A 57,671-nucleotide genomic window follows, 5' to 3' on the forward strand; every position below is an offset into this window, starting at 1 on the left:
AGCATGCGGATCATGGCGCACGACAGGTCCTGAGCCTCGTCGACGATGACGGCGGTGTACCCAACCATCGGTTTGGCGCGCAGAGCAGCTTCGGCGAGCAGGATCAGGTCGGCGAAGTCGTGCACCTCGCGAATGCGCAGAAGCGATTCGTAGCGCTGATAGAGCGCCCAGACCGAGCGGCGCTGGTCGAGGGTGAGGCGGCGGCGCCGCCCGATGCGGGCACAGTCGGCGTACTCGTCGAAGGTGGTGAGACCGCGGCCCTTGATCACGTGGTCGAGTTCCTCCCGCCAGTAACGGGAGTTCGTGTCGATTGTCGTGAGCGGGCCGCAGGTCTGCTTCCAGGCCTCGTCGAATGACTGATCGGCCAGCTTGCTGTTGACGCGCACGTCGATGCCGCGCTCGTCGAGCACCTTGCGGGCGAATTGGTGCACGCCGCTGAACTCCACGCGACCAGCGACATCCGGTGCCATGCGGCCGAGCAGGTTGCTCAGCACGTCGGGCAGCGTGCGCACGTACGTGGTCACGAGCACGCGGGCGTTCGCCTGCGACCGTGCCAGGTACGCGGCACGGTGCAGCCCTACGACGGTCTTGCCGGTGCCGGCAGCCCCACGGATGCGAGAGGGCCCGTTGAAACTGCGGCGCACCAACTTGGCCTGGTCCGGATGCAGGAACGTCATCCACTCCTCGATCGGAGGTGCCAGGAGTCCCTCGAGAATCGCGGCCTCGATGTCGCTCTCGCTCGGCAGATGGTCAAGATCGAGGGCCGGTTCCGGGCCGATGATCGGTTCGGGCAGGGTCACATCGACCGGGGCCGGCGCGCCGATCAAGGGGAAGTGCTTGATCGCGGCGGCCAACACCTGCTCGACGGCAGACGCGGTGAGACGCTGGCCGCGGCGGGCGATGTGGCGCACAATGTCGCCTTCGCCGACAATCTCGACCCCGCCGACCGATGCGTTGACGCCCGTGTGCCCGGCGAAGACGACCACGGGTCTCACCTCGCCCGGGGCCAGGCCGATCTCGGCCAGAGCCGCCTCCGTCTTCCACGCGAGGTCGGCCAGGCCGTTGAACTCGTCGGTGACGTCGGCTTGCCCGCGGAATACCCGGCCCGCCGCGATGATCGGGTCTTTCCAAGCCTTGGTGTCCACGATGAACAGGCCGCCCGGCCCGACGACGACCATGTCGACCTGAGCGCGACGGCTGCCGGGCCACTGACGATCGGGCAGGAAGTGGTAGCCAGCCGCGGCGAGGGGAGCGAGAACGTGGGCAATGCGCTTTTCGCTGTCTGCAGCAGCGAAGTAGTTGGCGGCCTTGGCCCGTGAGGAATCAGCGGCAAGCGCATGGGCCTCCGAGAGTGCCAATTGGCGCGTCGCCTCAGTCCATGCCGATCCGCCTGCTGACATCAGTCCCCCCAGAGCCTAGATACTCGCTGAGCTTATCGGCAGCCATTGGCGCGCAGGCGCGGATCAGGCGCGCACGGCGAAGACCGCCCGTTACTCAGCGCGCCGGGCCACGTTCAGATGAGCGTTACCTGAGTCCCAGGTGTATGTTACGTGCAACGATTCGGATGGGAGCTGTGACGATGCCGAAAGTGGGTGCAAGCGAACCGAGCAACACCGCCCTCTACGTCACGGGCGGTGTGCTCACTGTTGTCCTGGCCGCTCTGACGGTTCTGATCACAGTGCTTGCTCAGCAGCCTGTGGGTGTACCGGCCGAGATCGCGCTCACCGTCTGGATCCTCCTCGGACTATCAGCGCTCCTCGTCCTGCTCACGCTGGTGGCCTGGATTTCCCGAGTTATGGATGGCACGGCGAACCGTGGTGCGCTCAATCTTCCGAACGGCAGCATCAGCGCGGTGATTGCGCTCTTGCTTCTGCTCCTCTTCGCGTTTTCGTCGATCTACCTGTTCAGCCAGCTCAGCTCGCGCGAATCGCGGGGCGCGGAATCCACCGGAGTTTCGGAAAGCACACTCGCGGGCTTTCCCTCTGAACGCGTCATCAGCGTCAATGTTGCCGAGGCTGGCGCCGCCGACGGGACCGGGCGCACCTACGATGTGGTGCTGGCCCCGGCTTCTGGCGCAAGCACTGACTTCGCCGAGACGATCTTCGCCACACTGTCGACGGTCGTCATCGCAATCGTCGGATTCTACTTCGGGCAACGGGCCGCTACCTCGGGGGTTCAAGCCGTACAAGACCTTCAGACAAATGCCGAGCTGACTCGTTCGAAGATCGAACTAGAGCGGGAAATGCAGACGACACGGGAGCCAATTGCCGGAGCGGGAGCCAGCGTCGTAGAGCCGGGTTCCGGACCCGTTTCGGACGGCCTGGCCACAGAGCGAGCACCGGCGCCGCCGGAGGAACCAGGAGCTTGAATCGCATTTGAATGGGGTGGGATCGACATGACACATGACAGCATCCGCTTACCATCGGCCAGGGGGCCACACGCCTCAGCCCGGACGTTCTTGGCGCTCGTACTTGCTGGGTTTCTCCTCACGGGCGCCAGTTGCGCTCGGAGTGGCACGAGCAGCCTGGATGATCTGGGTCGCATTCTCGGCCGATCTGCAAACGAGACCGAAGTCATCGTAGGAGGCGATTCTGCTGCCGCGGAGAAGAATGCCGCCCGTTGGCTCGAGCAGATCAAGGCCTATGGTGACAGCGATGTGCGAGCCGCCTGCAACCTTGCCCTGGCGATGTCTGGCTCCGGAACACCGAAGACTCAGGCCGATCTCAAGCAGCTATTGCAACTTACCTCCGCCATCACGAATCCCACGGCTGAAGTGACAAACCTGCGGGACACGACGGCGTCTGCATTGATCGAGGATTACCAATCGGCCTCCCTGGCCGCGGCAATAGTGGCGTTCGACGAGACCCTCTGCTGACCAGACGTGCTTGGTCTGCTGAACGTCGACCAGGGGCTGTTTCCCAGCATGAGCGCACTGACAGCGCCGCTCGTGTTGGGCGGCACCGATTTCCAAACGATCGCCCCGATGATCCTCACCTTCTCCAAGAGCACCGGGTCGCGTGACCTCGCCGCGCTGCTCGCCGTGATCCTCGGCCTGGCGACCATCGTGCTGCTGGCAATGATGAACCGGGTCGAAAAGTCGGGGGTGTACTTCTCGGTGGCGAAGGTGGCGACCCCGCTGCAGAAGCAGAGAATCCCGAACCCAGTGGCGAACGCTGCCGTGCACGTGGCCGCCTACGCTCTCTTCGTCGTCTACGCGATGCCGGTGCTGCTGATCGTGCTGTTTTCCTTCGTGCACTCGAGTGCCATCGTCACGGGGAGCATCAGCTGGGATTCGTTCACGCTCGACAACTACGCCACGGTCTTCGGCACGCCTGCGGTGCTCCGACCCTTCGTGGTCAGCGTCGTCTACAGCGCGCTGGCGTCGGTGATCGTGGTCGGCGGGATGCTGTTCGTCTCACGGTTGCTGCAGAAACACCGCAACCCGTTGACCGCCACGCTGGAGTACCTCCTGCACATCCCCTGGATCCTGCCGACGATTCTCATCGCCCTCGCCCTCGTCATGACGTTCGACCGCCCAAACCTTATGGTCGGCGGCCAGGTGCTCACAGGAACGACGAGTCTCCTGTTGATCGCCTACGTGATCGTGAAGATCCCGTTCACCCTGCGGTTGCTCAAGGCGGCTTTCGCGTCGGTGCCGGAGTCGCTCGAGGATGCCGCCCGCATCCTCGGTGCCGGGTCGATGTTCACCCTTCGCACGGTTCTGGTTCCGCTGGTTCTCCCGACCGCGGCTGCGATCACGGCACTCAACTTCAACAGCCTGCTCGACGACTATGACGCCGCGGTGTTCCTGTATCACCCGCTCTACCAACCCCTCGGTGTTGCGATCAAGGCCAGCACGGAGGGGGAGAACAACCTCGACTCCATGTCGATCACGTTCGTCTACACCGTGCTGCTCATGATCATCATGGGGTTCACCATGTACCTGGTCTACGGGCGAGGAGGCTCGTCGACGAAGCGCCATACGCGCCGCGCGCGCACTGTCGCGGCGAAGTAATCGGGGCGGAGTCCTGCCTGCGCCTGAACATCAGCCCGAGCGGTCAGGCTCCGAGTGCAGCAGGGCAAGCGCCTTCCCCGCGTGACCGAAGGTCGATCTGCGACCCGGAGTCAGACTGCCGACTCCGCGGCATCCGTCACCGCGTCGAGCACGGCACGCACGGCCGCCGGGTCGCCGAGGATGCGGAAGTGCCCGCCGACCCTGAGCTGGATGTTGCGGGCGCCGACGAGTTCACTGCCCTCGGGGACATGCGGGTCGAACACCCCGTAGATAGACGTGATGCGGTCGTTGACCCGGTGGTCCAGACCGAGGTCGTGCAGGGCCACGTTGGCGGGAGCGAAGGCACGAATGCTCGGCACGACCCAGTAGCGCGCATAGCGGGAACCGCCGAAGGGAGCACTGATCGCGGTCATTCCGCTCACCCGGCGGCCCGGGTCATCCGTCGTCATGAGCAGTTTGCCGATCAGGCCGCCCTTGCTGTGCGCCACGATGACGACGCCGGTCAGGTTCTCCCGCTCGAGGTAGGCGGCCACGGTCGCGGCGGCATCCGCCAGAGAACGCCGGTTGCGGCCGAGCTTCGCCACCACGTGCACCGGATGCCCGTGGCCGTGCAGTATCTCAATCAACGGTCGCATGAACTGCCAGGATTCATACACCCCGGGGATGATCACGATCGGGGCTTTGGTACCGGAGCGGAAGTCCGTGGGCCGGGCGCGGGAGAGGAACGCACGGGTCTGGCCGGTCGCCGCATAGACATAGTCGAGCAGCCACCACCAGGCCTCGCGCAGATGGCGACTCAGCAGACGGGGGTTCAGGAGACGGCGAATCATTGTGCCGGGTGCGCGACCGACGGAAGCCGCAGGGCGTGCCCCTCGATGATGGCGGCGGTTTGCACGGCGGCACTGTGGTGCACCAGGTGGCGGTGCCCCGCGACCTCGAACACATGCCCGTCCGGCGCGGCGGCGGCCAGCGATGCACACCAAATGCTGCCCGAGACGGGGTCATTGGTGCCTCGGATCACGAGAATGGGGGAGCGCACCTCGCCAAGGGCCAGGTCGGTGCGGTAGCCGAGCATGGGGACGAGCTCGGTGGAGAACCAGCGCGGGCCGCACTCGAGGTAGTCACGGAACACGATCAGATTGCCCGATGGTGACTCCTTGGCCACATCCCGGGTCAGACCCAGCGCCTGTTGCACGGCTGTCGACCGGCGGGGATCGGTGACAGGGCCGATCAGAACCAGGTGGGAGACGGCATCGGGGCGTTGCCGGGCCACCTCGGTGACGAATTGGGCGCCCATCGAATGGCCGACCAGGACCGCCCGCGGCACCTCGAGTCGATCAAGTAGCCGGCCGAGCAGGGCGCCGTATTCTTCGACAGCGAGCGGCCGAACGGGCCGGCGGGTGCCGCCGAATCCGGGCAGATCGAGCGAATGGGTATGCCCGATGGCGGCCAGGCTCCTCTGTACCCGGCGGTAGTAGCGGTGCGACGCCCCGATGCCGTGGACCAGCAGGTAGGTCGGCGCGTCCGGCGAAGGCGAGGTGCTCTTCAGGGAGTGCACGGTGAATTGATGCCCATCAACCTCGATGCTGCGGCTACGGGCAGGAACAGCGGCTGCGCGCCGTCGTTCGACACGCGCTCGGTCGGTGCTCGTCACGGGGTTTCCTTCGGGTTCAGGTGCAAAAATCCTAGTCTCCGACAGTGTCGGGTGGCCTGGGCGCTCACGGGGGCTGAGACATCCGTCACTGATAAGACGGATGCGGGCCGAATTCGTCACGCCCGCGGCACCGATCGGTCGGGCGCGCCCCGCCTGGCGGCCTGCCCGGCGCCCTGCCCGGCGGCCTGCCCGGCGCCCTGCAGCCCCGAGAGTCGCCGATTCTGCCGAGAATCGCCGCTGGAACGGCGACGCTCGGCGCAAACGGCGACTCTCGGCGGCTCTCGGCGACCCGCGCCATCCCGCAGGATAGAAGGCATGGCCCACCGTCAACGAAAGCCCGCCGATTCTGACCATGCCCGTGACCGGGCGGACAAGACGTGCGCCTCGTGTGGGCGGCGCATCGAGTGGCGCATGAAGTGGGCCGACAACTGGGAGTCGGTGAAGTACTGCTCGAGCGCGTGCCGCGCACATGGGGTCACGGCGACCGACCTCAAGCTGGAAGAGGCTATCGCGACACTGCTCAGTGCGCGGGCGACGGATGCCACGATCTGCCCGTCCGAGGCGGCGAAAGTGGTCGGCGGTGACGGCTGGAACGACCTCATGGAGCCGGCCCGACGCGCCGCACGCCGCATGGTCGCCCGCGGTGACCTGCAGATCACGCAGGGCGGGGCCGTGGTCGATCCGTCGACGGCGAAGGGTCCGATCCGGTTGCGGCGGGTGCGGGCATAGGCGCGGTGACCCGCGCGGAGCGAGCATAACTCCTGCAAATTCTGCCTGCCGATTTGTCCACCCGCGTAATCACGCGGATCGTGCGGGAAGTCTCACCGGATTGCAGGAGTTATGCGATGAGGGTCGGCAGCGGCAACTGACCTGTTCGCCGCGACTGAAGGTGAATTGTCCCGGTTGCCTGTGAGTCTCGGGACCGGTAGTGGCCACGCGCGGGTGCCGTGGCCCGAGACCCTTCCCCGCATTCTGGCCGCCGCCACCGCGCGGCCGTCGGTCGTGCTGCGGCGCGAGCGTGAGCAGGTGCTCAAACTGGCCGGGCGCCGCCGCACGGATTTCCCCCGGCTGCTGGTGCAGTCGGGGATTGCATAGGGCGAGCGGCGGTCGCCGCTCGTCACCTAACGGATTGGTTCACCCCGAGTCGATAATCGGCTCCGTGGTGCTCCTCGGGCAGACGGTCGCCGCGCCCGTGCAACTTGTTGCGTAGAGTGCCCTCGACGTACTCCTCCGGGTAGGCCCCGCGACGACGCAGCTCGGGAATCACGAACTCGACCACGTCTTCGAACGTTCCGGGCGTGATCGCGTAGGCGAGGTTGAACCCGTCAACATCGGTATCGGCGACCCACTCCTGCAGGTGATCGGCAACCTCTTCCGGTGAGCCGACGATGAACGGCCCCAGGCCGCCGATTGCGCCGAGCTTCGCGATGTCACGCACGGTCCACTCGGAGCCGTCATCATTCGCCGCCTGAAAATTTGCCACCGCCGACTGGATCGCGTTGCTCTTCACGTTGCCGATCGGCTCGTCGAGGTCATACCGCGAGAGATCGATGCCCATCCAGCCCGACATGAACACCAGGGCGCCTTCTTCGCTCGCGTAGGAGAGGTAGTCCTGATGTTTTGCGTGCGCCTTCTCGCTGGTCTCGTCGGTGATGATTGTCAGCAGCGTGTAGATCTTCGCGGAGTACCGGTCTCGACCGGCCTGCTCGAGCGCATCCCGGATCTTGCTCACGGTCGCGGTGAGGCCGGACTTGGTCGAAGCGGCCACGAAGATCGCCTCGGCGTTGCCGGCGGCGAAGGCGATACCGCGCGGCGATGCCCCGGCCTGATAGATCACCGGCGTGCGCTGCAACGACGGCTCGGACAGGTGGATCCCCGGCACGGTGAAGTTCTTGCCGTAATGCCCGATCTCATGCACCTTGCTCGGATCGGTGAACACCCCGGTCTCCCGGTCGCGGATGACGGCATCGTCTTCCCACGAGCCCTCCCACAACTTGTACAGCACCTCGAGATACTCGTCGGCGACGTCGTAGCGGTCGTCATGCTCCAACTGGTCTTCATGCCCCATGTTGCGGGCGGCGCTCGGCAGATAACCGGTGACGACGTTCCAGCCGACGCGACCCTTCGTCAAATGGTCGAGCGTCGACATCCTTCGTGCGAACGGGTACGGATGCTCGTACGCTGTACCCGCGGTCACGCCGAACCCGAGGTTCTCGGTCACCGCCGCCATGGCGGAGACGAGCAGAATCGGGTCGTTCACGGGAACCTGGGCCCCATGCCGGATCGCTGCTTCGTTCGAACCGCCATAGACGTCGTACGTTCCGAGCACATCGGCGATGAAAATGCCATCGAAAGTGCCTCGCTCGAGCAGCCTGGCCAGGTCGGTCCAATAGGAGAGGTCCTTGTATCGCCAGGACTGGTCAAGCGGATGCCGCCACATTCCTGAGGACTGGTGCGCGACGCAATTCATGTCAAAAGCGTTGAAGCGAATTTGTCTGGGCATGCCACCCATCCTGCGGCGCGGTCGTTGACGGCGCCACAGCACTCGCCATTTGGCGTAACACACGGGGAGCGACGGGCTGACTCTCGCAGATCCGCCCGGAGCGGCGCGGTTTGAATCCCTCGCCGCGCACGAGACCGCCACACTGCCGCCGACGCTGCTGGCCGCCTGGGTCGTGCGGGCCACCGGCACGACGACCATATTCGCGCTGCTGTTGACCATCGTCTTCTCGGTCGCCCTTGCATCGGCTCCAGCAGTTCGGGCGCCATTCTCAGCGTGCTCGGCTGGCGCTAAATGTTCAACCTCGTGCTCCCGATCGCCCTCAGCGCGCTCGTCGTGGGCGGCTTGGGGCTGAAGAACGTCACCACTTCGCGCAAGACGCCGATCGACGTGGTCTTGGTCATCCTCTCGGCGCCCGGTTTCGGCAAGCTCGTCTACGGCCTCAGCAACCTGAATGCGGAATCCGGCGGCATCGGCTCGGTTGCGGGCTGGCTGCCGTCCGCTCCGGGCCCACCCGTCTGCTGATCACGGGCTCCAGCCGCCTTCCTGTGCGGCGCCGTGATCTCGCTGTTCGCGATCCCCGCGGCGTTCTTCATTCGCCGCCCGGCGGCCGCGGCGGAGCAGCGTACAGTGCCCGTCGGCTCTGCTGACGCGGCTCCCCCGCTGCGGCACGCCTGATCGAGGTGCACGGCCTGCCGAATCTCGTGTCAATCCCCTGCTACCCATGACTTTTACAGAATACTGAGCGTTTGTTCAGAAACATGAGACAGAGTATAAGTTTCGTCTGCGCCGTCCCCCGAAAGCGCAGGCCCGATGCTCAGTGAGCCGGCGCGCGCACGCGTGCGAGCTTGCGTAACACGGAAGTCAAGCGCACATACATGCCCGAAACACCCGAAGAAATCCGCATCCGATTCGCTGCCCAAAATAAGCGAAGCAACAGCATTCCCAGCAGCAACAGCACCACCGGCCCCACCAAGATCAACCGCCCGTACCGCATCGCGCTCATCGCCGGCAGTGTGCTCGCCATCACCGGCCTCGCAGTCGGCGCCGGCTTCGCCGGTCAGTCCGCCTCCGCCACCCAGGACCGCGTCTCGGCCACAACCGCACTCGCCGACAGCACGGGCCTGCACCGTGAACAGCTCGGCGCCTACAGCGCGGTCGCCAAGGCGCATGGCGACAACTCGGCCTCCATCACCCTGAACGAGGCCAATCAGGTCATCGCCGCCACCCAGGACAAGGTGGATGCCTCCAGCCTCGCCGCGGTCGCCAGCTCGCTCGCCAGCTACGAGATCCTCCCTCTCGACGAGGTCACCTCGCTGACCGCCCAGACCAAGGCCGAGACCGCCGCCGTCACCGCGGCGTCGATCGAAGCCGACCGCGTCGCCGCCGAGGCTGCCTCCGAGGCTGCCGCCGCGGCCGCAGCCCAGGCCGCAGCCGAGGCAGAAGCGCAGGCCGCCGCGCAGGCCGCCGCCGAGTCCTCCCGTGCCCAGTCGCTGGCCTCCGGCAACACTCCTGCCGGCGCGCGCGCCACGGCTCAGGCCATGGCCGCGTCCCAGTACGGCTGGGGCGCCGACCAGTTCTCCTGCCTGAACCAGCTGTGGCAGAAGGAATCGGAGTGGAAGTACGACGCCGTGAACTCCAACGGCGGTGCCACCGGCATCCCGCAGGCGTTGCCCGGCAACAAGATGGCGACGGCCGGCAGCGACTGGGCCACCAACGCGACCACGCAGATCGCATGGGGCCTCGGCTACATCAAGGCCTCCTCCTACGGCACCCCGTGCGCCGCCTGGTCTCACTCGCAGGCCAACAACTGGTACTGATGCCCTGACTACCCGCAGCACCAAGGCCGGTCGTCCCCTCGTGAAGGGGCCGACCGGTTTTCTCGTTGCCGGGCTCTCAGCTGTCGGTTCGCATGCACCGAAGGGACCCGTGCTGCACTAGCCTTCGAAGGGCGGATGTTGTGGGGACAGCACGGCTCGGCGCGGTCGACGCCGCATCGAGGCTCCCGGCTCCGGCAGAAACAGGGAGCGGCAACATGCACGGGATCGCACCGGCCAGACATCCGTTACGTCGATTCGTGCAGGTCATCGCCGCGCTCGCGGTCTCGGCGGCGCTCGCGCTCGGGATGCCGGCCGTCGAAATGCCCCTGGCCGCGTCGGCAGACACCGGTGACTTCACATTCACCTCCTTCGAGGCCGACTACTACCTCTCCCGTGACGACGCCGGGCACTCCACCCTGCGCACGGTCGAGACGTTCGTGGCGCAGTTCCCGAACTTCGACCAGAACCGAGGCATGGTGCGCCTCCTCCCCAACGACTACAACGGGGTGCCGCTGAACACCACCGTCGAATCGGTCACCGACGCCACCGGAGCCCCCGTCTACTTCGTGACCTATGACCAGGGCTCCGTCACCGAGGTGCCGCTCGGCACCGATGAGTTCGTGCGCGGCCAGCAGACCTACACGATCACCTACACGCAGCGGAACGTGGTGCGCGCGTTCGCCGACACCGACGACGACGAGCTCTACTGGGACACCAACGGCACCGGGTTCGACCAGTCGTTCGGCTCCGTCACCGCGCGCGTGCACGTCGACCCGAGCGTCGCCGAGTTCCTCACCGGCGACACCGCCTGCTATTCCGGGGCCCAGGACGACGGCGCCCGGTGCGAGATCAGCCAGACGACGGATGCCGCAGTGCCCGGATCCACGGGCCAGCTGTTCACCTCGTCCGTGCAGGGTCTCGGTCCGCGGCAGAACCTGACCGTGGCCATCGGCTTTGCACCCGGCACCTTCGTGTCGGTGCCGGCCTCGGCCAGCTACAGTGCGAGCGATTCGGACAACGGCGGGGGAGAACCGGCGACCGGGCTGCTGTTCCTGGTGGCGGCTGTCGGCTTCCTCGGGGTCGTGCTCGCCTTCATCCGTCGCCGACTCGGCCAGCGCGACGCGCGCGGCCGAGGCACCATCATCGCCCAGTACAGCGTGCCGAAGGGTTACAACCTGCTGGAGGCGGGGGACCTTGCGAATCGGTCGAAGACGGCTATCGCCGCGCAGCTCGTGAGCCTGGCGGTGCGCGGCACGGTGCGCATCCTCGACTATCCGGTCAGCGCAGGCGGCGGCGACTACACGCTGCAGCTGCTGACCGTGGAAGGCGTGGACGCTCAGGAGCGAAAGCTGCTGGAGACGCTGTTCCCCCGCCTGACGATCGGAGCGACGCGGGAACTGGGGGTCGCCGACAGCACGCTCGCCGCCAAACTGAGCGCGTTCCTCCCCGCCGCGACAGCGTCGGTCATCCAGCGCGGCTGGCGGGCCAAGGTGGCCGGCCGCGGCGGCAGGTGGATCGCCATCGGAATGGCCGTCGTGCTGCTGCCGGCCCTGGCCGTCCTCGGTGCGGTGGCGCTGATCGACGGCTCCCCGAAGTTCGGCGAGGTGATGACGGTCGCCGTCATCGCAGCGCTGTTCCTCTACCTGGCCCTCTACCTCGCCCAGGGCACGGTGCAGCTCACCGATTCCGGGGCCGATCAGCGCGACTACCTCAAGGGACTGAAGGTCTATCTAGAGCTCGCCGAGGAGGAGCGTTTCCGCATGCTGCAGGGCCCGGACGGCGCGCTGCGGGTCACGATGCCTGCCACGCCGGGTGTCGCATCGGGGGCGCTGCCGAGCCCGGTGACGGATGCCGCCGGAACACCCGACACCGTCGAACTGGTCAAGCTCTATGAGGAGCTGCTCCCCTTCGCGGTGCTCTGGGGTGTCGAACGGGACTGGGCGAAGGAGCTCGTCGTGCTCTACGAGCACGGGGCGCCGGCGCCGGGCTGGATCGTGTCGCAGGGAGGCTTCACCGCGAGCGGCTTCGGCGTCGCCATGAACGGTTGGGTCGCCTCGGTCCTCACCTCTGCCACGGTTCCCGTCAGCTCCAGCAGCGGCGGCGGATACTCCGGCGGCGGAGGAAGTTTCTCCGGCGGCTCCGGCGGCGGCGGGTTCTCCGGCGGTGGCGGTGGCGGAGGCGGTGGCGGCGGCCGTTGACGGCTGCCGGGTGTGCAGCCGTCACCCATCCGTGGCCCGTCGTGCCGGCGCGGGTGCCGCGCCGCTTCGCTGGTGGCATGCTATCCGCAGAGCGGCGCACCTCCCGCGCGTCGAGCAGAGTGGAACGGGAGAGGGGCGACGGATGCCCCGCGCCGCCTACGCGGCGTCGCTCGGCACGCGCAGGGTGAGGCCACCGGCATCCACCCAGGTCTTGAAGGCCACGGCGGTGCCGAACCCGTCGCCGTCGAGTTCGATCTCTTCCGGACGGTTGAGCCGCAGCACGAGCTTCGTGCCGGTGGCGTAGTTGAGCGCGTCGACATCATTGGTGCGCAGTTTGCGGCCCAATGCCGTTCGGCTGAGCACGCCGTTCTCCCACAGCACCTTCGACAGAATTTGCAGCCAGCCGCCGAAGCCCTCCGGCTTCAGTACGACCACGTCGAAGAGTCCGTCGTCGAGGGCGGCGTCGGGAATCAGCTCGATGCTGGCCGGAAGCGACCCGCAGTTGCCGACCATGATGGTGTGCGCGCGCATCGCCTGCTCGGGCTTCGCGTTGAGCCGGTACCGGAACCGTAGATCGCTGTCGTCCTTGCCGACGGCGATCATGGCTTTCACGTAGGCCAGCCAGCCGGCCTTCGCCTTGAGGTCGTCGTCGGTGTTCGCGAGCATCTTGGCATCGAGGCCGAGCCCGGCCATCACCAGGTAGGCGTGCCGGTCGACCGACCGGTCGGCCCGCTCGATGTCGATCAGGCACACGTCGATCACCTTGTCCTGGCCGGCGAACGCGGCTTGCAGGGCCAGCCCGGTGTCGGCGAGGGGCAGCTGCAGGTTGCGGGCGAGCAGGTTGCCGGTGCCCGACGGCAGCAGCGCCAGTGCGCACTCCGTGCCGTGCACGGCTTCCGCGACGGCGCGCACGGTGCCGTCGCCGCCGGCCACGATGATCATGGTGGCCCCGGCTTCGATCGCCTTCCGGGCCGGTCCCTGCCCCGGGTCCTCAGCTGACGTCTCGAACCACAGCGTCTCCGGCCAGCCGGCGGCCGATTGCTGGGCCTCGACGGCGTCCCGAAGAACGTCGACGTCAACCTTTATGGGGTTGTAGACGACCGCGGCGAGCCGGGGTGCGCTCACGTCATCGGTCAGGTCGTCGTGGTGCAGATCGGTGCTCGTCATGTGGGGTCCGTTCGATGGTGGAAGCTGGTGCCTTCCGTAAATGGGTTCTCACTCATCTAGACGGATGCCGCTGCCCATTTGTCACGCGACCCCGCAGTCGGGCGCCCCTTCCCAGGCGCAGACCCGCTCCTTATGCTGGCACCACTTCGCTCGAAAATCACGTTCCTCTCGTTCGCTTCAGGGTGGGAAGACTCTCCTGAACCCCGGCCGAATCTGCCGGGACGCTTTCGGGGGTCCCGCGGCGCGGGTACTGTCACCAACGGTTCTGCGCAGCCGGCCACGCCAGAGCCGGTTGCTGCCGGGCCGATCGCTGCTGCACCGCTCGCTGCCGCACCGCTTTCCGCGGAGCCGGCTGACGGCATCCGGAACCGTCAATGAAACGAAAGGGTCAATTCAATGCCCCCCGCGACACAAACACAGAATGTCACCGATGCGCGCACCATGGCTCGGCGAACGGGCACCCTCCTCGGAGGGATGCCCTATTTGAGGTTCGGCACGGGCTCGCCGCTGGTGGCCATCCCGGGCCTCACCCAGAACTTTCAACCGACGGTCGGCGTCGAGCGCATGCTCGTGACCCGGATGCTGGCTCCGGTGGCGGCCCGGCACCGCGTGCTCAGGCTGACCCCGCGCCCGGGCCTCGACCCGAACGCCAGCATGGCCGACATCGCCCGGGACTACGCCGACGCTCTGCGCCTGGAGTTTCCGGGGCCCATCGACGTGATCGGCACGTCGACCGGCGGGAGCATCGCCCTGCAACTCGCCGCCGACCATCCCGATGTGGTGCAGCGTCTCGTCGTGGTCTGCGCGGCCTACACCCTGGGGCAAAACGGCAAGAAGGTGCAGCGCCGGGTCGCTGAAGAGGTTCTTGCCGGGCGCCCGCGGCAGGCCGGCCGGAAGATGTTCAGTGTCCTCAGCGACAAGCCCCCGAGTCGGCTGGCAGCCGGCATGGGCTGGATGCTCGGACCCCGCACGTTCGGCAAGGCCAGCCCCGACCTGATCACCACCATTCGCGCCGAAGACGCCTTCAACCTGCGCGACCGGCTCGGCGAGATCGAAGCGCCCACCCTGCTGATCGGTGGTGACCGGGACGGTTTCTACACGCCCGAGCTGTTCCGCGAGACGGTGGCGCGCATCCCCAACGCCCGCCTCATCCTCTTCCCCGGCAAGGGGCACATGGCCGCGATCTCAGACCCACGCCTCCTGCCGGACATCCTCGAGTTCCTCGACGGCTCCGACGCGGGCGGCCGCGCTACGGGTGCCCACTCCCCGAGTGCGCGCTCTGCGGGCACTCGTCCGTCGACGCTGTAGCCGTCGCCTCGCGGGGTCGTTGTTGACCCGGAAGGTCGGTGAGACGACAGCTGTCCCTGGCTTCGCCCGGGACGATTACGAGGTGGCGCTGCGGACCAGCTTCGAAGCACGGGGGTGGTGCTTCTGCCGTGCCCGGCACCAGCTCAGGCCCGAGCTGATCGGCTAGACGATTGCCCTAGGTGAGTGCCGGGATGATCGCGCCAGAGAACACCTGCCAGGCCAGCGCGGTCTTGGCGACCAGGCTCAGCGTGATGTAGGCGCGCTCGCCGCGGAGGTAGTCGCGCCAGCCGCCGACCTGACGGTACTGCAGCACCTGGTTGACGGCGAACGTGTTGAAGAACAGGAAGAGGGAAATGATGATGCCATAAACGAAGGCCGGCGGTGCGGCCTCGGTGTTCGAGCCGGGGGCGATGAAGTAGATCAGGATGACGACCCACGGCACCACGCCCACCATCGACCCGAAGATGAAGGGCAGGAACTTGCCGTTGCCGGGTGTCTCGTACTTCTCCTGCAGTGCCCCGAACATGATCATGGCGGCGTTGGCGGCGAAGATCGAGAACAGGGCCGCGATGTCGGTGATGCCGGTGATCTGGGCGATCAGCCAGATCATGATCGAGGAGCTCAGGGAATATTCGACCCAGCGGAAGTAGTTTCGGTTGGCTTTGAGCCCCGCCGCGTAGCGAGGGAAGAATTTCGGCGACGAGATCAGGAAATGGAAGAAGGCCGAGAGCGCCAGGAAGGAGACGACGCCGATGCCCACGTTGACGTCGAACAGGGTCACCCGCTCGGGCGGCAGCGGCACGCCGGGAGGACCCGACAGATAGTCGGCGGTGACGGCAAAGGTGACCTGGGTGCTGAGCAGGGTGAGCACGTATGCGAAGCCCAGGGCCTGCACGAGGTGCAGTGAGCCGGCCATGATGTTGTAGACGCGGAGGCGGGAAATTTTCTGATCGGGGGTGTAGTTCTTGCGTGCCATCGGGACTCCTCCACAGGTCAGGTGAGGCCGAGACTAGCAGGGTCGCCGACTGCCGTTACCCAAGCGTCAGACCACGCCGAGCGGCAGGTGTTCCCCGGCCGGCAGCCGCACCCGAATCGGGTCCCCGGGAGCGACGCTTCCCCCGGTGACGACGATTCCCATGATCCCCGCCTTGCGGATCACCTGACCGGCATCATCCGTGTCGATCAGCGTCTTCATCAGCCCCTTCTGGTACCCGTTGATCAGTGAGCAGGGGTTGCGCATCCCGGTGATCTCCACGACCGCGTCGGTGCCGAGCCGCAGCCGGGCACCCCGCGGAAGGCCGGACAGATCCAGCCCGCGGGTTGTGATGTTCTCGCCCAGCTCGCCGGGGGAGACCTCGAAGCCGGCCCCCCGCAGCTCGTCGAAGAGCTCGGCGGGCATGAAGTGCACCTGGGTGAGGTTCGCCCTGGTCGGATCCTTCACGATCAGGTAGCGGTGCTGCGTCGTGGCTCCGGCGTGAGCGTCGCCCTCCACCCCGAATCCCGCGATCAAACGGATGTCCGGGACCGTCGGCTTGCTGAACGCGTGCCGTTCGTCTCGGCTGACCGACTGCACCGTTGCCGTCACTGTGGCCGTCACCGTTGCCGCCACTGTGGCCGTCACCGTTGCCGCCACTGTGGCCGTCGCATCCTGCATCATGCCCCGAGTCTCGCATGAGGGCCGCCGAGGATTCACCCAGCCGTTATAGCATTTCGGCGTCGCAAACGTAGGCTAGGTGGGTGTTCAGCGAGTCAAGTCGAGTCGAAAAAGGTCAGTCGTGAAAGTCATCAGCTATAACCTCCGCAAGAATCGTGCCAGTGGTGAGCTCATCGCCCTGGCCGAGAACTACGATCCCGACGTCCTGTGTCTGCAGGAATGCGACACCCTCGAGCTCCCCGAGGAGATCGGTCTCCTGCACCTCGCCGACTCCACTGTGCGTAACCGACTCGGCCTGGCGATCTACTATCGCATGGACCGGTTCACCAACGAGCGCACCCAGACCTTCGCGCTCAAGAAGTCACTGCACGACCGCGTGCTGACCCCCGCGCATGAGCGCCTGATCGGCACCCGACTGACCGACCTCGTCGCCCACCGCGAAATCGTCGTCGCTTCGTTCCACGCCGCGCCGCTCACCGCGCTCAACTCCCTGCGGCGCAACCAGATCCGCACCGCGCACGAAGAACTGCACGTGCTCGGGCCGGGCCTGCCGACCCTGATGGTGGGCGACTACAACTACCCGATCTTCAAGGGGCGCCTCGGCGACCACATAACTCAGTCCGGCTACGACCTCACCCTGAGCGACACCCGAACGTACACGCGCTACAAGTTCTTCCGCGGGCATTTCGACCTGGCAACCTCCATCGGGCTGTCCATCGACAGTGTCGAGACGCTGCCCCTCGGCACCTCCGACCACCTGCCCATCCTGGTCACCTCCACCTACAGCGACGAGTCGGTGAACGCCACGAATGTGCCGGCCAGCCTCGCCGAGACGGAGCGCGCTCCGGGCGGCGAATTCGCGATCTAAGGGGCGGGGCCTCGACTACTGAGCGTCGAGGGCGGGGCCTCGACTACTGAGCGTCGAGGGCGGGGCCTCGTCTACTGGGTGTCGCCGCGCGTCCAGAGCAGGTGGGCACGCACCGACAGGGATCCGCCGATCAGGAGGGCCACGCCCGCCATCCAGAGCAGGACGGTGAGGAACGCGTTGGCCGTCACGGCGTTGAGAATGATCAGGGCCACCCCGAAGGCACTGAAACTGAACCCGGCGACGGCGCAGGTGGTGAAGGACCAGTTCTTCATGCGGGTGGTTCCAATCGGGTGGGGATTCGACAGCGTTTACGGTAGCAGGCCCGCGGGGCGCTTACCGTGCCTCGCCTGCCCAGGACGAGTGAGTCCGAATCGGTTGGTTGCATCGCTCCCGGATTGGCAGAGCTGACTGCACCGCGCGGACGCTGTTCAGCACGGGCGAGCGCCGGGTTCGGCGTCGAATTCGTTCGGGACGGATGGCTGGCCGACCTCGTGTCGCCGGAGGTCGCCGACAGAGTGGAAGCCGACCAACGTGGAGCAGCTCTGGATCCACGGCGGCATCCTCACTCGGTGTCGGAACTGGCCGTGGCCTGCCGCCGGCTCTTGGTGTGCCAGTTTCTCAGGTGATGCCGGCCCGCCGGCGCGACTCCGTGTGCTCGCCCATGCGCGCGTTCGACTCCCTGGTGAACTGCTTCCAGGCGTCGAGCTTGCCGGGCAGGATCGGCACGAACAGACTGATGCTGTTCAAAACTTGTCCCCTCTTCAGAATGTTTTTCCAGCGCATGTTTCAGTCCCGAGTCCCGACGGGCTCAATCACCGACCAGCAGAATCTTGCCCACGTGAACGGATGCCTCCAGCCGCCGGTGTGCCTCGGCGGCCTTCTCGAACGGGAAAATGCTGTCGATCACCGGGCGGAAGCGGCCGGATTCGAGCCAGGGCCAGACATCCGTCCTGAGGGCCTGCATGATGGCCGCCTTCTCCGCGAACGGGCGGGAGCGGAGGGTGGTACCCCAGTACCGGCCGCGCTTCTGCATCAGATGGAACGGATTGAAGTCGGCGTTCTCGCCGCTCTGGTTGGCGATCACCATGATCCGGCCGTCGACCGCCAGTGCCGCCACGTTGCGGACCGCGTAGGAGCCACCGATGATGTCGAGGATCACGTCGGCGCCGCGCCCCTCTGTGGCGGCCTGGATTTCGGTGGGGAAATCCTGCTCGCGATAGTTGATCAGGATCTCCGCGCCCAGGCTGCGGCACACCGCCAGCTTCTCGGCTGAGCCGGCCGTCGCGGCCACCCGCGCGCCGGCGAGCACGCCCAGCTGGATCGCGGTGGTGCCGATGCCGCTGGCGCCGCCGTGCACGAGCAGCGTCTCCCCGGCGGCCAGCCCCGCACTCAGGAACACGTTCGACCACACGGTGGCCAGCGCCTCCGGCAGGCCCGCGGCCTCGACGAGGTCCACGGATTCGGGCACGGGCAGGGCCAGGTCCTCGTGCACCACGGCCTCGGTGGCGTAGCCGCCGCCGGCCAGCAGGGCGCACACCCGGTCGCCGACCGCGAACCGCTTTGCCTCGGCGCCGACTTCACTGACGACTCCGGACACCTCCAGCCCGGGCCACTGCGGCGCTCCGGCCGGCGACGGGTAGCTGCCCAGCCGCTGCGCGACATCCGCCCGGTTCACGCCCGCGGCGGCCACTCGAATCCGGATGTCCCGGGCCCCGATGGGCAGGTCGCTCACCGTCGTGAGGGTGAGGGCATCGGGGCCGCCGGGGGTGTCTACGATGATCGCGCGCATCGGGTCAGCCTACGCGCGTGCACTTTGCGACGGATCCACGACTGCGCGGTGGTTCGGTCTGTGGAACCCGGCCACGGAATCTACGATGGTAGACAGGGGCGTGGCTGTTGCATGCCTTGGGTCGTACGCACGTGATCCGCAATGACGCGGAGATTTTCTGATGGAGGCTTATTTCAATGACGTCTGAGTCCACCCGCACCGGGAAATCACCGGCAGGCAGCACACTCGACGCTTTCCTGGGCGACTACTACGAGCACCTGGCCGGGGAAGACCGGCAGAACTCCGATGTGGGAACCCTCCGCGAGCGGGCCGTCCACCATTGGCAGGTCGCCCAGAGCCGCACCCCCAGCACCCCGAACATCGAGATCCGGAACGAAGCCGGCCGCAGCATCGTCTACATCGTCACCGACGACATGCCTTTCCTGGTTGACTCGGTGACCGCCGAGCTGGTGCGCCAGCACTCGGCCATCCACCTCGAAGTGCACCCGCTCCTCGTCGTGACCCGCGACCGGAACACCAACGAGCTTCTCGGCGTCACCCGCGTGCACGGCGGCGACGGCGCTCGGCCCGGTGACGTCGACGAGACCGTCACCCAGGTCGAGTCGTGGATCGCGATCGAGATCGAAACCGCCAATGACGAGGCGCGGGCTGCTCTGGTCACCGGGCTGGCCACGGTCCTCGGCGACGTTCGCGCCGCCAACGAGGACTGGCAGGCCATGCGAACGAAGGCCGTGGAGATCGCCGACGCGCTCGGCGACGTCGCCCACGCCGAGGGCATCCAGGAGATCAAGCAGGCGCAGGAATTGCTGCGCTGGCTCGACCGCGACAACTTCACCTTCCTCGGCTACCGGGAGTACGACCTGGAGACCGTCGACGGAGAGGACGTGCTGAGCATCCGTGACCGCAGCGGCCTGGGGCTGCTGCGCTCCACCGAAGACGGGCACCAGATTCAGCACCTGACGGATGCCGGCCGGCTCAAGGCGCGCGAGCGCAGCGCCCTGGTGATCACCAAGGCGAACTCGCGTTCCAGCGTGCACCGCCCGGCGTACTTCGATTACATCGGGATCAAGAGTTTCGATGCGGACGGCAACGTGCGGGGGGAGCAGCGCTTCATCGGCCTGTTCGCCGCCACGGCGTATACGAGCTCGGTGCGGGACGTGCCGATCCTGCGCGAAAAGGTCGACGCTGTGATGGACCAGGCCGGGTTCCCGCCAGGGTCGCACAGCGGCAAGGAGCTGCTCGGCATCCTGGAAACCTACCCCCGCGACGAGCTGTTCCAGATCGACGTGCCCACCCTGTTCACCACCACGCTGGCCATCCAGCGTCTGCAGGAGCGGCGGCGCACCCGGCTTTTCCTCCGCCCGGATGTCTACGGCCGGTTCATGACCGCGCTGGTCTACTTCCCCCGCGACCGGTACACCACGGCCGTGCGGCTGCGGATCGAGAAGGAGCTGCGGGACACCTTCCACGCCGAGTCCGTCGACTTCGAGGCCCGGATGACCGAGTCCGCGCTGGCCCGGCTGTTCTTCCGCATCCGGTTGCAGAAGAACGACACGGTCGGCGTCGTCGACGCCGTCGCGCTGGAGCACCGGCTGGTGATGGCGGTGCGGTCCTGGCCCGAGGGGATCGGCGAGAAACTGCGCGAGAGCCACCCGCTGGACGAGGCGGAGCGCCTCTCCGAACTCTGGTCGGAGGCGTTCCCCGCCAGCTACCGGGTGGATTACGAGCTCGAGGAGGCCGTGCAGGACATCGGGAGATTCGAGGCCGGCGCCGCGGCGGCGGCCGCCGGGACCGGGCCGATCCGGCCGGCGCTGAACGTGTATCTTCCGACCGGCACGGGCGCCGGTGACACGGTCATCGACGCCGACGACGGAAGCACCGCGGGACGCGGCGTCACGGCGGAGGATGCCCGGATCAAGCTCTACATGATGGAGCCCAAGAGCCTGAGCCAGATCCTGCCGTTCCTGCAGAACCTCGGCATCGAGGTGCTCGACGAGGTGCCCTTCGAGATCGAGACCGCCGACGGCCGCGCGTTCTACCTCTACGACCTGGGCTTGAGCTACCCCGAGGGCGTGGACCCGGTCGCGACCGGCGCACTCCTGGCCGACTCCTTCGGCGCCGCCGTCAGCGGGGCCATCGAATCGGACGGCCTCGACCGACTGGTGCTGCGGGAGGGCATGCCCTGGCACCGGGTCGTCATCCTGCGCAGCTACGCCAAGTACCTGCGCCAGGCCGGAAACACCAACTCCTACGGCTTCATCGCCGATACCCTGCTGGCCAATCCGGCCGTCACCCGAGGGCTGGTGGCGCTCTTCGAGGCCCGGTTCGATCCGGAATTTGCCGATCCGGAGCGCATCCGTCGCAGCCTGCAGGTCAAGGATGAGCTGACGGCGGCCATGGAAGAGGTCACCACGCTCGACGCCGACCGGGTGCTGCGCACCCTGATCAACCTGATCGAGTCGTCGCTGCGCACGAACTTCTTCCAGGACAAGCCCTACCTGAGCATCAAGCTCGACCCGACCACGATCGAGCTGTTGCCGTTCCCGCGACCGAAGTACGAGATCTGGGTGTACTCCCCGCGGGTGGAGGGCGTACACCTCCGCTTCGGCAAGGTGGCCCGCGGCGGGCTGCGCTGGTCGGACCGGCGGGAGGACTTCCGCACGGAGGTGCTCGGCCTGGTCAAGGCGCAGACGGTCAAGAACGCGGTGATCGTGCCGACCGGCGCCAAGGGCGGGTTCTTCGCCAAGCAGCTACCCGATCCGGCGCTGGACCGCGCGGCCTGGATGGCCGAGGGCATCGGGAGCTACAAGACCTTCATCCGGGGGCTGCTCGACCTCACCGATAACCTGGTGACCACGGCGGAGGGGGAGCAGCTCGTGCCGCCCGCCCGGGTGGTGCGCCACGACGACGACGATTCCTACCTGGTCGTCGCGGCCGACAAGGGCACGGCCACCTTCTCCGACATCGCCAACGGCGTCGCCGCCGAATACGGTTTCTGGATGGGCGACGCGTTCGCCTCCGGCGGCTCGATCGGCTACGACCACAAGGCAATGGGCATCACCGCCCGCGGCGCATGGGAGTCGGTCAAGCGCCACTTCAGCGAACTGGGCGTCGACACGCAGGCCGAGGACTTCACGGTCGTCGGCGTGGGCGACATGTCCGGCGACGTCTTCGGCAACGGCATGCTGCTCTCGGAGCACATCCGTCTGCTGGCGGCCTTCGACCACCGGCACATTTTCCTGGACCCGAATCCGGATGCCGCGCGCTCCTTCCAGGAACGAGCGCGCCTCTTCGCCCTGCCGCGGTCGTCGTGGGCGGACTACGACACCAGCCTAATCAGTGCCGGCGGCGGGGTCTTCCCGCGCCAGGCCAAGGTGGTGACGATCTCCGCCGAGGTGCGCGCCGCACTCGGGCTGCCGGACGGGACGGTGCGGCTGAGCCCGCCGGAACTGCTCCGCGCCATCCTGACCGCCCCGGCCGACCTGCTCTATAACGGCGGCATCGGCACGTATGTGAAGGCCAGCAGCGAGACGGCCGCGCAGGTCGGCGACAAAGCGAACGACGCCATCCGGGTCGACGGCCGGGATCTGCGGGTCAAGGTCGTCGGCGAGGGCGGCAACCTCGGGATGACCCAGCTCGGGCGCATCGAGGCGGCCCTCACCGGCGTGATCCTGAACACCGACGCGATCGACAACTCCGCCGGGGTGGACTGCTCCGACCACGAGGTCAACATCAAGATCTTCGTCGACCGGATGGTGGCCGCCGGCAAGCTGGCCGAGTCGGAGCGGTCGGAGTTCCTCGCCTCCATGTCCGACGAGGTGGCGCGGCTGGTGCTGGAAGACAACGTCGACCAGAACATCCTGCTGCTCAACGACCGGGCGAAGGTGACCACCTGGAGCCCCAGCTACGAACGGCTGATGGACTGGCAGGAGGCCTCAGGCGACCTCAAGCGCGAGTTGGAGGCGCTGCCCACCACGGCGACGCTGCGGGAGCGCCTTGAAACGGGCCAGGGCCTGACCTCACCCGAGCTGTCCGTGCTGGCGGCCTACGCCAAGATCGATCTGGCGACCACGCTGCGGGACAGTGACCTGCCCGACGACCCCTGGTTCGGCCGAACCCTGCGCCGGTACTTTCCGGTGCAGCTGTCCGAGCGCTTCGACGCCGAGCTCGACACGCATCCGCTGCGCCGCGAGATCATCGCCACCGTCGTCGCGAACGACATGATCAACCTCGGCGGCGTGACCTTCGCGTTCCGGGCTATGGAGGAGACCTCGGCGAACCAGGCCACGGTCGCGAAAGCCTTCGTCGCGCTGCGGGAGATCTTCGAAATCGACGTGCTCGTGGCCGAGGTCAACGCCCTGCCGTCGTCGTTCCCGACCAAGCACTGGACGTCGATCCACCTGGACATCCGTCGCCTGCTCGACCGGGCCGTGCGCTGGCAGGTCAACCAGGGGGCGTCGCGACCGGTGGGCGAGGTGGTGGCCCAGTACAAACCGCAAATGGACCTGATGCGCGCCCACCTGGAGGATTACCTCAAGGGCGGCGACCTCAAACGCGTGCAGTCCCTGCTGGAGACCGCCCAGGAGTGGGGCGTACCGGAGAACCTCGGTCGCCGGTGGGCCGAACTCTTCGAGGCCTTCGCCCTGCTGGACGTGGCGCAGATCTCCGCCCAGGTCGATGAGCCTCTGGCCGACGTCGCCGGCGTCTACTACACGGTCTACGACCGGTTCCGGGTGGACAACCTGCTGGAGCGCATCACCGTGCTGCCGCGCAAGGACCGCTGGCAGGCCCTGGCCCGCGCCGCCCTCCGCGACGACCTGTACTCGACGGTCGCCGATATGACGCGGGCGGTGCTGAAGGAAACGCATGCCGGCCACGCCGACGCCCGACTGCTCGCCTGGGAGGCGCTCAACGCGGAACAGTTGGGACGGGCTCGCAGCGTGTTCGAGGAGGTCAACGCCCTCGGTCAGGACGACATGGCGTCCCTGTCCGTGGTTGTGCGGCTGCTGCGCTCGATCGTGCGCCGCTGACCTGCCGGCTGCGGACATCCGTCGCTGCGCGCTGCTCGCGCGCTGCTCGCGCGCTGCTCGCGCGCTGCTGCCCACTATTACTGCCTGCTGCCACCGGCCGTTTGGGGCTAACTCAGGAGAATGGCGAGCCTGATGAGTATGGGCCGGCATCGGCCGCGGAATCACGAGGCGGGTGCCGGCCGGGCACGGGGATCTCCTGAATTAGCCACAGTGGATGGCCCGAACCGACGGATGCCTGAGCCCGGTCAGGGTCGCCCGCGGGCAGCCGGTGTCCCGAACCAGCCTCCGCCGCAGTGTGGCTGACTCAGGAGATCTGACAACGCAATGCCTCTTGGCCGCACATGTGCCGCGGAATCACGCGGTGGGCGTCGCCGGCGCGTGGGGATCTCCTGAGTTAGCCACAGTCCGTGCTGCCAAAAACGGATTCTGACCACATCGGCGGCGCCGCTCGACGGATTTCCGGGGCAGTCTTCCGGGGTCACGCTCTAGTGGCCGCGGGCGATCCATTCATCCAGGTGCCCGGCCTCGGCGCCGATTGTCGTCGACTCGCCATGGCCGGTGAGCACGACGGTGCTCACCGGGAGCATCAGCAGCTTGCCTTTGATCGAGGCGAGGATCGTGGGGAAGTCGCTGAACGACCGGCCGGTCGCGCCGGGTCCGCCTTGGAACAAAGTGTCGCCGCTAAAGACCGTGCCGAGCGCGGGCGCATAGAAGCAGACGGCGCCGGGGGAGTGCCCCGGCGTGTGCAGCACCTCGAGTTCAATACCGGCCACCCGGATGCGCTGGCCGTTCTCGAGCGGACGGCTCGGCGGGGCATCCGGGTAGACCCGGTCCCACAGCATCATGTCGTCGGGGTGGAGGTAGGTCGGCGCGGTGTGCGCGGCCTGCACCCCGGCGACGGCACCGATGTGGTCGTCGTGCGCGTGCGTGCAGAGGATGCCCACCAGCTTGCGGTCGCCGACCGCGGCGAGGATGGCGTCGACGTCGTGGGCCGCGTCGACCACAACGCACTCGTCGTCGTCGCCGACGATCCAGACGTTGTTGTCCACGTCCCAGGTGCCGCCGTCGAGGCTGAAGCTGCCCGAGGTGACGAGGTGTTCGATCCGCGCCGTCATCAGAGCACGACCACGGAGCGCAGCACGTCGCCGCGGGCCATCTTCGCGAAGGCCTCCTCGATATGCCCGATTCCGATTCGTTCACTGACGAACCCGTCCAGCGGCAGGCGGCCCTGCAGGTAGAGGTCGGTGAGCATCGGGAAGTCGCGCTCCGGCAGGCAGTCGCCGTACCAGGACGACTTCAGAGCACCGCCCCGGCCGAACACGTCGAGCAGCGGGATCTCCAGCATCATCTCGGGGGTCGGCACGCCCACCAGCACGACGGTGCCAGCCAGGTCGCGGGCGTAGAACGCCTGCCGCCAGGTTTCGGGACGCCCGACGGCGTCGATCACGACATCCGCGCCGAACCCGCCGGTCAGTGCCTGCACGGCCGCGACCACGCCGTCCTCGTCGAGGCCGGCTGAGTCGATGGTGTGGGTGGCGCCCAGCGTCTGGGCGGTCGCGAGCTTCTTCGCGTCGCGGTCGATCGCGATGATGACGGATGCCCCGGCGAGCCGGGCCCCGACGACCGCCGCGTTGCCCACGCCGCCACATCCGATCACGGCGACCGAGTCGCCCCTGGTCACGTTGCCCGTGTTCATGGCGGCCCCGATGCCGGCCATGATGCCGCAGCCGAGCAGTCCGACGACCGCGGGGTCGGCGGCAGGGTTGACCCTGGTGCACTGTTTCTCGTGCACAAGAGTCTTTTCGGCGAAGGCGCCGATGCCGAGGGCGGGGCTGAGCTCGGTGCCGTCGGTGAGGGTCATTTTCTGGGTGGCGTTGAAGGTGTTGAAACAGTACCAGGGCTCGGCGCGCTTGCAGGCGCGGCAGTCGCCGCAGACGGCGCGCCAGTTCAGCACGACGAAGTCGCCCACGGCGACGTGGGTGACACCCTCGCCGACGACGCTGACCCGGCCGGCGGCCTCGTGGCCGAGCAGGAATGGGAACTCGTCGTTGATACCGCCCTCACGGTAGTGCACGTCGGTGTGGCAGACGCCGCAGGTCTCGATGTCGACGACGACCTCACCGGGTGCAGGGTCGGGGATGACGATGTCGACAAGCTCCACCGGCGCGCCCTTCGATCGAGCGATGACGCCTTTAACGGTGATCGACATGGGACTCCTCTGGGTTGGTGCCCGGACAGGCGGTGGTGGAACCCAACCACACTACCCAACCTCCTGCCCTGCCCTATCCAACCAATTCGACGGAGATTTTGCCAGAGAGAACCCGTTTCGGCCCGAAACAGGCTCGTAGAGGCAAAATCTCCGTCGAATTCGTTAGGGGTTCAGGGTGCGGATGCCGCGCGCGGAGCCACGCGACCGGCCGAGAACGCGACCGGCCGAGGCGCGACCGGTTACGCGAATTCCTGGCAGTGATCGCACCACCAGCCGCCGCCGACCGGCGCCATCGGGTCGTAGCAGAAAGCGCAGGTCGGTGTGGGGAGCACGTTATCGTCGTTCATTCGGAGTTCAGTTTCGATTCTGAAAACGAGTTCCCCAGCCCAGAGAAAGGCATTCGCGAGTTTTGAGTGTAGGTAGACCGCGACCCGGATGTCTAGGACAATTGACAATTCTGACTACGAACTTTCAAGTACGACAACGGATGCGCTCGGCGCGGCAGCACTCGCTCCGGCACCGGATCGGTGGTTTGACACCCCCGCTCGGGGCACATTGCGTCGGCCGGGTTGCGGACCCGGTCTGCGTTCAGGCAAGCACGCACCACCATCGGCCGGCTGGCGACGGTGCCGACGTGCGCCGCGACAGCCGTGAGCTTCGTGGTCCTGCTGTCAATGTCGGTGTCGTTTCTCAACGGGGGGCTCAGCCTGGTCTTCGCCGGGCTCCTGGCCCGGACGATCGCCCGCAGGGGCGACCTGCGCGTGGACTACCGGGTCCTCGGCGCCGCGGCCTTCAGGGGGCTCGGCGCGGTGTGGGCGCTCGGGCTGTCGTCGTCCGCGGCTCTGCTGCAGGCCACGGCCGCCTCCCTGCCGCCGGAGCTGCTCAAGGTCAGCGGCGTGCTCGACTTCGGTGCCACGATCTTCACCTGGTAGTCGCTCGTGCTGCGCACGGTGATGATGGCGCTCACCGTGAGCGTCACGCACCTGTCCGCGCCCCGCGGCGTCGCCATCCGCCTCGCGTCGCCATCCGCCTCGCGTCGACATCCGCCTCGTTGCGGGACTCGAGGTGAGCCTCGACGACCAGCCCGAAACTCCTGCTCTATCGTGTACATCCCACGGCAATCTTCGATTTCGACGTGCGGCCCTCCGCCGCCGGGCCGCAGCGGATCGGGCGCCCCGCTTTCGTTCTGGCCAGGGCGTGTATCTGGTCAGCGCGAGGGTTCCAGCCGCACCAGCACCGCCTTGGAGACGGGGGTGTTGCTGCCCTCCGCGGTGGAATCCAAGGGCACCAGCACGTTGGCCTCGGGGAAGTAGGCGGCGGCGCAGCCGCGGGCGCTCGGGTAGGCGACGAGCCGGAACCGCCGCAGCACCCGGTCGACGTTGTCGCTGAACTCGCTGTGCACATCGACGAGCATGCCGCTGATCAAACCCAGCTCCGCGACATCCTCCGGGTTGACGAAGATGACCTGGCGGCCGTTCTTGATGCCCCGGTAGCGGTCGTTGGGGCTGTAGATCGTGGTGTTGAACTGGTCGTGCGAGCGCAGCGTCTGCAGGAGCAGACGCCCCGGCGGCCGTTCGAGGGGCTCGAGTTCGTTGACCGTAAGCAGGGCCTTGCCGCTGGGGGTCGGGAACGTGCGCAGGTCGCGCGGCGCATGGGGGAGGGAGAAACCTTCCTGCTGGCGGATGCGCTGGTTGAAGTCGGCGAAGCCCGGAATGACGTGCGAGATGTGGTCACGGATGCTGTCGTAGTCGCTCTCGAAACCGGCCCAGTCGATCGAGGCGGTGCCGTCGAGGGCGGCCCGGGCGAGGCGCGACACGATGGCCACCTCGGAGAGCAGCTGATCCGACACCGGTGGGAGCAGGCCGGTGGACGAGTGCACCGCGGAGACCGTGTCCTCAACCGACACGAACTGCGCGCCGGTGGCCTGCAGGTCGATCTCGGTGCGGCCCAGGGTCGGCAGGATGAGCGCCTGGTCGCCGACCACAGCGTGGGACCGGTTCAGTTTGGTGGAGATCTGCACGCTCAGCACCGTCTTCTGGATTGCGGCCTCGGCGACGACGGTGTCGGAGATCGCGCCGACCAGGTTGCCGCCCAGGGCGATCCAGACCGTGACCAGGCCGTCGCGCATGGCGCGAATGGAGTCGACGCTGTCCAGGCCGTCCACGCGGGGCGGGTCGAACCCGAATTCTCGTTCCAGGGCGTCCAGGAACGCCGGTGGCATCTTCTCCCAGATGCCCATGGTGCGGTCGCCCTGCACATTGCTGTGCCCGCGGATCGGGGACGCCCCCGCGCCGGGCTTGCCGATGTTGCCGCGCAGCAGGAGCAGATTGATGATCTCCCGGATTGTCGGAACGGCCTTCTTGTGCTGGGTGATGCCCATCGCCCAGGTGATGATGACCCGGTCCGCCCGCAGATACCGGTCGGCCAGCTCGTCGATCTCGGCCGCGCGCAACCCCGTGGCCGCCAGGACCGCACCGTCATCCTGGTGGGCGAGGTGCTCGCGCAACTCCTCCAGCCCGACACAGTTCTCGCGCAGGAACGCATGGTCGAGCACGGTTCCGGGCCTGGCGGCCTCGGCGTCGAGCACCCGTCGGGAGAGGGCCTGCATGAGGGCCATGTCGCCGCCGAGCCGGATCTGCAGGTACTGGTCGGCCATCACGGTTCCGGCCCCGACGACGCCCCGCACCTTCTGCGGGTTCTTGTAGCGCATCAGCCCTGCCTCCAAGAGCGGGTTGATGGCGACGATGGCGGCGCCCGCCTCCTTCGCCTCTTCCAGCGCCGTGAGCATCCGCGGATGGTTGCTGCCCGGGTTCTGCCCCATGATGATGATCAGGTCCGCACGGGCGAAGTCGGCGTAGGTGACGGTGCTTTTGCCGATCCCGACGGTCTCCGCCATCGCGTGGCTGGTCGACTCGTGGCACATGTTCGAGCAGTCCGGCAGGTTGTTCGTGCCGAGCGCGCGCACGAACAGCTGGTAGAGGAAGGCCGCCTCGTTGGAGGTGCGACCGCTCGTATAGAACGTCGCCTGGTCGGGCGAGTCCAGTCCGCGGAGGGTGTCCCCGATCAGCTTGAACGCGGCGTCCCAGGTGATCGGCCGGTAGTGCTCGGACCCGGCCGGCTTGTGCACCGGCTGCACGAGGCGGCCTTGCATGCCGAGCCAGTACTCCGACTTCGTGAGCAGCTCTCTGATCGGGTTCTCGGCCCAGAATTCGGCCGGGATCGTGATCGGCGTTGCCTCCCAGGTCACCGCCTTGGCGCCGTTCTCGCAGAACTCGAACGTCTTGCGCCGATCGGGATCCGGCCAGGCGCAGCTCATGCAGTCGAAGCCGTCCCGCTGGTTCATCGCAGTCAGTGCCTTCAGGCTGCGGGGTACACCCATCTGCCGGAAGGCCGGCCCCATTGCATGGGTGACGCCTGGCACCCCCGCCGCCCATTCCCTGGGCTTGCCGACCTCGATCTTGTCCTCGTCGATATCGTCAACGCTGCTCATACGTCGGTAGTAGCACCCTTCGCCGGGAGCGACAAGGCATGTGCGACTCACCCTCAGGCCGAAATGGGCCGAACGGATCCCGCCATCGGTCACCACGAGGTCAGAAATGACCGTACCGTTGATATGTGGTCTTCAAGCATCGGACTTGAAGAGTGTGGGGGCCACGCACACGAAAGGTTTTTCTAGCTTGAGCGACGAATGCATCCATGGACTCGAGGGCGGCCTCTGCGCCAGCTGCTTCCCGAAGGCCGCTCCCGAAATCGTGCCCGGCGTGGCCACCCGCGCCAGCCGGAGCAAGTCGACGGGCCGCGCACCGTCGCTTCGCAGTTCGCCGTCACCGCGCACCGTCACCCTGGGCGGACCCAACCCCACCCTGAGCGCGAAGACCGCTACCGCGAAGGCGGCCACCGCCAAGGCCGCCAGCACTCTGAAGCCCGTCAGGAGCACGAAATCCTCCCACGACAACGTCGGTGAGCAGCGGATCTACCACGTCACCCACATCCGCAACCTCGCCGGCATCCTGAACAGCGGGCGCCTGCTTGCCGACGCGAGCGACGCCTGGACCGCCCGGCCGGTCGTCGACCTGTCGTCGGCACCTCAGCGCGCGGCCCGGCGTGCCGCGCTCGTCGCCGGAGACGACAGCGCGAGCGTCGCCTGCTACGTGCCGTTCTTCCTCTCGCCCAATGCGCGCCTGTGGGACAGCCTCCTCACCGAATCCAACGACCCGCGCCTGTCGCCGGAGGCGCACCGCTCCCCGACGTACGACTTCGTCATTCTGGTCAGCACGGTCAAGAAGCTCCTCGACGCCCAGGCCGGCGCCGAGGAAACCGTCGCAGCGAGCGTCGCGGTGACCAACGGGGATGCCGCGGGGGCCCTGACCAGGTTCGGCTCTGCTCCCGAGACTGCCGACCGCATGCTGCGTTCGCTGCGCGCCGATCAGGAATCACAGAAGATCCGGGAGGCGGAACTGCTCGTCACCGAGTCGTTCCCGTTCGAGTTGGTCACGCTCGTCGGCGTCGCCAACGACAAGGTGCGCGACGCGGTGCGCAGCCTTTTCGCCGCCGGGGCGCACAAGCCCAAGGTCGTCGTGTACCCGCCGTGGTTCCACGCCGTGGAGGAAACCGCAGCGCCCTAGCCGGTCAGACGTCCGGAGCGCCCTCTCGCCACGTGCCCGGCCTGCCCTGTCCGGCGTCGAACCAATTCGACGGAGATTTTCGTGAAAAACAGCTTTTTCGGAGTTTTCGGGGCCGATTCCGGCAAAATCTCCGTCGAATTCGTTCGGGACGGAGGTGCTCCCGGGCCTCGGACTCGTCAGACACGGCGGGTGGCGTGTGCCTGCCTGGCTCTGCCCTAGTCTCGGGGAATGGGTGGACGACAGGGCCGCTCGCGCGTGCCGATCGGTGTTCTCGTTCTCGGAGTACTCGGCTTCGCCTGGGTCCAGCAGTCAGAATTCCTGGCGACCGAGTTCGAGAGCATGCTGAGCTCGGTGAGCCAAGGCTCCGGCCAGAGCTCCGGCGAGAGCACCGGCCCGGTGGCGACCGCCGCGGACGGCACCGTCGAGACAGCGGTCGGCGGCATCCCCGCACGACCGAGCGGAGCCGTCCCGATGACCGTGGAGCATGTGCATGATGGCGACACGCTCTTTCTGCGAACGGACCAGCCGAACGCCCTGGTGGCGACGACGGATGCCGTCAAGGTACGACTGCTCGGAATCGATACGCCGGAGGTGGGGGACAGCGCCGAATGCTTCGGCGATCAGGCCGCGGAGCAGTTGCGGGCACTCCTCCCCGATGGCAGCCGCACCTGGGTCACCGCCGACCAGGACCCGACTGACCGATACGGCTGTAGCCTGTTCTATCTCTGGACCGGGGATGGGCGATTCGTCAACTACGAGCTCGTCGCCGGCGGCGTCGCCGAGTCGCTGATGATCCCGCCGAACGACGCGCACTACCCGCTGCTGCGTACGGCCGAGGACGCCGCAACGACGGGAGGCGCGGGCCAGTCGGGCGCCTGCTGATGCGGCGGAGCCGTCCCACCGATATCCCCGCGTCGTCCCCCGCCAGTCGTCCCCCGCCAGTCGTCCGCCGCCAGTCGTCCGCCGCCAGTCGTCCTCAGCGCTTCGCCCGGCGCGGCAGGACCAGCCAGACCGCCACGATGACCAGTAGTACCGCGGCCCCGGCCACCTGACCGGCCGTTCGGCCCAGCACCACGTCGAAGACCAGCAGGGTGGTGCCGGCGAGGATCACGGCGACACCGACCAGTGTGGCCCGCACGAGCACGTCGGCGACCCGCACGATCTGCTTCATCGCATGCTTCCCGAAGAGCAGCCGGTGAAGGCTGACCGGCCCGAGCGCCAGAACGGTGGTGGTGGTGGCCGTGGCGACAAGAATCAGATACACGGTCAGTTGGTACAGGTCGAGTTCGGTGAACCGCGGTTGGAAGGCGAGGGCGAGCAGAAAACCACCAACGATCTGGGTGCCCGTCTGGGTGACTCTGAGCTCCTGCAACAGCGAGAGCCAATTGCGGTCGAGGCGCTGGACATCCGTTTCGTTGCGGCGGGGCGCGGATGCCGACTCCGTCGCCGTGGGTTCCGGTGGTCCTGACAGGCTCATGCCCCGATCGTAATGCGCTTTGCGGAAACGAGATCGCACGCGTCCAGCACGGAACGGGAGAGGTCAGGCGCGCACCCTCAGGATCCACTTGCGCAGTTCCTCGACCCACAGCACGACGGATGCCATGCCCACGCAGACGGCCCAGTGCAGAGGGTCCATCGAGGTGGTGCCGAACGCGGTCTGCAGGAGCGGGAGTTCGACCACGGCCACCTGCAACAGGATCGCGAGCAGGATCGCCCCCCACAGCCACGGGTTCACGAACAGCCGGTGGAACGCGGTGGTCAGCTCGGAGCGCGCGTTGAGTGTGTTGAACAGCTGGGCGAAGACCAGGGTGGTGAACCCCGCGGTGCGGGCCACGGTGAGGCCGTCCGTGCCGGGTTCCAGCGCCGGCAGCAGCCCGCCGGGCAGGAACAGGTCGATCGTGGCGAGGGTGACCACCGCCATCACCAGGCCGGTCGACATGATGCCCACCCACATGCGCAGGTCGATCATACGGTCGTTGATCCCGCGCGGGGGGCGGGCCATCACGTCGTCGATCTCCGGGTCGACGCCCATCGCCAGGGCCGGGCCGGAGTCAGTGATCAGGTTGATCCAGAGGATCTGGGTGACCAGCAGGGGCAGCACCACGGTCTCGCTGCCGGCGCCGGTCAGGCCCAGCACCCCGGCGAGGAGCACGCCGAGGAACACGGTGAGCACCTCGCCCATGTTCGAGGACAGCAGGTACCGCAGGAACTTCTTGATGTTGTCGAGGACGACCCGGCCGGCCCGCACCGCGGCGACGATGGTGGCGAAGTTGTCGTCGACCAGGATCATCTTCGCGGCCTCCTTGGTCACCTCGGTGCCCGTGATGCCCATGGCCACGCCGATGTCGGCGGACTTCAGGGCCGGGGCGTCGTTGACGCCGTCGCCGGTCATCGCCACGATGTCGCCGTTGGCCTGCAGGGCGTCGACGATCCGCAGCTTGTGCCGCGGGGAGACGCGGGCGAACACGGATGTGCCGCGCACCGCCTCCCGTAGCCCCGGCTCGTCGAGGTGGTCGAGGTCTGCTCCCGCCAGCGTCGTCGACCCCGGTTCGACGATCCCCAGGTCGCTCGCGATCCGCGCGGCCGTGGCGGGGTGATCGCCCGTGATCATGATCACGCGCACGCCCGCCCGGTGGGCTTCCTGGACGGCTGACGTCACCTCGGCGCGGGGCGGGTCGATGATGCCGACCACCCCGGCGTAGATCAGGTCCTGCTCGTCGGCCTCGTCCAGCGGCGCCGTGTTCTCGTCGGCGACTCGGTAGGCGACACCCAGGGTGCGGAAGGCCTGGGCCGAGAGCGCCTGGATGTCGGCAAGCATCCGTGGCCGCTGCTCGGCGGTCAGAGGTACGACCGTCTCGCCGACTTGCACGTAGGCGCAGCGCTCGAGGAGCACGTCGGGCGCGCCCTTGCTGAAGATGCGCAGGCTGTCGTCGCCGGTCTCCTGGTGCAGGGTGGACATCATCTTGCGTTCCGAGGTGAAGGGCATCTCACCCCGACGTTCGAACCGGGCCATGTGCCCGGTGGTGCCCTCGAGTTTGGCCGCGGCCACCAGGAACGCGGCCTCCGTGGGGTCACCCTGGATCTCCCACTCGCCGTCGTGCTCGGTCAGCTGGGCGTTGCCGGCGAGGGAACCGACGCCCAGCACCAGCTGGGCCTCAAAGCGGAGTGCCGGGTCTGTGAGCGGTTCGTCGCCCTGGCGCAGTTCGCCCTCGGGGCGGTAGCCCACCCCGGTCACGTCCACCCGGCCGGAGGCGGTCAGCAACTGCTGGATCGTCATCTCGTTGCGGGTTAGCGTGCCGGTCTTATCGCAGCAGATCACGGATGCGGAGCCCAGGGTCTCCACGGATTTCAGGTTCTTGACAACGGCGTTCTGCCGCGCCATCCGTTGTATCCCGATGGAGAGGATCACCGACAGGATTGCCGGCAGCCCCTCGGGAACGGCTGCGACCGCGAGGGATACCCCGAGCAGGAACACGGTCACGAAGTCGGCGGGCGTGGACACGCCCTGCACGAGCACGATGGTGAGCATCACGACCGTGGCGATCGCGATCACGACGACGCTGAGCAGCTTGCCGATGTGGCCGATCTCGGTTTGCAGCGGGGTGGGGTGCGCCTCGGTGCGGTCAAGCATCGTGGCGATGGCGCCGACCTCGGTGTTCATGCCGGTTCCGGTGACGATGCAGCGGCCGACGCCCTGGCTGACGGCGGTGCCCTTGAAGACCATGTTCAGGCGATCGCCGAGGGCGGCCGCGGCGGGAAGGGTGCGCGGGTTCTTGGTGACGGCCTCGCTTTCGCCGGTGAGGGAGGCCTCCGCGATCCGCAGCGAACTCGCCTCGGTGAGGCGGGCATCCGCCCCCACGCTGTCGCCCTCACCCAGAACCAGCAGGTCGCCGCGCACCAGCTCGGTGCTGGGCACGGTGGCGAGCAGGCCGTCGCGCATGACGGTCGAGGATGCCGCTGTCATGGTGGACAGGGCGGCCACGGCGTTGTCGGCGCGCGCCTCCTGCACCAGGCCGAGCACGGCGTTGAGCACTAAGATCACGGCGATCACGATGGCGTCCACGGGCAGGCCGGGTGCCCCCTCGATCAGCCAGGCGCCGAGCGACACCGCGGTGGCGACCAGCAGCAGGTAGATCAGAGGGTCGTTGAACTGGGCCAGGATCCGGCGCCAGAACGGCACCGGGCGCACGCTGCGCAGCTTGTTCGGGCCCTCGGCCGCGAGGCGACGCGCGGCTTCGGCGCCGGTGAGGCCCCGGGCGGCGTCGGTCTCGAGCCGGCGGGCGATCTCGGCGGCATCGGTAACGGCGGGATCGACTGCGAGACGCTCGATCGGGTCCGATATTTCCGATTGAGCTGATTTCTCCGATTGAGCAGACGCGTCCATCGGGTGGGTTCCTCGTTTCCGGGAGTGCCGGGTCGGTCTGGCCCGCGGCTCCACCCAGTGTAGAACCGGGCCGCGGCCGGCGCTGCGTCGGTGCCCGTCGGTGCCCGTCGGTGCCCGTCGGTGCCTTTCGGTGCCTTTCGGTGCCTTTCGACATCCCGTCCGTCCCGGCGTACCTTCCACAATGGGGGTTCGCGACGGCGGATGCTGCTGGGTCGACTGCGACAGATCCCGCCTGGAGCGAAGCCCACGACATCAACGACTGGCTGAACGACAACGGCTACACCGACCTTGTCGACGGAGTGCTGCTCTGCCACCCACACCACCTGCTCCTGCACAACCAGCAATGGAGCATCATCCGAACCGAAACGGACTACTGGCTTCGACCACCAGTCGAAGTCAATCCGGACCAGACCCTGATCGCACTCCCCAGCAAGCGGGCGAACCCGTAATCAGGGCGCAGGCTTGATTGCCGTCCTTGCCGTCCTTGTTTCGGGGGATTGGCGGCTCAGCGCCAGAGGGTGGAGTCGATCTGGATGGCCACCACATAGAGATGCTGACCCTGCTCGATCTTCTCGACCTCGTAGACGCGCACGGGTGTCTGCGGCACGGTGTCCATCGGTCGTCCGACGCCTATCCCGTAGGTGACGTAGCCCTCGAAATCTCCCGCCGGAGCGTAGCGGGTGATCGCGCCGTAACCGAGGACTTCCGGCGGCGCGGTGCCGGGGGAAGCCCCCCCCCCCGGGAAATCGGCGTCGGCGCAGGCGAGGCCGGTGCGGAACCGGTGGCCGAACCTGTGGCCGAACCCGTGGCCGATGGCGAGGCGCCACCGCCGAAATCGGGGTCCCAGGGAGCACACGCCGTCGCAGCCAGGGTGGTAATCAGGAGAAGAGGGACCACCAGCATCCGTCGCAGTGGTGAACGTCGCCGCGTCATGATGATCCCCAATCCGCGTCCCGGTGGTCTCCCCACGGGAACAGGGCGCGCTTTGCAGGGGGGGTCTACACCTCGGCCGGCTCCGCGACAAGGTCACCGGGCGGCACGGCGGGTGCGACCTCACGCGCGTGCGCCGACGCGGTATCTGCGACTCGTCGGTCGGCGAGCCAGGTGTCCAGCTCGGCGGCGGAAACCGGCTGCGACAGGTGGAAGCCCTGCGCGAAGTCGCAGCCGAAGCCGACCAGCTGGTCGTAGGCGGCGTCGCTGTCTACACCCTCGGCCACCATGCGCAGCCCCAGACTGTGGGCCAGCGCAATCGTCGAGGAAACCAGGGTCGCGGCTCGGGCATCGCCGGCCATCGGGAAGACGAAGGATCGGTCGAGCTTGAGCTCGTCGATGGGCAGATCGCGCAGGTAGGCGAGCGAACTGTAGCCGGTGCCGAAGTCGTCGACGGAGATGCGGATGCCCTGCTCTCGTAGCCGGGTGAGGATGCCTCGGGCCCGGCCCCGGTCATTGAGCAGGAATTCCTCGGTGATCTCCAGGGCCAGGATCGACGAGGGCAGACCGCGGGCGGCGATCATGGCACCGATCCGGTCCGGCAGTTCCGTGTCGAACAGTGAGCTGGCCGACAGGTTCACGGCGATGGTCAGCGGATGCCCCTGCGCCTGCCAGAGCACGGCCTGGTCCAGCGCCTGCCGCAGCACGACCTGCGTCAGGGTGTGCATCAGCCCGGCCTCCTCGATGATCGGCACGAACTGATCGGGCAGCAGCAGGCCGCGCTCGGGGTGGTTCCAGCGCACAACGGCCTCGACGTCCCGCACCGCGCCGCTGCCGAGGTCGACCTTGGGCTGATAGTGCAGCACCAGCTGCTCATCGGTGAGAGCGAGGCGCAGTTCGGCCAGGGTGCGCAGCCGGGTCTCGCCGTGGCTGTCGTCGTCGCTGTCGTATACGTGGTGGCCACCGCGGCTCGTTTTCGCCTCGTACATGGCCATGTCGGCCTTGCGGAGCAGCGCCGTCAGGTCTTTGCCCTGGTCGGGATAGAGGGAGATTCCGACACTGGCGCTGGTCTGCAGCGTGATGCCGTCCAGAATGAACGGCTCGGCCAGCGCGGCACGCAGTTTGACGGCCACCGTCAGGGCATCCTCCCGCGCGGAGTCCGTGAGCAGGATCGCGAACTCGTCGCCGCCGAGGCGGGCCAGGAGGTCTCCGGCACGCAGCTGCCGGTTCAAACGGATGCCGACCTGGATCAGCAGCCGGTCACCCACGTCATGACCGAGGCTGTCGTTGACCTCCTTGAACCGGTTAAGGTCCAGCAGCAGCAGGGCACTCGTCCGGCCCTCGACCGCTGCCAGGCGGGTGGGCACGTCCGCATTGAATGCGCGGCGGTTGCGCAGACCGGTGAGGTCGTCCGTTCGCGCCAGTAGGTTCAGAACCCGTTGCCGGCCGACCAGCGGCACCACCGCCAGCGCCATGGTTGCCCCGGCCAAGGCCACGGCGAGGTTTGACACCGTGACCTGGCTGGCGAGGATCAGAACCCCGAGTCCGGCGATCGTCGACACCATCGGCACGGCCAGAGCGGACACGGTTGTGGCCGTGGCCGCGGCCCTGCGATCCCGAACCGGGCGCGGGAGGGAGGTGCTGTCCACCCAGAGCGCAATCAGTACGACCCCAATGTTCCAGGTCGCGTCGAGCGGGGTGCCCACCGTGTACAGGTCACCCTGCAGTGCGAAGACGGTGTCGGCGCCGGCGAAGACCACCAGGCCGGCGACGAGGAGCATCCAGCGCTTCCCGGCCTCCAAGCCGTGCGACGCCACGATCCCGGCGAGCGACGCCACCACCAGCAGGTCGAGCGCCGGATAGGCGGCCGCGATGACGGCACCGAGGCTGAGCGGGTCCGCGGCGGCGGAATCGAAGACGGGGCTGAGGATGACGGCCAGCACTGCGGCGGCACCCAGGGAACCCACGGCGGTGTCCAGGAAGACGGACCAGGCCGATCCGCGCAGTTGCCGGTTCACGAGCACCGCCAGCGCCCAGAGCAGGAGCAGGTAGAACAGCAGATAGCCGATGTCGGCCGGCGAGGGAAACGGTGACGCACCGTCGGCATCCGCGCTGACGAGGTAGTAGGTGTCCGCCAGGGCGTTCATGGTCAGAGCGGCGGTGGCGAGGCCCACCTCGATCTGCCCGCGCCCGACCCGGTAGACGGCGGCGCAGCCCACGAGCACGGGTGCCCACACCGAGAGCATGGCGAGCCAGCCGTCGACCAGGGGGCTGAAGTCGTCGCCCTTCAGGGCCAGGCCGAGGGTGTAGGCGATGACCAGTACCAGCATGAGCGTCAGCGCGCCGAAGCGGAACCGCTCACGGGTGCCGCCGGTCATGGCAGGGCCGCCGCGCTCTGCCTTGCGGTCAGCCACTCGTCGAGTGCCGCGGCGGAGATGGGGCGTGACATGAAGTATCCCTGGGCGAAGTCGCATCCGTAGCGCACCAACTCGTCGTAGGCGACGCTGTTCTCCACGCCCTCGGCGACCATTTTCAGGCCGAGGCCGTGCGCGAGGTCGATCGTGGAGGCCACCAGCGCGGCGGCCCGGGCGTCGTCGGCCATCGGGAAGATGAAGGACTGGTCCAGCTTGAGCTCGTCGATGGGCAGGTCACGAAGATAGGCGAGCGAACTGTAACCGGTGCCGAAGTCGTCGACGGAGATCCGGATACCACTGGCGCGCAACCGGGTCAGGATGTCCCGGGCTCGGTCGCGGTCGGCCATCAGGAAGTCCTCGGTGATCTCGAGCATCAGCGCGGTGGGCAGAAGACCGCGGGCCGACAGCATGGTGCCCACCCGTTCGGGCAGATCGGCGTCGATCAGTGAGCTGGCGGACAGGTTCACCGCAACCGTCAGGGTACGGGCCTGGGCCGACCAGAGCACGGACTGGTCCAACGCCTTCCGCAGAACCTCCTGGGTCAGCGCGTGCATGAGACCGGCCTCTTCGACCAAGGTCAGGAACTGGTCGGGAAACAGCAGACCGCGCTCGGGGTGGTTCCAGCGCACGAGGGCCTCGACGCCGGAGACGAACCCGGTCTTCAGGCAGATCTTCGGCTGGTAGTGCAAAACCAGCTGGTCCTCGGTCAGGGCGAGGCGCAACTCCTGCAGGGTGCGCAGCCGGGCGTCACCGTGGCGGTTGTCCGCGCTGCGGTAGACGTGGTGGCCGCTGTGGGTCGCCTTCGCCTTGTACATCGCCATGTCGGCCTTGCGCAGCAGTGCGGTCAGGTCATCGCCCTGGTCGGGGTAGAGCGCGATTCCGATGCTCGCGCTGGTCTGCAGGGAAATGCCTTCCAGGGTGAACGGCTGGGCCAGGGTGGCCCGGAGTTTGTTGGCCACCGCCTCGGCCTCCACCTGGTCGGTGTGCTCGAGCAGGATGGCGAACTCGTCGCCGCCCAACCGCGCGAGCAGGTCACCGGACCGCAGTCCTTCCAGCAGACGACGGCCGACCTGCACGAGCAACCGGTCGCCGGCGTCATGCCCGAGGCTGTCGTTGACCTCTTTGAAGCGGTCCAGGTCCAGCAGCAGCAGCGCCCGGTTCCGGCTCCTGTCGTCGGCCAGTCTCGACGAGACCTCGGCGTACAGTGCACGCCGGTTCGGCAGACCGGTCAGCTCGTCGGTCTTGGACTGGCGACGCAGGGCCACCTGCCGGGAGACCAGGGGAATGGCTGCGAGGGCCAGGGTCGCCGCCGCCAGCCCGATCGCGATGTGGGGAACCGGCGTCTGGCTGGCGAGGAGCAGCACACCCAGGCCGGCCGCGGTCGACACCGCCGGCAGCGCCAGGGCCGCCACGCCGTTGGAGGAGTTGTTCCGAACCAGATCGGGCCGCGACGAGGCATCCGCCCACACCGCGATCAGGGCCAGACCCACGGCCCAGCCGGCGTCCAGAGGAGTGCCGAGAACGTAGCTGGTTTCGAGCATCGCGAAGACGAGACCGGTGGACGTGAACATCAGCAGGCCGAAGATGAGGAGGATCCAGCGGCGGCCGGCAACCGGGCCCTGCGAGGTGGTGAGTGCGACGACGACGGCAACCAGCAGCAGGTCGAACAGTGGGTAGGCGACGGCGGCGGCGATGGCCTTGTTCGCCCCGGCCGCGTCGACTGAGTTCGCCATCGGGCCGAGCAGCACGGCCAGCACCGAGGCCGCGCCGAGTGCACCGATGGCGCTGTCCAGCACCACCGACCAGACCATGCCGCGCAGCTGGCGGCGCACCATGATGACCAGCACGAATAGCATGAGGGCGAAGAACAGGAAGTAGCCGACCTCGCTCACGCGGGGGAACATCTCGGCGCCCCAGATCAGCATCCACAGGGAATAGGAATCGACGATCGCGATGATGGTGACCGCCGCGGCCGTGAGCAGGAGTTCGGGATGCCGGAATCGCGCCAGACCGCTGGCCGCGATCCGCACTCGGCTCCGTGAGCGCTTGCGCATCACGGCGGCCCAGCACACGACGACCATGGACAACTTCAGGAGGGACGCCAGCCAGCCGTCGACGAAGAGGTGGAATCCGTCGTCGGGCATCAGCAGGCCGATGACGTAGCTGCCCAGGAACACGGCCATCAGCCAGGCGGGCCAGGAGGCGCTCCTGGCAAAGAAACCTCGAACTAGGCGGCCGTAGGGCGCCCCTGAATCCAACTGCACGGAACCCCCACGTTATCTAAACTCAGATTAGCAGCGGCGGGAGACGGAGAACCAACCGACCCGCTCGATTGGGGGTGGGGAATCGTGGACGGGGCGCGGCGGCGCACCGCCCTACGATTGAGTGAACGACCGACGAGCTGGAGGCAATCATGACGACACTGGTGGGGTTTTCGAGCAAGTACGGAGCCACCGAGGGAATCGCCGAGCGCATCGCCCGCAAACTGCGGGAGGCCGGGCAGGATGCCGTGGCCCGGCCGGTCGCATCCGTTGACCAGGTGGACGAGTACGACGCCTTCGTGATCGGCAGTTCCGCCTACATGGGGTCGTGGCGCAAGGACGCGACGGAGTTCGTGCGGCGCCACCAGGAACTGATCACGGCGCATCCGGTGTGGCTGTTCAGCAGCGGGCCGCTGGGCACCGCGGGGAAGGACGCCCAGGGGCGAGATCTGCTCAAGGAGAGTGAGCCGAAGCAGTTCGAGGAGTTCGGCCAGTCGCTCCAGCCGCGCGGAATGCGGGTGTTCTTCGGTGCGCTCGACCCGACCGTGCTCGGCCGCCGGGACAAACTTGTGCGGCGCATCCCGAGTGGGCGCGAGCTGCTGCCCGAGGGCGACTTCCGCAACTGGGTCGCGATCGACGAATGGGCGGCGGAGATCGCCCGGGAGCTGTCCGTCTAACTCTCCAGCAGGCTGCGGATGTCGTCGGCCGTGAGGTTTCCACTGAACCCCGGCGCATCCGCTGGGGCGTCGCCCAGCACCTGGTCGAAGAGCTCGGCCTTGTGTTTCTGCAGGGCCATGACCTTCTCCTCGATGGTGCCGGTGGCGACCATTCGGTAGACCATCACGTTCTTCGTCTGGCCGATGCGGTGGGCGCGGTCGATGGCCTGCGTCTCGGTGGCCGGGTTCCACCACGGGTCGAGCAGGAAGACGTAGTCCGCCTCGGTCAGGGTGAGGCCGAACCCGCCGGCCTTCAGACTGATCAGGAACACCGGCTCACTGCCGGTCTTGAACCGGTCGATCACCTCGGAGCGGCGCAGGGTGGACCCGTCGAGGTAGCAGTAGGGGATGCCCCGGGCCTCGAGCCGCGCGGCCGCCTTCTTCAGGAACGACGTGAACTGGCTGAAGACGAGCGCGCGGTGACCTTCGGCGACGACGTCATCCAGCTGTTCGAAGAGGGCGTCGAGTTTGCTGGACGACACTCCGGCGTACTTCTCGTCGACCAGGGACGGGTCCAGGCTGAGCAGCCGCAGCAGGGTCAGCGAGCGGAACACGATGAACCGGTTTTTGTCGAGGTCGTCGATCAGGCCGAACAGCTTCTGCCGTTCCCGCTGCAGGAACGTGTCGTAGAGCGCGCGGTGCCGGAGGTTCAGCTCGATCTCAAGCACCTGCTCCTGTTTGGGCGGCAGCTCGGGGGCGACGACCGCCTTGGTGCGACGCAGCAACAGTGGGCGGATGCGCCGGCGCAGCCGCGTGAGCACCTCGGGGGTGTCGCCGCGGTCGATCGGGCGCACATACTCCTCCGTGAACCGCCGAAGGGAGGGGAACAGGCCCGGTGCCACGATCGCGAACAGGGCATGCAGCTCGAGCAGGCTGTTCTCCATCGGCGTGCCCGTGAGCGCGAGCTTGAACGGCGTCGTCAGGTCGCGGGCACACAGGTGCACCCGGGTGGCACGATTCTTCACGAATTGTGCCTCGTCCAGGATCAGCCCGGCCCAGCCGTGCGCCTGGTAGGCCTCGAAGTCGAGACGGAACAGCGTGTAGGAGGTGAGGACGACGTCGGCGCCGGCCGCGGCATCCGTCAGCGGGATGCCGCCGGCCGCCTCGGTGGCTGTGATCACCCGAACGTCGAGGCCGGGCGTGAAGCGGGCGGCCTCGGAGCGCCAGGTGGCGACGACGGATGTCGGGGCGACGACCAGGAACGGCCGCCGCTGGGCCGGGTCGGCCGGGTGGGCGTGCCCGGCCGGGTGGGCGTGCCCGGCTGGGTGGGCCTGCCCGGCCGGCTGCGCGGTCGCGTGCGCCAGGAGTGCGAGCGTCTGCAGGGTCTTGCCGAGGCCCATGTCGTCGGCGAGGATTCCGCCCAGCTGGTGCTGCCAGAGGAAGGTCAGCCAGGTGAAGCCCTGCGCCTGGTATGGGCGCAGGGTGGCGTGCACGGCGGCCGGCAGCGGGGTGGGCGGGGCGTGCGGGGCGTGCTCGGCGTCGTCGGCGCCCTTGGACAAGCCGATCAGCCCGGACACGGCCGCCCGCCACGCCACGGCCTGCTCGGTGTCGTCGGCGAGGTCCTCGAAGTCGCTCCAGAGGGCAGCCTGGTAGCGGCTGATGCGCAGGCCGGTGTCCCATTCCTGCAGGGCGCGGGCCTCGGTGATCAGTTCGTGCAGGCGCTCGAAAGCCGGCTGCCGCAGCGACAGGTAGCTGTTGTCGACCAGCAGGAGCTTCGCCTGCCCCTTCGCCAAAGCTTTAAACAGCGGGCCGAACGGCACGCTCCGACCATTGATCGTGACGATCACGCCCAGGTCGAACCAGTCCCGCTGGTCCGTCTCGACCGTGCTGATTGTGAGCTCAGGAGTCTCGGTCAGTTCGCGGTAGTCGGGCCGGGTGCCGCGGATGTCCACGCGCACGCCGGGCAGCGTCTCCAGCCGCGGGAGCGCACGTTCGGCCACCTCGGCCGCATCGATGCCGCGCAGGGTGACGGATGTCGCGGCCGGGCCTGCGTCGGGGTGGCCGGCCTCCTCGAGGAGACGCCTGGCCCGCTCGTGGATGACCCGTTCGGTGGGCTCGTCGCGGCTTCCGTTCGAGGGAGACGTGGGCGGGGGCGTGGATGTGGATGTGGATGTGGATGTGGATGTGGATGTGGATGTGGACGACAGCATGGGCAGCTTCTTCAGCAGGGAACCCTCGCGGTACTCCCAATGCCAGGCCAGCTCCAGCGCCTGCCTCGGCCGGAACCAGGCGGTGAGCACGAGCAGAGGTGGGTCGGCCTGGGGGAAGCGCACGGAGCCATCCGTGCTGATCACCGGCAGGGTGCGCCGCAGCGCCGGATAGAAGTCGCTCAGGAACTCGGCCGTCTCGTCGGCAGGCACGAGAACCGTGCCGGGCGCACCGAGCAGCCGGCGCTGCTCGGCGGTGAGCGGACCGTCGACGGTCGGGGCCAGGGTGAATACCGGGCGCGGCCCGAGGGCATAGCCGTAGATCCCGTGGCCGCCGATCGCCCCGGAACGCTCGGGGGGATGCGGGGTGCCGTCAAACAGGAGCCGGGTGGTCAGGAGCAGACCCTGGGTGCCGGCGGCGCCTGTGTTGCTGAACGCGCCGGCGGCGTTCCGGCTTGCGTCGAGGCTCACGTGGGCCGCGCGGCCCACGCTGACCGTGGCATCCTTCGTGCTGCCCACGAGACGCAGCCCCAGGGTCTCGGCCTCGTCGAAGAGGGTCCAGAGCAGCGGGCTGGCGAAGTCGTCGAGGTAGATCCAGTCCGTCTCCTGGCTGGTGTAGACGCCGCGCACGGCCCGGTGCAGGGCCAGGATCTGGCTCAGCCAGCGGTGGTGCTCGCGGTTGAGGTTGAGGCGGTTGCGGTAGAAGCCCAGTTGGTTCCACGTCACGTCCGTGCGTACCCAGTTGCCACGGGCGCTTCGGATGACCGGGCGCACCCCGAGCCGGATCTCGCCCTGCCCGGGGCGCACGTTCGTGACCGGCCGGGCCGTCGCACCACGCCAGCGGTCGTTCGTGCGGGGCGTCTGCTCGCGCAGCTCGAATTGGAGGCCCATCGGAACGGGCGGATCGGTGGTCCCACCCGGTTCGCCGGGCACGGGTCCCGCGATCCGCTTCCAGTCCGCCCGCGCCGGGGGAGACCCGGCGTCAGACATGGCTCCATGCTCTCATGTGGGCAGCGCGGTCGGAGCGCAGTGTCCGCGGTTGAACCAATTCGACGGAGAATTTGCCGGAAAACTGCTGAGGCTCACACAGCTACCGCGGTGACCGCCGCTTCCCTCGACGGATGCGCCCTGGCGGCATCGATGATCCAGGCGAAGTCGAACGCCGTCTCACGCCACCGGCTGTACCGGCCGGACACCCCACCATGGCCGGCCGACATCTCGGTCTTCAGCAGAACATCCGCTCCCACCTCGCGCAGCCGGGCCACCCACTTGGCCGGCTCGACGTAGAGCACTCGGGTGTCGTTGAGACTGGTCACGGCGAGTATCCGCGGGTAGTGCGTGTCGCGCACGTTCTCCACGGGGGAGTAGCCGCGCATATAGGCGTACACCTCAGGGTCGTGCAGCGGGTCGCCCCACTCGTCCCACTCGATCACGGTCAGCGGCAGCGACGGGTCCAGGATCGACGTCAGCGCGTCCACGAACGGCACCCCGGCGAGGATGCCCGCGAACAGTTCCGGGGCCAGGTTCGCCACGGCGCCCATCAGCAGGCCGCCGGCGCTGCGGCCCTCGGCGACGAGCCGGTCGGGACTGGTGTAGCCCTGGTCGATCAGGTGCCGGGCGCTGTCGATGAAGTCCGTGAAGCTGTTGCGCTTGTGCAGCTTCTTGCCGTTCTCGTACCAGAGTCGACCCAGCTCGCCGCCGCCGCGCACGTGGGCGATCGCGAAGATCATGCCGCGGTCGAGCAGGCTGAGCCGGGCGATGCTGAACGACGGGTCGATGCTGATCTCGTAGGAGCCGTAGCCGTAGAGCAGGGTCGGGGCGGGAGTTCCCGGAGCGACGAGGTCACGCCGGTAGACGAGGGAGATCGGAATGCGCGTGCCGTCGGCGGCGGTAGCCCACTCGCGGCGCTGCTCGAACAGGGTCGGGTCGTAGCGGCCGAGCACGGGCTGCTGCTTCCGCAGCCGGCGCTCGCCGGTGGCGACCACGTGGTCGTAGACCGTCGACGGCGTGACGAAGCTGGTGTAACCGAGACGGATGGTCGGCGTGTCCCACTCGGGATTGGCCGACGTGCCCACGGAGTACAGCGGTTCCTCGAAGCCGAGCTCGACGAAATCGAGTTCCTCGTCGGCTGCCTCGGCGCTCACGGCAACGCGGGTGAGTCCGTCCCGCCGGTATTCGGCCACCACGAAGTCGCGGAATGCGTCGACGCTCTCGAGGCGCACGGCCGTATCGTGGGGCAGTAGAATCCGTTTCTCACCCCGCGGGTCGGCGACGGAGACGCTGACCAGCTCGAAGTTGACCGCGTGGTGGTTGTGCACGATCAGCAGGCGGTCCTCGCCGCCCAGCACGGCGTGCTCCACGTCGTACTCGACGCCGTCCAGCCGCGGCCAGACCAGGGCGAACTCGCCGGTCGGGTCGGCGGCGTCGAGCAGCCGGGTCTCGGTGGTCACGCTCGAGCCGGCCTCGATCAGCAGGAACCTGCGGCTGCGGGTGAGGCTGATGCCCACCCAGAAGCGCTCGTCGGGTTCGTGGAAGACCGACACGTCGGCGGCGGCCGCGGTTCCCACCTCGTGTCGCCACACGGTGTCGGGCCGCCAGGCGTCGTCCACGGTCGTATAGAAGATGTAGCGGCCGCTCGGGTCGAACAGTGCCCCCTCGCCGGTGTTCGGGATCTCGTCCGCGAGGTTCTCGCCGGTCGCGATGTCGCGCACGCGCAGGGTGTACCGCTCGTCGCCCTCGGTGTCGACGGCGTAGAGCAGCCGGTTCTCGTCGCCGCTCACGTCGGTGCTGCCGAGCGAGTAGAATTCGTGGCCGGCCGCCTCGGCGTTGTCGTCGAGCACGATCTGCTCGCCCGGGAGACCGGCGGTCCCGCTCGCCTGCCCGCTGGTCTGTTCGGGGATCTGCTCGGGAAGCACCGGCGGGGTCCAGTCGTCCGGCGCGGAGATCGGCGCACGGCAGTGGATGCCGTATTCCTTCCCCTCCACCGTGCGGGTGTAGTACCACCAGTGGCCCTGTCGCACCGGAACGCTGAGGTCGGTCTCCTGGGTGCGGCCCCTGATCTCCTCGAAGACCTGCTCCTGCAGCAGGGCCAGGTGGGCGGTGCGGGCATCCGTGAAGGTGTTCTCGGCTTCGAGGTGCGCGATCACCTCGGGGCTGTCCTTATCGCGCAGCCACTCGTAGTTGTCGGTGAACACGTCGTCATGGAAACTGCGCTGCTGCGGCTTCTGCACCGCGCGGGGAGGAGTGGTCATGAGTCATAGCGTAGTTCCGTGAGGGCGCAGACTTGAGGGGTACCAGCCCAGAGACGAATGGAACCACAATGACGCAGCCCGGAATCGCCCCGCTCGAAACCTCCCGGGAGGAGGCCCTGCAGGGGCAGGTCTTCCAGGCGGTGCTCTTCGACATGGACGGCACCCTGGTCGACTCCACTCAGGCGGTCACCCGGTCCTGGCTGCGCTGGGGTGCCGAGGCCGGCCTCGGCCCGTCGTTCACCGGCCCCGAGCACGGGGTGCCGGCGCGTCAGATGATCGCGACCCTGGTGGCGGAGGAGCTGGTCGAGACATCCGTCACCCGGCTGACCGAGTTCGAATTGGCCGACACGGATGGCGTCAGGATCCTGGCCGGCGCGGCGGAACTCATGGCGAGCATCCCCGAGGCCCGCCGGGCGATCGTCACGTCCTGTGCCCGGCAGCTGTGCCTGGTGCGCCTGGACGCCGCCGGCTTCCCCGCACCGCTCACGGTGGTGACCATCGACGACACCAGCCGCGGCAAGCCGTTCCCCGAGCCGTTCCTGCTGGCGGCCGAACGCCTCGGCGTCGACCCGGCCCGCTGCGTCGTGGTCGAGGATGCCCCAGCCGGCCTTGCCGCCGCCCGCGCCGCCGGCTGCGCCACGATCGGCGTCGTCGGCACCCATCGGGCCGCCGACCTGGAGGCCGACCTGGTGGTCTCCGGTCTCGACCGCCTGCGCGTGTCCGTGCAGGATGACGGAGTGGTCTTCCACCTGGTGACCGAGCAGTAGCAGCCCGGAGCAATAGCGTCCGGACTCAGCGCTCGTAGATTTCCAGCGGCAGCCCGTCGGGGTCGCGGAAGAAGAACATCGCTTTGTCGGTGTTCGGGTCCACCCTCAGTTCCTCAACCTCGACGTGCTTGCCGATCAGCTCGTCGCGCGCGGCCGGTACGTCGTCGACCTCGAACGCGAGGTGGCGCAGTCCGAGCGCTTCCGGGCCGCTCTTCCGGGGCGGGGTGTCGGGAAAAGAGAACAGTTCGATCAGGTAGTGGCCGTTCAGGGCAAGCTTGCCCATCCACGACCGGCGCGCGGCCCGGAAGTATTCCGCTTCGAGCGTGCAGCCGAGAACGTCGAGGTAGAAGGCCTTGGACACGTCGTAGTCGCTGGCGATAATGGCGATGTGGTGCACCCCGTTGATGCGCATGCGGCAGTTTTGCATACTCCAGGGGGCGGAAGAGGTCAGGATGAAACCGTCGACTATTAAGCTGGCTGATCGTTGGGAGACCGAGATGAATAAGAGCAGCGATCCACTGCGTCAAACGGTGGTGCTGGCGAGCGCGATCCTGGCCGTCGTCGGATCGTTCATCGGGTCCGGCGCCGTCGGCGGAACCCCGATCCAGAACGCGTCAGGCGGTGCGCTCGCCGCCGACGCCACCCCGATCGCCCCCGACGGGCCGGCCTTCGGCATCTGGACCGCGATCTACCTCGGCCTCATCGCCTACGCCCTGTGGCAGCTTCTGCCGGCGCAGAAATCGGATGACCGCCAACGCGCCCTGGGCTACCCGATCGCCGCGTCGCTCGTGCTGAACGCCGCCTGGATCCTGAGCATCCAGTTCGACCTGCTCTGGCTCAGTGTGCCCGTGATCGTGCTTCTGCTGGTCGTGCTGATCCGGGCGTTCCAGCTCACGCTCCGCACCCGGCCCAAAAACCTGATTGAGACGATCGTCGCCGACGGCACCGTGGGCCTGTACCTCGGCTGGGTGGCCATCGCCACCGCCGCCAACGTCACCGCGGTGCTCGTCGCCTCCGGCTTCGAAGGCTTCGGCCTCAGCGCGGACCTGTGGGCGGTGCTGGTCATCGCCGTCGCCGGGCTGGTCGGCGTGTTCCTCGCGATCTACGGCCACGGCCGTCTCGCCCCGGCCGCGTCTCTGTGCTGGGGCCTGGCCTGGGTGGCCGTGGCCCGGCTGGCCGGCACCCTGCTCTCCACTCCCACGGCGATCGCGGCGATCGTCGCCGTGGCCGCCATCCTGATCGTCACCATCACCGTGCGCGTGCGCACCTCCAGGTCCGCCACGTCCCGATCGGTCACCGCGTGAGCGATCCGGCCACCCTGCCCGTCACCCCGGCGGGCGTCACCTCGGCGCGCCGGCGCTGGGCCGGTCTCGTCTTCATCAGCGTCGCCGTCGCCCTGATCATCGTCGATTCCACAATCATCAACGTGGCCATCCCCTCGATCGTCGACGACCTGGCGATCACCTCGACCCAGGTGCAGTGGGTGCAGGAGAGCTACACCCTGGTCTTCGCGGCCCTGCTGCTGGTGTTCGGAACGCTTGCCGACCGGTTCGGTCGACGGCGCATCCTGATTCTCGGCGTAATCGTCTTCGCCACATCATCCGTCTTCGCGGCGCTCGCGCAGACGGGCGAACTCCTGATCCTGGGTCGGCTGATCCAGGGCGTCGGCGGTGCGATGGTGCTGCCCACCACGCTCTCGATCATCAACGCCACGTTCCGCGGCCGTGACCGAGGCATCGCGTTCGCGATCTGGGGCTCGACCATCGGCGGCATGGTGGCCGTCGGCCCCCTGCTCGGCGGCTGGCTCACCACCTCCTTCTCCTGGCGCTGGGCATTCGGCATCAACGTGCCACTGGGCATCGTCATCGTCATCGGCGTACTCGTCTTCGTGCTCGAATCGAAGGATGCCGGCGAGCCGCGCCGCATCGACGTCGTCGGCGCCGTGCTCTCGGCGATCACCAGCGCGTCGCTCGTCTTCGGGCTGATCGAGGGACGCACCTACGGCTGGTGGCTCACCGACAAAGCGCCGGTTGCGGGAGACTGGACCTGGCCGTACTCGCTGTCGATCATTCCATTCGTGTTCCTGATCACCGTCGTGTCCGGCGTGGCCTTCATCTACTGGGGGCTCTACCGCCAGCGGGCCGGCAAGACCACCCTGCTCGCCTTCTCCCTGTTCTCGATCCCGTCGTTCCGCAACGGCAACATCGCGGCCATGATCGTCTCCCTCGGTGAGTTCGGCATCATCCTGTCACTGCCGCTCTGGCTGCAGAATGTGCTCGGCTACGACGCCCTGCAGACCGGATTCGTGCTGCTCGCCCTCGCGCTGGGCTCGTTCGTGGCCAGCGGGGTGTCCGGGGCGTTCGGCAACAAGATCTCACCCGAGACGATCGTGCGGTTCGGGATCGTCGCCGAGATCATCGGCGTCGCCGGCCTCGGCCTGGTCATCACGGCCGAGTCCACCTGGCTCGTCGTGGTGCCGTTCCTGTTCGTCTACGGCATCGGCGTGGGGCTGGCCACCGCCCAGCTCACCGGCGTCGTGCTCAAGGATGTGCCGGTGGCGCAGAGCGGCCAGGGCTCCGGCACGTCCAGCACCGCCCGGCAGATCGGCTCGGCGCTCGGCATCGCGGTGCTGGGCACCGTGCTGTTCACTGCGGTCGGTACGTCGCTCGATGCGAAGCTGGCCGAGGTGCCCGGGCTGACTGCCGAGACCCGGAGTCAGATCGTCGACGCGGTCGTCGACAGTGCGGGCTCGGTGATCCCGTCGTTCGAAGAGCGGAGCCCCGAGCTGGCGGATGCCGCCCGCGAGGCGTTCAGCGACGGCACCCGCTACTCGGCGTACGCCGCAGCCGGGTTCCTCGTGCTCGGCTTCCTGGCGACGCTGCGGCTGTCCGGCACCGCGCCACACGCGGAGTCGCGCCGCGAGGATGCCGTCCCCGGCCAGAGCATCCCGGCGGCCGAGACCGCGGGGGAGCCCGTCTAGCTGCGTGTACCTGACGGCCAGGGGGTTTCGCGGGTGTGGGGATCCCGGGCTCCGCCGCGGGTCAGGCCCGGCCGAGCCTGCGCGGGTGGCCAACGCAGGACACCCGTCGCGGGTCAGGCCCGGCCGAGCCTGCGCGTGTGGCCAACTCAGGACATCCGTCGCCCGCATTGCCCGGCTCCCACGGACCAGTGCGGAACCGGTGCGGATGTCCGTCCCGGCCGGACGGATCTCCTGAGTTGGCCACAACACCCGCCGGATCTGCAGCCGCACGGGTGCGCTCTGCATCCACCCGAGACCCCGTGCGCGACCCCGTGCGTCACCCGTGCGTCCCCCCACCCGCCACCCCGTGCTCCACCGCGCAGCCCGAATGAATTCGACGGAGATTTTGCCCACAACCATTCCAAACAGCCCGTAAACCCGCTTTTTCCTCAGAATCTCCGTCGAATTGGTTCGGGGCAGGGCAGGGCCGCGCAGGGCGGCGCAGGGCGCGGCGGTATCCGTCGCGACCCATACTAGAGAAGCCGGCACACGTTCTACCGTGTGCCGGCTTCCACAGCGTGCGCCGCGAGTGGCGCAGCCAGGATCTGCCGACCCGGACCTGACCCTAGATCTCGGAGTCGTCCACCGGCCCCGGCCGCGCGGTCGTCGGCTCGGTGCCGCCGTTCGTGGTGCCGGCACCGGCGGCGTTGGCCTCGCGCTCCAACCGGGCTGCGCGGCGGCTCGGTTGCGGCTTTTGCACGGACAGTTCCCCGCCCACGCGACCGCCGTGGGGGCGGCCGTGGTCGGCATACTCCTCACGGAAGTAGGCCATGCGCCACGGACCCATTTCGATCCGGGCGCCGGTGCGCAGGACCTGCCCATCGTTATCGTCCTGCCGGTAATTCCGCTTGGCTCCGCCGGAAACGTCGCCGAGCGGATACAGAACGTACTCGTCGTTGTCGTCGTGGCGGATTTCGGCATGGAACGGTTGCAGACCGGCCAGCTGCAGGTCGGCATCCGGGGCCGAACCGATGGTGGTGACCGTCGGCAGCAGATCGAACTCGCGCGGCATCTGACCGTTCCAGTTCTTCGAGCCGATCACAAAAACCAGCCGGGGCCGGCCTGCCCCCGGTGTGTAGTGCGTCGTGGTCACCCGGCGACGGATGCGCCGGTCGAAGGTCGGCACCAACGGCAACAGGGTGGCCGGCGGCAACGGCAGGGACAGGCCCGCATCCGGTGCAGCACTGCGCCGCCGCAGGAGCGGAACCAGCGCGGCCCGGCTGCCGAGCGTAATGTGCGACGAACCGGTCAGCAGCCGCTGGATGACGGGTGCCTTGACGGCTCCCAGCCGGATGATCAGGCCGTCGGGGCCGGACACGGAGACGGTCAGGCCGCGCTCGGCCAGGTCGCCGGCCAGGCCGCGGAGCTCCTTCAGCTTCATCGTGCTGGTGCGCACGAACATCTCGGGCCTGCTGGAGAAGATCTCGACGTCGAGGCCGCTGGCCGTGATGGTTCCGCCCATCTGCTCGGCGCCGGTCGCCTCCGTGGTGTCGCCCGGTGTGCCCGGCTCCGCGAGGGAGAACTCCAGGTCGATGTCCAGGCGGGTGGTGGGGCTCATGACTACTTGGTGAGCGGTTCGGTGCCGGAACCCTCGCTCGTGGTGACCCGCAGTGTGCCGTTCAGCTTCCAGGTGGCACGGGGGGCGTCGGGGCCGATGTCGCGCGGCACCTCCACCGTCATGTCGATGAAGCTGTAGTTGATGGCGGCGCTCTTGCCGGTCAGGTAGGACCACATCTCCTTGCCGAGGTCGGTCCAGTCCTTGATGTTGTGGGCGTCGGGGCCGGTGGCGTTGGCAGTGGGTACGGGGTTCTGGCTGTCAGTCACGGTGTGTTCCTTCTCGCTTGGTTGCAGGGAAACGGCACTCGGTCGTCGCACATCGGGCCCGCAATCGGCCAGAATCGGATCAACAGTGAACCGCCGCGCGGACAGCCATCAAAAACCTCGTCTGCCGCGTGTAGGCCAACCCTAGTTGAGCACGGCTGCAGGGGGAAGGGCGCGGCACCCCCTGTTCTGGTCGGTGGTGTCGGCTAGCCTCGAAACCACCGTGACCAGCGCTTCCGGTGTGGTTGTGCGTGCGCAAAGAGGAGATCGACGTGTTCCTGCCAGACCCTGCCACCGTTGTCTACTCGGCGAGCGACCTCAGCGCCGCGGCCGCGTGCGAGTGGGCACTGTTGCGCCGACTCGACGCGAAACTGGGACGCATCGACGCCGCCCCGGCAGCCGCTGACGCCATGCTCCAGCGCACCGCCGAGCTGGGCGACGCCCATGAACTGCGGATGCTCGAACAGCTGCGCGCGGCCCGCACCGTCGTCGAGATCGAACGTGGCGACCTCGCCGACATCGGTTCCGCCGTTGAAATGAGCGAGGCGGCCCTGCGCGCAGGGGCCGAGGTGGTGTTCCAGGCTGCATTCTTCGACGGGCGATTCCTGGGCTACGCGGACTTCATCATCCGCACCGGGAGCGGCGACCAGAGCGACCCCGCCGACCCCGCCGACCATTCCGACCCCGCCGACCCCGCCGACCATGCCGCGACCTACGAGGTCTACGACACGAAGCTGGCACGCTCGGCGAAGATCACGGCGCTGCTGCAGTTGGCGGCGTATAGCGACCAGTTGCAGCGGATGGGCATCCCGACGGGGGAGAACGTGCACCTTCTGCTCGGCGACGGCCGCACGAGCTCGCACCGGTTGCAGGACATCCTGCCGGTCTACCGCGCCCGGCGCGCCCGCCTCGAGCGGCTGGTCGACGAACGCCTCGCCGACCCTGCACCGACCCCGTGGGGTGACCCTCGCTACGCCGCCTGCGGCCGCTGTGACCTGTGCGAGGAGCAGGTGCAGCAGCACCGGGACGTGCTCCTGGTCGCGAACCTGCGGCTCAGCCAGCGCGCCCGGCTGCGCTCCGCGGGCGTCCGCTCCATCGACGACCTCGCCGCGCGGCGCGAGCCCGTCCCCGGTTTGTCAGACGCCACGCTGGCGACCCTGCAGGGGCAGGCCCGGCTGCAGATCGCCCCCCGAGCCCCCGGCCGGCCACTGAACTGGGAGATCATCAACCCGGCCGCCCTCGCGGCTCTGCCCGCACCCGACGCGGGGGACATCTTCTTCGACTTCGAGGGTGACCCGCTCTACCAGGAGGCCGGCAACGGACAGTGGGGGCTGGACTATCTGTTCGGTCTGGCCCTGCCGGACGATACCTTCCGCACCTTCTGGGCGCACGACCACGCCGAGGAACGTCAGGCCCTGATCGACTTCCTGGAGTATGTGCGGGAGCGCCGTTCGCGGCATCCGGGGCTCCACATCTACCACTACGCCCCCTACGAGCGCACCCACCTGCTCGGCCTTGCCGCCCGGCACGGGGTCGGCGAAGAAGCGGTCGACGACCTATTGCGCCGGAATGTGCTCGTTGACCTCTACCCGATCGTGCGGCAGGGCTTGCGCATCGGCAGCCGCAGCTACTCGCTCAAGAAGCTCGAACCGCTCTACATGGGGCTCGAGGAACGCGAGGGCGTGGCCAACGCCGCCGACTCGATCACCGAATACGTGCGCTCGCGCACCCTGTTGGCCGCCGGACAGACGGATGCCGCAGAGCAGATTCTCACGGACATCACCCGCTACAACGCGTACGACTGCCGCTCCACCCTGCGCCTGCGCGACTGGCTGCTGGCCCGCGCCGCCGAGCAGCCGGGCGCCACCGCAGCGTCGCCGGCGACCCTGGCGGGCGTGCCCCTGCCGGTGCGGGAACCGGACCCGGTCTACCTGGAACTCTCCGCGCTGCTTGCCGACGTTCCGCCGGCCGAGCGCACCGCCGACCAGACCGCGCTCGCCCTCGCCTCGGCGGCGATCGACTACCACCGGCGGGAGCAGAAATCGTTCTGGTGGGACCACTACAGTCGCCTGGGCGCGCCCGTGGACGACTGGGCGGACACCAGGGACGTGCTCATCGTCGAAACAGCAGCCCTTCACCTGGGCTGGCACCGGGAAGGCCGCCAGTCGCTCGACCGCCGGGTACTGCGCCTGACCGGGGCACTCGCGCCGGGCAGTTCGCTCACGGTCGGGCAGCAGCCGTTCCTGCTCTACGACCTGCCCTACCCGCCGATCAGCCGCAGCGACGCTCCCGGAGCGCGCACCGCGCACAACAGGGCGACCATCATCGACGTGATCGACGAGTCGGTCTATTTGGTCGAGGAGGTGCTCGAACGCGATGCACCCGCCCACCGGGAAATGCCGATCGCCCTCACCCCCGGCACCCCGCCGCCAGCCGGTAGCCAGGTGACCGCGATCTCGGAGTGGGGCCGCGCCGTGCTCTCCCGGTGGCCGGAACCGCTGCCGGACGCGGCCTTCGACCTGCTGCGCCGACGCCCGCCCCGGTTGCTCGGGGCAAGCGGGCCGGCGCAGCCCCTGGTGCAGCCACCGGCGCGCCCCGGCGATGGTGCCGGTGTCGGGGACGGCGACGGCGAGGGCGAGGGCGATGGTGCCGACGACGGCGACGGTGAGGGGGATGTGCGCACCGCCATCCGGGACACCCTGCTCGTGCTCGACCGGTCCTACCTCGCGGTGCAGGGCCCGCCCGGAACCGGCAAGACCTTCGTCGGCTCGAGGGTGATCGCCGACCTCGTCGTGCGGCACGGCTGGCGCGTCGGCGTCGTCGCGCAGTCCCACGCCGCGGTCGAGAACATGCTCCGGGCCGTACTCGCCGCCGGAATCGAGGCGGGGCTGGAGCCCGGCCAGGTCGGGAAGAAAGCGAAAAAGGGCGACGAGAAAAAGCCGGTGCCGTGGACCCTCCTGGATACCAAGACCTTCGCCCGGTTCACCGGGCAGTCCGGCGGCTGGGTGCTCGGCGGCACCGCCTGGGACTTCAGCAACGCCGACCGGGTGCCGCGGGGCTCCCTCGACCTGCTCGTGATCGACGAGGCCGGCCAGTTCTCCCTCGCCAGCACCATCGCAGCGGCCGTCGCGGCCGAACGCCTGCTGCTGCTCGGCGACCCGCAACAGCTGCCGCAGGTCAGCCAGGGCACGCACCCCGAACCGGTCGACGGCTCGGCTCTGGGCTGGCTCAGCGACGGACACCAGGTGCTCCCGCCGGAATTCGGCTACTTTCTGAAGACCAGCTGGCGCATGCATCCGAGGATCTGCGCTCCGGTGTCGGCGCTGTCCTACGAGGGGCGGCTGCGCTCGCACCCCTCCGATCGCCGACTCGAGGCTGTGGAGCCGGGCCTGCACCCGGTGCCCGTGCCGCACCGGTTCAATTCCACCTCGTCGGTGGAGGAGGCCGAAGCCGTGGTCTCACTGGTGACCGGTCTGCTCGGCCGACCCTGGACATCCGGTGGCCGGAGCGCACCGCTGGCGCAGGGCGACGTGATCGTCGTGGCGCCCTACAACGCGCAGGTCGAGCTGCTGCGCCGCCACCTCGTGCAGGCCGGCCTGGGTGACGTGCCGGTGGGCACCGTCGACAAGTTCCAGGGCCGGGAGGCGGCGGTCGCCGTGGTCTCGCTTGCTGCCTCCGCGGCAGAGGACGTACCGCGCGGCCTCGAGTTCCTGCTCCTGGCAAACCGGCTCAACGTGGCCATCTCCCGTGCCCAGTGGGCGGCCTGGCTGGTCTACTCGCCGGCCCTGACCGAGACCCTGCCCTCGAGTGTGGAGAGTCTGGCCCAGCTGAGCGCGTTCATCACCCTGGTCACGCCCGACCGGGCCTGACCTCCGGCGTCGGAGCCTGACCCACGAAAAGGCACCCTCACTCCGGCATGATTCGCGCGGACTGAGGGTGCCTTCGGTCGGGGGTGCTACTCGGCGTCGAGGTCCGTTTCGAGGAGCTTGACGAGGGATTCGAGAGCCTCATCGGCTCCGTCGCCCTCGGCGCGCAGCACGACGATGTCGCCGTTGGCGGCACCCAGGCTCATCAGCGACAGGATGCTCGAGGCATCCATCGCGTCCTCGGCCGGGTCGGCCTCGAGGGCGATGGTGACCTCGAGGGTCAGGTCGCCGACGGCCGCCGCGAAGAGGGATGCGGGGCGCGCGTGCAGGCCGACACGGCTCGCGATGGTGGCTTTACGTTCGGACATGGTTCCTCCTAATTGGTGCCCGGCGAAGGGGTGGCTCGCCGGCGATGATGCGATGCGACGTAAATCCGAAGCGGCTAGAGACCCAGCTCTTCAAGTATGGGCAATCCGGCGCGCACGCGGGTACGCGCTTCGTCCGAATTACGGGCCGAAACGGCGATCTGGGCAAGTTCCTGCGCCCGTTCGAGCGTCACGGACTTCAGCACGGCGCCCACGGCGGACATCGACCGGGCCGTCATGGACAGGGTGTTGACACCCAGCCCGACGAGTACGACGGCGAGAACCGGGTCGGCGGCGGCTTCGCCGCAGACGCCGACGGGCTTGTTGTGGCCCTCGTATATCGCCCCGGCGACGGTGAGCTGGATCAGCTGGAGCACGGCGGGCTGCCACGGCGAGTTCAGCGCGGCGAGGGTGCCGAGCTGACGGTCGGCGGCCATCGTGTACTGGGTGAGGTCGTTCGTGCCGAGGCTGACGAATTCGGCTTCGGTCAGGATGCTCGCGGAGCGGAGCGCCGCGGAGGGAACCTCCACCATGACGCCGGGGGTCTTCAGCCCGGCGACGCGGCACATGGCGGCGAAGTCGGCGGCCTCGTCGACTGTGGCGATCATCGGTGCCATCACCCAGACCACGGCGGAGGAGGCCTGCGCGGCGGTGGCGATTGCCGTGAGCTGGCGCTTGAGCACGCCGGGGCTGGTCAGGTCGGTGCGGTAACCGCGCACGCCGAGCGACGGGTTGGGCTCCGTGCTGTCGGTGAGGAACGGCAGAGGCTTGTCGGCGCCGGCGTCGAGCGTGCGCACGACGACCTTCTTGCCGGGGAACGCGTCGAACACGCCGCGGTAGGCCACGACCTGCTCGTCGATGGTGGGCTCGATGTCGCGCTCGAGGAAGCAGAA

45 protein-coding genes (2 of these 45 cut by a window edge) are annotated in these 57,671 nt (G+C 68.1%); 20 read left to right on the forward strand and 25 right to left on the reverse strand.

What is annotated here, in order from left to right:
• A protein-coding gene (locus E3T40_RS13635) for a nuclease-related domain-containing DEAD/DEAH box helicase (protein ID WP_241981788.1) crosses the window boundary here: on the reverse strand, positions 1 to 1,358 show its 5' portion. 700 nt of this gene lie to the left of the window's left edge; only the first 1,358 of its 2,058 coding nucleotides appear in the window; its start codon is at positions 1,356 to 1,358; its stop codon lies beyond the left edge, outside the window.
• Positions 1,359 to 1,573: 215 nt separating this feature from the next.
• Between E3T40_RS13635 and E3T40_RS13640 the strand changes: the two genes are divergently transcribed.
• The 3 genes from E3T40_RS13640 to E3T40_RS13650 all read left to right on the forward strand — a co-directional run bounded on the left by E3T40_RS13640 (position 1,574) and on the right by E3T40_RS13650 (position 4,015).
• Positions 1,574 to 2,368: a hypothetical protein gene (locus tag E3T40_RS13640; protein WP_134544182.1), complete on the forward strand. Its 795-nt coding sequence runs from the start codon at positions 1,574 to 1,576 to the stop codon at positions 2,366 to 2,368.
• A gap of 90 nt (positions 2,369 to 2,458) precedes the next feature.
• The gene (locus E3T40_RS13645; RefSeq protein ID WP_134544184.1) at positions 2,459 to 2,875 is read left to right on the forward strand and encodes a hypothetical protein; all 417 of its coding nucleotides are present in this window, start codon (positions 2,459 to 2,461) and stop codon (positions 2,873 to 2,875) included.
• Positions 2,876 to 2,923: 48 nt separating this feature from the next.
• Complete coding sequence (locus E3T40_RS13650; protein ID WP_370287928.1) at positions 2,924 to 4,015, forward strand: ABC transporter permease; 1,092 nt, start codon at positions 2,924 to 2,926, stop codon at positions 4,013 to 4,015.
• A gap of 110 nt (positions 4,016 to 4,125) precedes the next feature.
• Here the strand turns inward: E3T40_RS13650 and E3T40_RS13655 are convergent, their stop codons facing one another.
• The gene (locus E3T40_RS13655; protein WP_174843672.1) at positions 4,126 to 4,845 is read right to left on the reverse strand and encodes a triacylglycerol lipase; all 720 of its coding nucleotides are present in this window, start codon (positions 4,843 to 4,845) and stop codon (positions 4,126 to 4,128) included.
• The gene (locus E3T40_RS13660; protein ID WP_166786644.1) at positions 4,842 to 5,669 is read right to left on the reverse strand and encodes an alpha/beta fold hydrolase; all 828 of its coding nucleotides are present in this window, start codon (positions 5,667 to 5,669) and stop codon (positions 4,842 to 4,844) included. The genes E3T40_RS13655 and E3T40_RS13660 overlap by 4 nt, the downstream gene beginning before the upstream one ends.
• 315 nt (positions 5,670 to 5,984) lie before the next feature.
• Between E3T40_RS13660 and E3T40_RS13665 the strand changes: the two genes are divergently transcribed.
• Together E3T40_RS13665 and E3T40_RS13670 are read left to right on the forward strand one after the other, a co-directional pair.
• A complete protein-coding gene (locus E3T40_RS13665; protein WP_134544188.1) occupies positions 5,985 to 6,398 on the forward strand; it encodes a DUF2256 and DUF3253 domain-containing protein in 414 nt (137 codons plus the stop codon).
• A 174-nt stretch (positions 6,399 to 6,572) separates the two neighbouring features.
• Positions 6,573 to 6,764: a hypothetical protein gene (locus tag E3T40_RS13670; RefSeq protein ID WP_134544191.1), complete on the forward strand. Its 192-nt coding sequence runs from the start codon at positions 6,573 to 6,575 to the stop codon at positions 6,762 to 6,764.
• A 22-nt stretch (positions 6,765 to 6,786) separates the two neighbouring features.
• Here E3T40_RS13670 and E3T40_RS13675 read toward each other — a convergent pair whose 3' ends face one another.
• Complete coding sequence (locus E3T40_RS13675; RefSeq protein ID WP_104099292.1) at positions 6,787 to 8,172, reverse strand: LLM class flavin-dependent oxidoreductase; 1,386 nt, start codon at positions 8,170 to 8,172, stop codon at positions 6,787 to 6,789.
• Positions 8,173 to 8,463: 291 nt separating this feature from the next.
• On the opposite strand from E3T40_RS13675, the gene E3T40_RS13680 reads away from it, so the two are divergent.
• From E3T40_RS13680 to E3T40_RS16615, 3 genes are all read left to right on the forward strand, one after another.
• Positions 8,464 to 8,694 (forward strand): hypothetical protein, encoded by a 231-nt coding sequence (locus tag E3T40_RS13680; protein WP_134544193.1) that lies wholly within the window; start codon positions 8,464 to 8,466, stop codon positions 8,692 to 8,694.
• Between the two features lie 353 nt (positions 8,695 to 9,047).
• The gene (locus tag E3T40_RS13685) at positions 9,048 to 9,989 is read left to right on the forward strand and encodes a hypothetical protein (protein ID WP_233199186.1); all 942 of its coding nucleotides are present in this window, start codon (positions 9,048 to 9,050) and stop codon (positions 9,987 to 9,989) included.
• Positions 9,990 to 10,204: 215 nt separating this feature from the next.
• A complete protein-coding gene (locus E3T40_RS16615; protein ID WP_194088389.1) occupies positions 10,205 to 12,187 on the forward strand; it encodes a DUF2207 domain-containing protein in 1,983 nt (660 codons plus the stop codon).
• Positions 12,188 to 12,343: 156 nt separating this feature from the next.
• Here E3T40_RS16615 and E3T40_RS13695 read toward each other — a convergent pair whose 3' ends face one another.
• On the reverse strand, positions 12,344 to 13,354 hold the full coding sequence (locus E3T40_RS13695) for a diacylglycerol kinase family protein (protein WP_134544198.1): 1,011 nt from the start codon (positions 13,352 to 13,354) through the stop codon (positions 12,344 to 12,346).
• Between the two features lie 441 nt (positions 13,355 to 13,795).
• Between E3T40_RS13695 and E3T40_RS13700 the strand changes: the two genes are divergently transcribed.
• Entirely contained in the window at positions 13,796 to 14,662 is an 867-nt protein-coding gene (locus E3T40_RS13700; protein WP_166786645.1) for an alpha/beta fold hydrolase, read from the forward strand.
• Positions 14,663 to 14,837: 175 nt separating this feature from the next.
• On the opposite strand, the gene heR is transcribed toward E3T40_RS13700, so the two are convergent.
• Positions 14,838 to 15,638 carry a heliorhodopsin HeR gene (gene heR / locus E3T40_RS13705; RefSeq protein ID WP_134544203.1) on the reverse strand — a complete coding sequence of 267 codons (801 nt, stop codon included), beginning with the start codon at positions 15,636 to 15,638 and terminating at the stop codon, positions 14,838 to 14,840.
• Positions 15,639 to 15,704: 66 nt separating this feature from the next.
• Positions 15,705 to 16,319, reverse strand: coding sequence for an MOSC domain-containing protein (locus tag E3T40_RS13710; RefSeq protein ID WP_241981789.1), 615 nt, complete (start codon positions 16,317 to 16,319; stop codon positions 15,705 to 15,707).
• A 118-nt stretch (positions 16,320 to 16,437) separates the two neighbouring features.
• Here E3T40_RS13710 and E3T40_RS13715 point away from each other — a divergent pair, with 118 nt between their 5' ends.
• Positions 16,438 to 17,184: an endonuclease/exonuclease/phosphatase family protein gene (locus E3T40_RS13715; RefSeq protein ID WP_104169649.1), complete on the forward strand. Its 747-nt coding sequence runs from the start codon at positions 16,438 to 16,440 to the stop codon at positions 17,182 to 17,184.
• Between the two features lie 71 nt (positions 17,185 to 17,255).
• On the opposite strand, the gene E3T40_RS13720 is transcribed toward E3T40_RS13715, so the two are convergent.
• The 3 genes from E3T40_RS13720 to E3T40_RS13725 all read right to left on the reverse strand — a co-directional run bounded on the left by E3T40_RS13720 (position 17,256) and on the right by E3T40_RS13725 (position 18,973).
• Positions 17,256 to 17,456, reverse strand: a complete 201-nt coding sequence (locus E3T40_RS13720; RefSeq protein ID WP_134342835.1) for a hypothetical protein — start codon at positions 17,454 to 17,456, stop codon at positions 17,256 to 17,258.
• Positions 17,457 to 17,802: 346 nt separating this feature from the next.
• Positions 17,803 to 17,931, reverse strand: coding sequence for a hypothetical protein (locus E3T40_RS17370; protein ID WP_255408677.1), 129 nt, complete (start codon positions 17,929 to 17,931; stop codon positions 17,803 to 17,805).
• Positions 17,932 to 17,992: 61 nt separating this feature from the next.
• Positions 17,993 to 18,973 (reverse strand): NAD(P)H-quinone oxidoreductase, encoded by a 981-nt coding sequence (locus tag E3T40_RS13725; RefSeq protein ID WP_134544206.1) that lies wholly within the window; start codon positions 18,971 to 18,973, stop codon positions 17,993 to 17,995.
• 176 nt (positions 18,974 to 19,149) lie between these two features.
• Between E3T40_RS13725 and E3T40_RS13730 the strand changes: the two genes are divergently transcribed.
• Positions 19,150 to 24,003, forward strand: coding sequence for an NAD-glutamate dehydrogenase (locus E3T40_RS13730; protein ID WP_134544209.1), 4,854 nt, complete (start codon positions 19,150 to 19,152; stop codon positions 24,001 to 24,003).
• 485 nt (positions 24,004 to 24,488) lie between these two features.
• On the opposite strand, the gene E3T40_RS13735 is transcribed toward E3T40_RS13730, so the two are convergent.
• Positions 24,489 to 25,118: an MBL fold metallo-hydrolase gene (locus E3T40_RS13735; RefSeq protein ID WP_134544212.1), complete on the reverse strand. Its 630-nt coding sequence runs from the start codon at positions 25,116 to 25,118 to the stop codon at positions 24,489 to 24,491.
• Entirely contained in the window at positions 25,118 to 26,212 is a 1,095-nt protein-coding gene (locus tag E3T40_RS13740) for an S-(hydroxymethyl)mycothiol dehydrogenase (RefSeq protein WP_104169654.1), read from the reverse strand. The genes E3T40_RS13735 and E3T40_RS13740 overlap by 1 nt, the downstream gene beginning before the upstream one ends.
• 650 nt (positions 26,213 to 26,862) lie before the next feature.
• Between E3T40_RS13740 and E3T40_RS17170 the strand changes: the two genes are divergently transcribed.
• Positions 26,863 to 27,144: a TIGR00366 family protein gene (locus E3T40_RS17170; protein ID WP_233193961.1), complete on the forward strand. Its 282-nt coding sequence runs from the start codon at positions 26,863 to 26,865 to the stop codon at positions 27,142 to 27,144.
• A gap of 275 nt (positions 27,145 to 27,419) precedes the next feature.
• Here the strand turns inward: E3T40_RS17170 and E3T40_RS13750 are convergent, their stop codons facing one another.
• Positions 27,420 to 29,702: an FdhF/YdeP family oxidoreductase gene (locus tag E3T40_RS13750; protein ID WP_134544215.1), complete on the reverse strand. Its 2,283-nt coding sequence runs from the start codon at positions 29,700 to 29,702 to the stop codon at positions 27,420 to 27,422.
• A 187-nt stretch (positions 29,703 to 29,889) separates the two neighbouring features.
• On the opposite strand from E3T40_RS13750, the gene E3T40_RS13755 reads away from it, so the two are divergent.
• Entirely contained in the window at positions 29,890 to 30,837 is a 948-nt protein-coding gene (locus tag E3T40_RS13755) for a DarT ssDNA thymidine ADP-ribosyltransferase family protein (protein WP_134544218.1), read from the forward strand.
• 228 nt (positions 30,838 to 31,065) lie between these two features.
• Positions 31,066 to 31,719 (forward strand): thermonuclease family protein, encoded by a 654-nt coding sequence (locus tag E3T40_RS13760; protein WP_134544221.1) that lies wholly within the window; start codon positions 31,066 to 31,068, stop codon positions 31,717 to 31,719.
• Positions 31,720 to 31,813: 94 nt separating this feature from the next.
• On the opposite strand, the gene E3T40_RS13765 is transcribed toward E3T40_RS13760, so the two are convergent.
• Positions 31,814 to 32,314 carry a DUF6328 family protein gene (locus tag E3T40_RS13765; protein WP_134544224.1) on the reverse strand — a complete coding sequence of 167 codons (501 nt, stop codon included), beginning with the start codon at positions 32,312 to 32,314 and terminating at the stop codon, positions 31,814 to 31,816.
• 63 nt (positions 32,315 to 32,377) lie between these two features.
• On the reverse strand, positions 32,378 to 35,221 hold the full coding sequence (locus E3T40_RS13770) for a cation-translocating P-type ATPase (protein WP_134544226.1): 2,844 nt from the start codon (positions 35,219 to 35,221) through the stop codon (positions 32,378 to 32,380).
• A gap of 140 nt (positions 35,222 to 35,361) precedes the next feature.
• Between E3T40_RS13770 and E3T40_RS13775 the strand changes: the two genes are divergently transcribed.
• On the forward strand, positions 35,362 to 35,670 hold the full coding sequence (locus tag E3T40_RS13775) for a hypothetical protein (protein ID WP_134544229.1): 309 nt from the start codon (positions 35,362 to 35,364) through the stop codon (positions 35,668 to 35,670).
• A gap of 56 nt (positions 35,671 to 35,726) precedes the next feature.
• On the opposite strand, the gene E3T40_RS13780 is transcribed toward E3T40_RS13775, so the two are convergent.
• The 3 genes from E3T40_RS13780 to E3T40_RS13790 all read right to left on the reverse strand — a co-directional run bounded on the left by E3T40_RS13780 (position 35,727) and on the right by E3T40_RS13790 (position 40,829).
• Entirely contained in the window at positions 35,727 to 36,077 is a 351-nt protein-coding gene (locus tag E3T40_RS13780) for a hypothetical protein (RefSeq protein WP_134544232.1), read from the reverse strand.
• Positions 36,078 to 36,219: 142 nt separating this feature from the next.
• The gene (locus tag E3T40_RS13785) at positions 36,220 to 38,565 is read right to left on the reverse strand and encodes a bifunctional diguanylate cyclase/phosphodiesterase (RefSeq protein WP_166786646.1); all 2,346 of its coding nucleotides are present in this window, start codon (positions 38,563 to 38,565) and stop codon (positions 36,220 to 36,222) included.
• On the reverse strand, positions 38,526 to 40,829 hold the full coding sequence (locus E3T40_RS13790) for a bifunctional diguanylate cyclase/phosphodiesterase (protein WP_134544236.1): 2,304 nt from the start codon (positions 40,827 to 40,829) through the stop codon (positions 38,526 to 38,528). Before E3T40_RS13790 ends, E3T40_RS13785 begins: the two co-directional genes overlap by 40 nt.
• Positions 40,830 to 40,978: 149 nt before the next feature.
• Between E3T40_RS13790 and E3T40_RS13795 the strand changes: the two genes are divergently transcribed.
• Complete coding sequence (locus tag E3T40_RS13795) at positions 40,979 to 41,503, forward strand: flavodoxin domain-containing protein (RefSeq protein WP_104193986.1); 525 nt, start codon at positions 40,979 to 40,981, stop codon at positions 41,501 to 41,503.
• Here E3T40_RS13795 and E3T40_RS13800 read toward each other — a convergent pair.
• Together E3T40_RS13800 and E3T40_RS13805 are read right to left on the reverse strand one after the other, a co-directional pair.
• Complete coding sequence (locus tag E3T40_RS13800) at positions 41,500 to 44,679, reverse strand: DEAD/DEAH box helicase (protein WP_134544239.1); 3,180 nt, start codon at positions 44,677 to 44,679, stop codon at positions 41,500 to 41,502. The genes E3T40_RS13795 and E3T40_RS13800 overlap by 4 nt on opposite strands.
• A gap of 92 nt (positions 44,680 to 44,771) precedes the next feature.
• A complete protein-coding gene (locus tag E3T40_RS13805; RefSeq protein ID WP_134544242.1) occupies positions 44,772 to 46,940 on the reverse strand; it encodes a S9 family peptidase in 2,169 nt (722 codons plus the stop codon).
• Positions 46,941 to 47,008: 68 nt separating this feature from the next.
• On the opposite strand from E3T40_RS13805, the gene E3T40_RS13810 reads away from it, so the two are divergent.
• On the forward strand, positions 47,009 to 47,707 hold the full coding sequence (locus E3T40_RS13810) for an HAD-IA family hydrolase (RefSeq protein ID WP_104169667.1): 699 nt from the start codon (positions 47,009 to 47,011) through the stop codon (positions 47,705 to 47,707).
• Positions 47,708 to 47,732: 25 nt separating this feature from the next.
• On the opposite strand, the gene E3T40_RS13815 is transcribed toward E3T40_RS13810, so the two are convergent.
• Positions 47,733 to 48,119, reverse strand: coding sequence for a VOC family protein (locus E3T40_RS13815; protein WP_104193989.1), 387 nt, complete (start codon positions 48,117 to 48,119; stop codon positions 47,733 to 47,735).
• An 85-nt stretch (positions 48,120 to 48,204) separates the two neighbouring features.
• On the opposite strand from E3T40_RS13815, the gene E3T40_RS13820 reads away from it, so the two are divergent.
• Together E3T40_RS13820 and E3T40_RS13825 are read left to right on the forward strand one after the other, a co-directional pair.
• Positions 48,205 to 49,011: a tryptophan-rich sensory protein gene (locus E3T40_RS13820; RefSeq protein WP_104193990.1), complete on the forward strand. Its 807-nt coding sequence runs from the start codon at positions 48,205 to 48,207 to the stop codon at positions 49,009 to 49,011.
• The gene (locus tag E3T40_RS13825) at positions 49,008 to 50,687 is read left to right on the forward strand and encodes an MFS transporter (protein WP_241981790.1); all 1,680 of its coding nucleotides are present in this window, start codon (positions 49,008 to 49,010) and stop codon (positions 50,685 to 50,687) included. The genes E3T40_RS13820 and E3T40_RS13825 overlap by 4 nt, the downstream gene beginning before the upstream one ends.
• A gap of 604 nt (positions 50,688 to 51,291) precedes the next feature.
• On the opposite strand, the gene E3T40_RS13830 is transcribed toward E3T40_RS13825, so the two are convergent.
• Together E3T40_RS13830 and E3T40_RS13835 are read right to left on the reverse strand one after the other, a co-directional pair.
• Positions 51,292 to 52,284: an FHA domain-containing protein gene (locus E3T40_RS13830; RefSeq protein WP_174843673.1), complete on the reverse strand. Its 993-nt coding sequence runs from the start codon at positions 52,282 to 52,284 to the stop codon at positions 51,292 to 51,294.
• 2 nt (positions 52,285 to 52,286) lie between these two features.
• Positions 52,287 to 52,550, reverse strand: coding sequence for a hypothetical protein (locus E3T40_RS13835; protein ID WP_174720110.1), 264 nt, complete (start codon positions 52,548 to 52,550; stop codon positions 52,287 to 52,289).
• Between the two features lie 269 nt (positions 52,551 to 52,819).
• Here E3T40_RS13835 and E3T40_RS13840 point away from each other — a divergent pair, with 269 nt between their 5' ends.
• Positions 52,820 to 56,416, forward strand: coding sequence for a TM0106 family RecB-like putative nuclease (locus E3T40_RS13840; RefSeq protein WP_134544245.1), 3,597 nt, complete (start codon positions 52,820 to 52,822; stop codon positions 56,414 to 56,416).
• Positions 56,417 to 56,502: 86 nt separating this feature from the next.
• Here the strand turns inward: E3T40_RS13840 and E3T40_RS13845 are convergent, their stop codons facing one another.
• Both E3T40_RS13845 and ptsP read right to left on the reverse strand, forming a co-directional pair.
• A complete protein-coding gene (locus E3T40_RS13845; protein ID WP_104193631.1) occupies positions 56,503 to 56,781 on the reverse strand; it encodes an HPr family phosphocarrier protein in 279 nt (92 codons plus the stop codon).
• Positions 56,782 to 56,855: 74 nt separating this feature from the next.
• Positions 56,856 to 57,671: the end of a phosphoenolpyruvate--protein phosphotransferase gene (ptsP, locus tag E3T40_RS13850; protein WP_134544248.1), read on the reverse strand. The gene runs 870 nt beyond the window's last position; the window shows 816 of its 1,686 coding nt (coding positions 871-1,686); the start codon falls outside the window, past its right edge; its stop codon occupies positions 56,856 to 56,858.

This window comes from Cryobacterium sp. TMT1-19, from assembly GCF_004403055.1.
GTDB classification, from domain to species: Bacteria; Actinomycetota; Actinomycetes; order Actinomycetales; family Microbacteriaceae; genus Cryobacterium; species Cryobacterium sandaracinum.

Coding starts and splice junctions, on each gene's coding strand:
- E3T40_RS13845 (WP_104193631.1), bottom strand. CDS start 56,781: ATGTCCGAACGTAAAGCCACCATCGCGAGCCGTGTCGGCCTGCACGCG.
- E3T40_RS13830 (WP_174843673.1), bottom strand. CDS start 52,284: ATGAGCCCCACCACCCGCCTGGACATCGACCTGGAGTTCTCCCTCGCG.
- E3T40_RS13675 (WP_104099292.1), bottom strand. CDS start 8,172: ATGCCCAGACAAATTCGCTTCAACGCTTTTGACATGAATTGCGTCGCG.
- E3T40_RS13680 (WP_134544193.1), top strand. CDS start 8,464: ATGTTCAACCTCGTGCTCCCGATCGCCCTCAGCGCGCTCGTCGTGGGC.
- E3T40_RS13815 (WP_104193989.1), bottom strand. CDS start 48,119: ATGCGCATCAACGGGGTGCACCACATCGCCATTATCGCCAGCGACTAC.
- E3T40_RS13710 (WP_241981789.1), bottom strand. CDS start 16,319: ATGATGCAGGATGCGACGGCCACAGTGGCGGCAACGGTGACGGCCACA.
- heR (WP_134544203.1), bottom strand. CDS start 15,638: ATGGCACGCAAGAACTACACCCCCGATCAGAAAATTTCCCGCCTCCGC.
- E3T40_RS13695 (WP_134544198.1), bottom strand. CDS start 13,354: ATGACGAGCACCGATCTGCACCACGACGACCTGACCGATGACGTGAGC.
- E3T40_RS13685 (WP_233199186.1), top strand. CDS start 9,048: ATGCCCGAAACACCCGAAGAAATCCGCATCCGATTCGCTGCCCAAAAT.
- E3T40_RS13765 (WP_134544224.1), bottom strand. CDS start 32,314: ATGAGCCTGTCAGGACCACCGGAACCCACGGCGACGGAGTCGGCATCC.
- E3T40_RS13760 (WP_134544221.1), top strand. CDS start 31,066: ATGGGTGGACGACAGGGCCGCTCGCGCGTGCCGATCGGTGTTCTCGTT.
- E3T40_RS13810 (WP_104169667.1), top strand. CDS start 47,009: ATGACGCAGCCCGGAATCGCCCCGCTCGAAACCTCCCGGGAGGAGGCC.
- E3T40_RS13805 (WP_134544242.1), bottom strand. CDS start 46,940: ATGACCACTCCTCCCCGCGCGGTGCAGAAGCCGCAGCAGCGCAGTTTC.
- E3T40_RS16615 (WP_194088389.1), top strand. CDS start 10,205: ATGCACGGGATCGCACCGGCCAGACATCCGTTACGTCGATTCGTGCAG.
- E3T40_RS13725 (WP_134544206.1), bottom strand. CDS start 18,973: ATGCGCGCGATCATCGTAGACACCCCCGGCGGCCCCGATGCCCTCACC.
- E3T40_RS13770 (WP_134544226.1), bottom strand. CDS start 35,221: ATGGACGCGTCTGCTCAATCGGAGAAATCAGCTCAATCGGAAATATCG.
- E3T40_RS13720 (WP_134342835.1), bottom strand. CDS start 17,456: ATGAAGAACTGGTCCTTCACCACCTGCGCCGTCGCCGGGTTCAGTTTC.
- E3T40_RS13740 (WP_104169654.1), bottom strand. CDS start 26,212: ATGTCGATCACCGTTAAAGGCGTCATCGCTCGATCGAAGGGCGCGCCG.
- E3T40_RS13820 (WP_104193990.1), top strand. CDS start 48,205: ATGAATAAGAGCAGCGATCCACTGCGTCAAACGGTGGTGCTGGCGAGC.
- E3T40_RS13700 (WP_166786645.1), top strand. CDS start 13,796: ATGGCTCGGCGAACGGGCACCCTCCTCGGAGGGATGCCCTATTTGAGG.
- E3T40_RS13735 (WP_134544212.1), bottom strand. CDS start 25,118: ATGACGGCGCGGATCGAACACCTCGTCACCTCGGGCAGCTTCAGCCTC.
- E3T40_RS13800 (WP_134544239.1), bottom strand. CDS start 44,679: ATGTCTGACGCCGGGTCTCCCCCGGCGCGGGCGGACTGGAAGCGGATC.
- E3T40_RS13750 (WP_134544215.1), bottom strand. CDS start 29,702: ATGAGCAGCGTTGACGATATCGACGAGGACAAGATCGAGGTCGGCAAG.
- E3T40_RS13650 (WP_370287928.1), top strand. CDS start 2,924: ATGAGCGCACTGACAGCGCCGCTCGTGTTGGGCGGCACCGATTTCCAA.
- E3T40_RS13655 (WP_174843672.1), bottom strand. CDS start 4,845: ATGATTCGCCGTCTCCTGAACCCCCGTCTGCTGAGTCGCCATCTGCGC.
- E3T40_RS13795 (WP_104193986.1), top strand. CDS start 40,979: ATGACGACACTGGTGGGGTTTTCGAGCAAGTACGGAGCCACCGAGGGA.
- E3T40_RS13665 (WP_134544188.1), top strand. CDS start 5,985: ATGGCCCACCGTCAACGAAAGCCCGCCGATTCTGACCATGCCCGTGAC.
- E3T40_RS13730 (WP_134544209.1), top strand. CDS start 19,150: ATGACGTCTGAGTCCACCCGCACCGGGAAATCACCGGCAGGCAGCACA.